Below are 56,380 nucleotides of genomic sequence, written 5' to 3'. Positions count from 1 at the left end.
TATCTTCCATCAGCGCCTGGCCGATGCCCTGCACCAGCCCGCCATGGACCTGGCCCGCCAGCAGCAGCGGATTAAGCGTGGCGCCGAAGTCGTCGACCACGACATAGCTGACGATTTCAGTCTTGCCGGTATCGGGGTCGATCTCGACCTCGGCGATATGGGCGCCGTTGGGATAAGTCGGGCTGTCGGTGCTGAAGTCGCGGCTCGCGGTGAGTTTGTCCGGCGTGGCCTTCGGATGGCTGGCGAGATCGGCAAAGCTGATGGTGCGATCGGTGCCCGCGACGCGCACCGCGCCGTCGGCGATTTCCATGTCGCCAGCGGCGGCTTCGAGGGCGTCCGCGGCGAGCTCCTTGAGCTGATCGGCCAGGGTGCGCGAGGCGCGGTCAACCGAGACGCCACCTACGGGGATCGAACTCGAGCCACCGGTACCGGCGCCGGTCGCGATCCTGTCGGTGTCGCCCTGCACGACGCGCACGAGGTCCGGCGGGAGATCGAGCCGCTCCGCCACGAGTTGCGCGTAAGAGGTGTGGTGCCCCTGCCCGGTCGATTGCGACCCGATCAGCACCGTGACGCCGCCGTCGCTGTCGAGCGTGACCTGAGCGGTTTCCGGACCGTTCGAGCCGCAGGCCTCGACATATGTGGCGACGCCGATGCCGCGCAATTTGCCGGAACGCTTCGCCAGCCTGGCGCGCTTGTCGAAGCCCTTCCAGTCGATGAGCTCCTGCGCGTGCTTGAGCGCGCCGGCGAAATCGCCGGAGTCGTACACCTTGCCGGTCGGCGTCGTGTACGGAAGCTGCGATTCGCGGATCAGGTTCTTCCGCCGCAGCGCGTCGGGCGCGACACCGATTTCGCGCGCGGTGTTATCGACTGCGCGCTCGATCAGATAGGACGCCTCGGGACGGCCGGCGCCCCGATAGGCATCGACCGGCACGGTGTTCGTATAGGCAGCGCGCAGGCGGATGAAGGCCGCCGGAATATCGTAGACGCCGGTCGCCATGCCAACGCCAAGCCAGGGAATATAGGGGGCGTAGCACGATAGATAGGCGCCCATATCGGCGACGATGTCGATCTCCAGCGCCAGGAACTTGTTGTTCTCGTCGAGCGCGATCGTCGCCGTCGAGATGTTGTCGCGGCCATGGCTGTCGCCGAGGAAATGCTCGGAGCGGTCGCAGATCCATTTCACCGGCTTGCGAAGTCTCTCTGCCGCGACCGCGGCGAGCGCATATTCGCGATAGGGAAACAGCTTGGTGCCGAAGCCGCCGCCGACGTCCGGCGTGATGACGCGCATCTTGTCGAGCGGCTTCTTGAGCACGTCACCGCAGATGATGTCGCGAATGATGTGGCTGCCCTGGCTGCCGAGCGTCAAAGTGTAACGATCGCCATCGAACTCGGCGACGACGCCGCGCGTATCCATGTAATTGGTGACGAGGCGCTGATTGACGATGGTGGTCTTGACCGTGCGCGCCGCCTTGGCGAAGGCGGCCTTGGTGGCGGCCTCGTCGCCTTCCGTCGTTTCGAAGGAAAGGTTCGGCCGGTCGGGCCAGACCTGTGGCGCACCTTTCTTCAGGGCCTCGAGCGAACCGATGACATGCGGCAGCGGCTGCCAGTCAATTTGGAGGGCATCGGCCGCGTCCTTCGCCAGCTCGAGCGTGTCGGCGACAACGAAGGCCACGGCATCGCCGACATGACGCACGACGCCGCGCGCCAAAACCGGATAGAACGGCACGTCGATATCGACGCCCTCGAGCACGCCAGGGGTTGGCATCGGTCCGAGATCCGCGATGTCGTCGCCGGTAAGGATGAGGCGGACGCCTTTCATCGCCTTGGCGGCGGCAAGATCGGTGAACCTGAAATTGGCGTGGGCGTGCGGCGAGCGAACCACCACGGCATGCAACGCTCCCGCCGGGGCGACGTCGGCGACGTAACGGCCGGCGCCGCGCAGCAGCGCGTCATCTTCCTTGCGGGTGAGCGGCTGGCCGAAACCAAACTTCATCATCGCCATCCCGCTTTTCCTTCCTTATCGGAAATACCGGCACTACCGGCTTTGCCCGGCGCTCACTCCGCCGGCTGGGCGTGTCCCGTTTCCTTGGGCCGCGACGCCTTCGCCGCGAGCCAGCGCGAGATCACATAGAACGCCGGCGTGAAAATCAGGCCGAACACGGTAACGCCGATCATGCCAGAAAACACCGCCGTGCCAAGCGCCTGACGAAGCTCCGCGCCGGCACCGACCGCCCAGACCAGCGGCACGACGCCGAAGATGAAGGCGAGCGACGTCATGATGATCGGGCGCAGACGCAGATGCGCCGCTTCGACCGCGGCCGCGAACCGGTCCTTGCCTTCGTCCTCGAGCTGCTTGGCGAACTCGACGATCAGAATCGCGTTCTTGGCGGCGAGCGCGATCAGCACGATGAAGCCGACCTGGGTCAGGATGTTGTTGTCCTGCCCGCGCAGCACCACGCCGGTGATCGCCGCCACCAAGCACATCGGCACGATGAGGATGACGGCAAGCGGCAGCGTCAGGCTCTCGAACTGCGCCGCCAGCACCAGGAAAACGAAGGCCACGCCGAGAATGAAGGCGAACATCGCGGTGTTGCCGGCCTTGATCTGCTGATAGGCGAGCGTCGTCCACTCGTAGGCAAAGCCGGCGGGCAATGTTTCGGCCGCGAGCTTCTCCATGATCTCGATGGCCTGACCCTGGCTGTAGCCCGGCGCAGCGGCGCCATCGAGCTCGGCCGCCGGATAAAGATTGTAGCGCGGCACGCGGTATGGGCCCGATATGTCGCGCACGGTGGTGAACGAGCCGAGCGGCACGGTGCCGCCCGAGTCATTGCGCACGCGCAGCTTCAGAACGTCCTCCGGCACCAGTCGATACGGGCCGTCAGCCTGCGCCTGGACGCGGAACGTGCGGCCGAACAGGTTGAAGTCGTTGACGTAGAGCGAGCCGATATAGACCTGCAGGGCGGTGAATACGTCCGGCATCTTGAGACCGAGCATCTGCACCTTGGTGCGGTCGATCTCGAGGTAAAGCTGCGGCGTCTGTGTCTCGAACAACGAGAACACCTGCGACAGGCCCGGCGTCTGCGCGGCACGGCCCATCATCGCATAGACCGCGCCCTGCAAAGCCGGATACCCGGCGCCGCTGCGATCCTCCACCATCATGCGGAAGCCGCCCGCATTGCCGATGCCGTTCACCGATGGCGGCTGCACCACGACGATGAAAGCCTCCTGGATGGCGGCGAACCGGCCGAACAACGCCCCCTGGATCGCCGCCGCCGATTGCCTCGGATCGGCGGCGCGTTTGGCGAAGTCGTCGAGCACGATGAAGATGGCGCCGGCATTCGGCGCATTGGTGAAGGTCGCGCCCGAGAAGCCGACGATGTTGATGGCATGCGCGACGCCGGGCACCTGCAGTGCCAGTTCGGTCGCCCGCTTCATCACCGCATCGGTGCGCGCCAGCGAGGCGCCTGGCGGCAGTTGCGCGGCGACGATGAGATAACCGCGGTCCTGCTGCGGGATGAAGCCCTGCGGCGTCTTGCGGAACTCGTTGAGACCGAAGGCCAGCACGCCGGCATAGATCACCAGCATGATCACGGCAAAGCGCACGATCTTGCGCGCCAGCCAGCTATAACCGCTGGTCACGGCATCGAAGCCGCGATTGAACAGGCCGAAAAAGCCGTGGATCGGCTTTTCCCACCACCGGTCGCGATGGCCCGGGTCGTGCGCCTTGAGCAGCAGCGCGCACATCGCCGGCGACAAGGTCAGTGACACCACCAGCGAGATGATGGTCGAACCGGCGATGGTCAGCGCAAACTGGCGGTAGAACTGCCCCGAGATGCCGGTAATGAAGGCCGTCGGCACGAACACGGCGGACAAGACGAGCGCGATCGCAACAAGCGCACTGCCGACCTCGTCCATGCTCTTGTGCGCAGCGTCCCGCGGCGACAAGCCGCTCTTGATGTTGCGTTCGACGTTCTCGACGACGACGATGGCGTCGTCCACCACGATGCCGATGGCCAGCACCAGGCCGAACAGCGACAGGTTGTTCAGCGTGAAGCCGAACATGGCCATGATGAAGAACGTGCCGACCAGCGAAATCGGAATCGCGAGAATGGGAATGACCGCTGCTCGCCAGGTCTGCAGGAACAGAATGACGACCAGGACGACCAGCACCGTCGCTTCGAGGATGGTCTCGACCACCGCCTCGACCGATTGACGGATGAACTGCGTCGGATCGTAAATGATGGTGTATTGCAGGCCTTCGGGGAAACCCTTGCCGATCTCGGCCATCGCCTTGCGGATGCCATCGCCCGTCGCGAGAGCGTTCGATCCCGGGCGCTGGAACACCGCGATCGCGACCGAGACGTCGCGGTCGAGATAGGACGATGACGTATAGTCCTGCGCCGCCAGTTCGACGCGCGCCACGTCCTTGATGCGAACGACCGCGGTGGCCGTCTGCTTGACCACGATGTTGGAAAATTCATTGACGTCGCTCAACCGTCCGAGCGTGCGCACCGCGACCTGGAAGGCGAGCTGGTTGGCAACCGGCGGCTGGTTGAGCACGCCCGAGGCGACCTGCACGTTCTGGCCCTGCAAGGCAGTCACAACGTCGGAGGCCGTCAAGTCGAGCGACTGCAGGCGGTCCGGATCGAGCCAGACCTGCATGGCGTAATCGCGAGCGCCGAAGATCGTGATCGAGCCGACGCCGTCGACGCGGGTCAATTGATCCTTGATCTGCAGGTTGGCGTAGTTCGTCACGTAAAGCGCGTCGCGAGCGCCGTTCGGCGAGAACAGGTTCACCACCATTAGAATGTCGGGCGAACTCTTGGCGACCGTGACGCCGACCTGCTGCACCGCCTGCGGCAGGCGCGGCGTCGCCGTGGCGACGCGATTCTGCACCTGCACCTGCGCGATATCGAGGTTGGTGCCGAGGTCGAAGGTGACCGAGATCGAGAATTTGCCGTCGGCGGTCGAGTTCGAGGAGATGTACAGCATCCCCTCCACGCCGTTGACCTGCTGCTCGATCGGCGTCACCACCGTTTCGGCCACCGTTTCGGCGCTGGCGCCCGAATACTGGCCGGTGATGTTGATGATGGGCGGCGCGATTTCCGGATACTGCGCCACAGGCAGCCGCGCATAGGCGACCGCGCCGAGAATGACAATGATGATCGAAATGACCGAAGCGAATATCGGCCGGTCGATGAAGAAATGGGATATACGCATGGCGAGCGCTACTTCGCTGGCGCGGGCTTGGCACCCGCGGGCGCCGCGCCCTGCTGACCTTCCTGCTGCGGACTGACGACCTGGCCCGGGCGGACGCGCGCGATGCCGTTGACGATGATCTTGTCGTCGGGGCCGATGCCCTCCTTGATGACGCGCAGCTTGCCATCGACAAGTTGGCCCAGCGTGACGTATTTCGGCACGACCTTGTTTCCCGGACCGATCGTCATCACCGTTTTGCGCGCCTGGTCGCTGCCGATCGCGACATCGGGCACCAGCAGGCCTTCATAAGGCGCCGTGGCCGGCACGCGCACCCGTGCGAACATGCCGGGCGTAAACGTGGCGTTGGCATTGGCGAAGACGGCGCGGCCGCGAATCGTGCCGGTCGTCCGCTCGATCACGTTGTCGATGAAGTCCATGCGGCCTTCATGCACGAAATCCTTTTCATCGATCAGCTTGAGACCGACATTGACGCGGCCGTCACGGCTGGTGACATCCTTGCCGCTTTTGGCATTGCGCTCGTAACGCAGGTACGACGCCTCATCGAAGGTGAATTCGAAGTAGATGGGGTCGGTGGAAACGATGGTTGCAAGAAGCGTCGTCGAACCGCCGGTACCACCGGTGACGAGATTGCCCGGCGTAACGCGACGATCGCCGATGCGGCCAGCGATCGGCGCGCGCAGTTCGGTGAACGACAGATCGAGTTCGGCGCTACGCAGCGCCGCCTCGGCGCCAGCGACGGCAGCACGCGCATTACGGAAGGATTGGGCGCGCTGCTCGAAGGTCTGGTCGGTGATCGTTTTTTCCTTCACCAGTTGCTGGCCGCGGGTGTAGTCCGCTTCGGTGAAGTCGAGATTGGACTTGGCGGTCGAAACATTGGCGCGCGCCTGAGCGGCAGCATTTTCGAACGAGCGGCGGTCGATGGTGAACAGCAGATCGCCGTCCTTGACGAGCTGACCGTCCTTGAAATGTACAGCGTCGAGATAACCCGAGACACGGGCGCGAATTTCAACGCTATTCACCGCGGCGAAGCGGCCGACATACTCATCGTAATCGACGACCTGCCGCTTGACCGGCGATGCCACGGTGACCTGCGGCGGCGGCGGTCCGCCCGCCTGCTTCGGGCTTTCGCCGCAACTTGCGAGCAGCGTGGCAACCATCCCGGCGAGCACGGCGCGGCTGCGGTTTCCGGTCTTGGTGTGAATGGATGCGAAGGCAGATGTGTGCATGTCTGACCACGACCGGCTAGCTTAAACCTCATTTGACATAGCTGCACCGCAACACGATGTCTACCGTGGCCGAACCGTCACAGCGTGCCCAAAAAAGCGTCGCCACGTATTGCAATTCTGCGTGACTATTGCCGAACGCGACGAAAGCCTTTGAACCAGGCGCGCCCAAACAGCGTCAGGATCACGATAGCGTACAGTGCGCCACCGAGCATGCCGAGCACGGCCAAGGTCATCAGCGCCGCTCCCGGCCAGCCGAGAAACAGGCGCTCGATAGGCGCGGCGCAAAACCACAAAACCAATGTTATTATAAAGCCGGCAAACGCGAGCTTCAGTGCAGACTGCCGCAGCCGCGCGTCGATACGGGCATGGCCGGCGCGATGCGCTAACCACACGACAAGCAATAAATTGATCCAGGCGCCAATCGCCGTCGCCAGCGCCAGACCAACCTGCGCCAGCGATCCCATCAACAGAAACTTGAAGCCGATATTGACCGCTGCCGCGGTGAGCGAAGCCTTAACTGGCGTCGCCGTGTCGCCGCGCGCGAAGAATGTCGCGACCGCGCTACGGATCAGCAGGAACGGCAACAGGCCGACCGAATAGGCCGCCAGTGTCGCGCCGGCCGCCGCCGCGTCCGCCGCGGTGAAAGCGCCGCGCACGAACAATGCGCGCATGATGAGTTCGGGAACGGCAATGAAGGCGGCGAGGCATGGCATCGCCAGCATTAATGTGAACTCGAATGCTCGGTTCTGCGCATGCGCCGCGCCGGCATCGTCGCCGGCGGCCAGGCGCCGCGACATCTCGGGCAACACGACTGTGCCGATGGCGATGCCGATGACGCCAATCGGCAACTGATTGAGACGATCGGCATAATACAGCGCCGAAATAGCGCCCGCCGCCAGAAAACTGGCGATGATGGTGTCCGCGAACAGCGCAAGCTGCACGCCGGCCGAGCCGACAGTGGCGGGCGCGAGCGCACGGAAGAACTGTTTGACGTCGGCATCCCAGCGCGGCCGCTTCAGCCGGGCCAGCACGCCTTGCCGGAACGCATCGCCGCCGACCAGCAGCGCCTGCAGCGCGCCTGAGATCGCGACGCCCCAGGCGGCGGCGTGGCCGGGCGTCGGGAAATAGACGGCGAGCAGCAGAGCGACGATCAATGACAGGTTGAGCAGGATCGGCGCGGCGGCGGCGGCGGCAAAGCGCTGCAGCGCATTGAGGATGCCGCCATAGAGCGTCACCAGCGTTATCAATAAAAGATACGGAAAAGTTATGCGTGTCAGATCGACCGCCAGCGCATAGCGCATCGGCTCGTCGCGGAAGCCCGGCGCCAGAACGTCGATGGCCTGCGTGGTGAAAACAAGAGCCAGCGCCAGCAGCACGATCTGTGAAGCCAGCAGGATGGTGAATATCTGATCGGCAAAGCGCGCCGCGCGCTCCGCCCCACCCTGCTCGCGCACGCGCGCATAAGCCGGCACGAAAGCTGCGTTGAACGCTCCCTCGGCAAAGATGGCGCGGAAATGGTTGGGCAGGCGGAAGGCGACAAAGAAGGCATCCGCCACCGGGCCGGCGCCAAGGATCGCGGCCATGATGATGTCACGGATGAAGCCGGTGACCCGCGACAGGAGCGTGTAGCCGCCGACCGTGAGAAACGACTTGATCATCGGCTGACAGAGGTCCGTGCGGGCCGCGCGTGAGGTCGGCCGCCCTCGGGGGCAAGGCCGAATCCGGCCACCACCATAAGCCGCCGGCAGGCAAAGCCAAGCTCGGCCGGGCGTGCGGCCGAATCAAGGCGCGGCGGAAGGCCTCAGCCGGCCTTCACGGCGCGGCGCACCGCATCGACGATCCGATCCTGGGTCGGCTCGTCCAGATAGGCGTGCATCGGCAGGCTGATGACTTCGTGCGCCAGAGCTTCGCTCACCGCGACGCCGCCCTTACCGACCGGGTAATGCTTGTAGGCCTGCTGGCGGTGCAACGGGATCGGATAATAAATCGCGGTCGGCACGCCTTCGGCCTTGAGCGCGGCGGCGAAGGCGTCGCGCGTTCCGGGCTTGAGGCGGATGGTATACTGCGCCCACACCGACGACATGCCGGCCGGCACCACCGGCACGACGACCATGTCGCGCAAGGCTTCGTTGTAGCGGCGCGCAATACGGTCGCGCGCATCGATCTCATCCGGGAATATCTTGAGCTTTTCGATGAGCACCGCGGCCTGAATGGTGTCGAGCCGCGAGGTCAGTCCGAGACGGACATTATCGTAGCGGTCGCTGCCCATGCCGTGGACACGTACACTGCGCATCAGGTCGGCGAGGTTATCGTCGTCCGTCAACGCCGCGCCGCCGTCGCCATAGCAGCCGAGCGGCTTGGCGGGGAAGAAACTGGTGGCGGTGACGTGGCCGAAGGTGCCGATACGGCGATTGTTATAAGTCGCGCCGAAACCCTGCGCGGCGTCGTCGATGATGAAAAGATCATGGGCTTTGGCGGCGGCGGCGATCGGCCCGTGGTCGGCTGCCTGGCCGAACAAATCGACCGGGATGACCGCCTTGGGCTTGAGGCCAAGCTCGATCGCGGTTTCAACGGCACCGGCAATGTGATCCGGGTTCATGTTGAACGTTACCGGATCGACATCGACAAAGATCGGCGTCGCGCCGACCAGCGCTGCAACTTCGGCGGTCGCGCAGAAGGTGAAGGACGGGCACAGCACGGCATCGCCAGGCCCGATGCCCATGGCGCGCAGCGGCAGCACCAGCGCGTCGGTGCCGCTGGCGCACGACACGGCATGCTTGGCGCCGGCGAAGGCCGCCAGATCGGCTTCAAAGGCTTTCACTTCCGGGCCGAGGATGAACTGGCAGCTGTTCACCACCTTCATCACGGCATTGTCGATCGCACTGCCGAGCCGGCGCCGCTGCGCGGCAAGATCGATAAAGGGAATCGGCGGCAGTTCGGTGCGAACGTTCATGAAGGCGGACCGGATGTTGTTGAACTAAACGGCGACGTTGGCGCGGCGCGCGGCGGCCGGTTGATGGCTGCTCGAGGTCAGGCACTGGATGGCGACTTCGAGGCTGGCAACGCCCTGCTCGCCCGTCACCGACGGCGAGGCACCGGTGCGAATCGCCTGCAGGAAGGCGAGCAGTTCCGAACGCAGCGGTTCGGCATGGCCGACCGACAAATGACGCATCGAATAGCTGCCGTCCGGCTGGAAGCCGAAACACTCGGTGACCTGACGCGTGAGCAGATCGCCCATCACATATTTGCGCCGCGTCGCCACCGTCACGTTGCGCGCCTTGAACGGCGTCAGCCAGTTGGTGTTGATATGCGCCAGCACGCCCGAGGCGGTGCGGAACTGCAGCAGCGCGATGTCCTCGCGCTCGGCGACCGCGCTGGACAGTTGCGGCTGCACTTCGATGATATCGGAGTCGGTGAACCAGCGGATCAGGTCGATGTCGTGGACGGCGAGGTCGATAACGACGCCGACATTCGACATGCGCGGAGGGAACGGACCGACGCGGGTGATGGCGATGGACAGAATGTCCTCGCCGCGGATCGCGTCTTTAATGGCTTCAACCGCTGGGTTGAAGCGCTCGACATGACCGACCATCAAAGTCACGCCTTTGCTGCGCGCCGCATCGATGATCTCGTGGCCCTCTTCCACGGTCGAGGCGATCGGCTTTTCCACCAGCACATGCACGCCGCGCGCGATCGCGGCCAGCGCCACCTCGCGGTGCAGATGAGTGGGCGCGGCGATGGTGATGGCATCGACGCCGAGATCGAGCAGCCCTTCGACATCGGGCACCGCCGCGCAATGCAATGTGCGCGCGACGAAATCGGACTGCTTGGCGTCCGGGTCGGCAACGCCGGCGAGTTCCGCGCCCGGTAGCCCGGCAAGAACGCGGGCGTGGTTGCTGCCCATAACGCCGACGCCGACGACGCCGACGCGCAACGGCCGCGTTTCGATGGTTGAAACCTGTGTCATCGCAAAAAGCCGATCCCCAGCCTTACTCTTGAACCCCGCGTCCCCCTAGCACGCTGGATATAGGCTGGCGACCGCACCTGTGAAATGCGGTGAACACGTTTTGATTCAATGCGTTACAGCGCCGCCGCGCCGCAGACGGCCTGCGCTCCACCGCAAACCAGGCGCCGCGAGAACGCTATGTCAGGCCGTGATAGGCACGATACCAGGCGATGAAGCGCGCAATGCCCTCGGCGATTGGCGTCGACGGCTTGAAGTCGACTTCCTTCATCAGCGCATCGACATCGGCATAGGTCGCCGGCACGTCGCCGGGCTGCATCGGCTCCAGCTCGCGGATCGCCTTCTTGCCGATCGATTTTTCCAGCAATTCGACGACGTCGAGCAGATCAACCGGATTGTTGTTGCCGATGTTGTAGACGCGCCACGGCGCAGTGCTCGAACCCGGATCGGGCTCGTCGCCCGACCAGTTCGGGTCGCTCGCCGCCGGCCGCCCCACCAGGCGGACGATCGACTCGACCACGTCATCGACATAAGTGAAGTCGCGCCGCATCTTGCCGTGGTTGAACAGCTTGATCGGCTTGCCGGCGAGAATGGCGCTGGCGAAGATCCACATCGCCATATCCGGCCGGCCCCATGGTCCGTACACCGTGAAGAAGCGCAAGCCGGTCGTCGGCAGCCTGAACAGATGCGAATAGGAATGCGCCATCAGCTCATTGGCTTTTTTCGAGGCGCCATAGAGGCTGAGCGGATGGTCGACATTGTCGTGCACCGAGAACGGCATGTGCGTATTGCTGCCATAGACCGACGATGACGAAGCATAGAGCAGATGCCGGCAATCGTTATGACGGCAACCTTCCAGCACATTGACGAAGCCGATCAGGTTTGAATCAACATAAGCGTGCGGATCGACCAGCGAATGACGTACCCCGGCCTGAGCGGCCAAATGTACGACGTGCGGGAATTTGTATTGCGCGAATAGATCGGCGGTCGCCTGGCGGTCGGCGAGATCGTGCCGGATGAACGAGAAGCCGTTGTGCTTCCTGAGTTCGGCGAGACGAGCCTCTTTCAGCTTCACGTCGTAATACGGCGTCAGGTTATCGACGCCGATGACGACGCGGCCTTCCTTCAGCAGCGCGGTGGCGACATGAAAGCCGATGAAACCGGCGGCGCCGGTGACCAGGATAGGTTGATTATCGAGTGCCGCCACAGATCGATCCTTTCAACGCCGCGCGTGGACACTAAAGCCCATCCCAGCGGCGGCGCCACGCCTCGTACATCAGAATCGCCCACAAGGCATAGGCCCAGTTACGCCGGCCCGAAAGGTGCGCCTGCCACAGCGCCTGCACCGGCGCCGGATCGATCAGCCCGCCACCAAGGCGCGACGGCGCCAGCAGATCCTCGGCCCAGGGCCGCAGCGGACCGCGCAGCCACTCGGCGAGCGGAATGGCGAAGCCCATCTTCGGCCGCTCCACCAGCGCACGCGGCACGTAGCGGTCGAGCACCCGCCGCAGCAGCCACTTGGTGTCGCCGCCGCGCAGCCGCATGGCGCGCGGCAGCCGCCAGGCGAATTCGACGACGCGATGATCGAGCAGCGGCGGCCGCACCTCCAGCGACACCGCCATCGAAGCACGATCGACCTTGTGCAAGATGTCGTCCGGCAGGAAGGTCAACTGGTCGCACAATTGCAGGCGCTCGACCGAACGGTCTTCGGCCGAGGGCGGCAGGCTCGGCATGGCGACGTCATGCTCGGGCGTGCCGGACATCAAAGATGACGGATCGCGGTTCTGGCTGACCAGGACGCGATAGGCCTCCTCATTGTCGAGCGGCAGCACGGCGGCGAACTTCTTGAGCTTGTCGACCGGCTGCGGCGGCCGCACCTTCGCCGGCAGCAGCGACACGCCGGCTTCGACCAGCGCATCGGGCATGGCATCGAGCACGGCGCCCGCCGCCTGGCGCAGCGCGCGCGGCGAGCGCGACAGATGGCCGGCAAGCCCCTGCCCCAGATTGTAGCGGTTATAGCCGGCGAACAGTTCGTCGCCGCCGTCGCCGGTCAGCGCCACGGTCACGTGCTTGCGCGTCAGCTTCGAAATCAGATGCGTCGGGATCTGCGAGGAGTCGGCGAAGGGCTCGTCATACATGTCGGCGAGCTGCGGCACGACATCGAGCGCGTCCTGTCCGGTCACCATCATGTCGCGATGGTCGGTCTTGAGATGCGCGGCCACGGCGCGGGCGTGCTGGGATTCATCGAAGCCGATATCGGAAAACCCGATCGAGAAGGTACGCACCCGGCCGCGCCCCGCCGCGACCATCAGCGCCACGACCGTCGATGAATCGATGCCGCCCGAAAGGAAGGCGCCGAGCGGCACGTCCGACATCATCTGTCCCGCGACGGCGTCGGCGAGCAGATCGTGCAGTTCGGTTTCCGCCTCAGCATCCGAGCCAGCGAACGGAGCGGCGACGCCGGCCGCGGCAAGGTCGCGCAGCGACCAGTAGATGCGGCGCGACACTTTGCCAGCGGCGTCGATCGAAACGATCTCGCCGGGCATGACCTTCGAGACATTGCGGTAGATCGAATATGGCGCGGGCACATAGGCAAAGCGCAGGAAGCTCGCCACCGATTGCGGATCGGTCTCGAGCGGTACGCCGGCCGCGCGCAGCGCCTTCAGTTCCGATGCGAAGGCCACGCCGCGCGCGTCGTCCGAAAAATAGATCGGCTTGATGCCGAGCCGGTCGCGGATGAGATGGAGCGTGCGGGTCGAGCGATCCCATAGCGCGATGGCGAACATGCCATTGATGTCCGCCAGCGTGCGGTCGATGCCGCGTTTGGCGATAGATTCGAGGATCACCTCGGTATCGGAGGTGCCGCGGAAAGCAAAGCCGGCGAGTTCCGGGCAACGCGCGACCGCATCGCGGTTGTAGACCTCGCCGTTGTAGGAAATCACCCAGCGGCCGTCGGCCGAAATCATCGGCTGGGCACCTGTCGGCGTCAGGTCGACGATAGCGAGACGCCGGTGCACCAGGGCCAGTCCTGCGTCGGCGTCGCACCAGATCGCCCAACTGTCGGGGCCGCGATAGGCAATCGCGTCGCCCATCGCCTGAGCGCGCCGTTCCAGCGCCGCAAGATCGCCCGACCGGACCCGGTCGTAAAAGCCGGCAATGCCGCACATTGAGGCGTCGTCCTGTCAAACTACCGACAGCTAGTGCCTGCCGCATCCACAGCGCCGCGTCAACGGCGCCCGCCCCTTAGCCGATTTCAATCTTGGGCCCGATGTTCTATTGCTTCGCCGTATTCACGCAGCGAGAAACCGGCCCGTCGATGGCGCGAACGATCCTCTATCTCGTCTCCGAAGACTGGTATTTCGTCTCGCACCGGTTGCCGATGGCGCGGGCGGCGTTGGATGTAGGCTTCGACGTCCATGTCGCTACGAGGGTCGACCGCCACGGCGGGACCATCGCCGCCGAAGGCTTCACCCTGCATCCGGTGGCCTGGCGGCGTGGCAGCCTCAATCCGCTGACCTTGCTCGCGAACATCCGCGAGGTCCGCGCGCTGTACCGCCGGCTCAAGCCCGATCTCGTCCACCACGTCGCCCTGGTGCCGTCCGTCCTTGGCTCGATCGCTGCCCTTGGCCTGCCGATGGCCAAGCTCAACGCCTTCGCCGGGCTCGGCTTTGCCTTCACCTCCAATACCGCCAAAGCCCGCGCCATCCGCGCCGTCGCCGCGCCGCTACTGCGTTTCCTGCTCAACCGCCCAGCGACCGCCGTTCTCGTCCAAAATCCCGACGACCGCCAAGCCGTGCTCAACCTCGGCGTCCCGGCGGACAAGGTCGCGCTCATCCCCGGTTCCGGCATCGACGTCGATGAACTGAGGCCCCTGCCCGAGCCCGATGGCCTGTTCACGGTCGGCTTCGTCGGCCGCCTGCTCGACGACAAAGGCGTGCGGCCGCTGGTGCGCGCGCATGAAATCCTCGCCGAACGCGGCATCGCCGTGCGCCTGCTGCTCGCCGGCACGCCCGACCCGTCCAATCCGGCCTCGATCCCGGAAAGCGTCATCGACTCCTGGCGCCACCGCCCCAACCTCGTCGTCATGGGCCATGTCAGCGGCATCGCCTCAGTCTGGGCGCAGGCGCATGTCGGCGTGCTGCCATCGCGCCGCGAGGGCTTGCCGAAGAGCCTTCTTGAGGCCGCCGCCTGTGGCCGTGCCCTCATCGCCACCGACGTCCCCGGCTGCCGCGAGATCGCGCGGCAGGATATCAATGCGCTGCTGGTGCCGGTCGACAATGCCGCAGCGCTCGCCGACGCCATTGAACGACTGATGAAGGACGACGCCTTGCGCCAACGCTTTGCCGCCGAGAGCCGCCGCATGGCGGTCGAGGAATTCTCCAGCGCCCGCATCGGCCGGGAGATCGTCGCGCTCTATAACAAGCTGCTCGGCGCGCCCTCATCCGCCGCGGAGCGTCCGCGATGATCCTCGTCGCGTGGTATCAGATCGTCGGACTCGCGGCCGGCATCATCGCTGCCACGGCGGTGCTCTGCCATCTGCTGCTGCGGCTGCTGTATCCACTCCTGCAGCGCTACGCACTGGCGCTGCCGAACGCACGCTCCTCTCACAAGACGCCGACGCCGCAAGGCGCCGGCATCGGCGTCGTCGCCGCGACGGTGATCGCCGTCCTTGCGATCTTCTTCATGATGGAAGGACTTGGCGATCGCACGCTCTGGATTGTGCTCGGTGCGACCATTGGCATTGCCATCGTCGGTGTGGTCGACGACATCGCGCCGATCGGCGTATTGCCGCGCCTGCTGCTGCAGGCCGCCGCCGTCACGGCGATCCTGATGGCATTGCCCGACGGCATGCGGATCGTGCCGATACTTCCATTCTGGGCGGAGCGCGCGCTGCTCGGCATCGGCGCGCTGTGGTTCGTCAATCTCACCAACTTCATGGACGGCATCGACTGGATCACGGCGGCCGAGACCATCCCGATCACGGCATTCCTGGTCGTGATCAGCGCTTTCGACCAGACATCGGAAGCCGAGATTGCGGTGGCGCTGGTGTTGTGCGGCGCCATGCTCGGCTTCGCGCCGCTCAACCGACCGGTGGCTAAGATGTTTCTCGGCGATGTCGGCAGCCTCGCGATCGGACTGCTGCTCGCCTGGATGCTGATCGGGCTCGGCGGACGCGGCCACATCGCCGCCGCGATCCTGCTGCCGCTTTATTATCTCGCCGACGCGACCATCACGCTGTTCCTTTCGCCTGTCGCGCGGCGAAAAAGATCTGGATCGCGCACCGAACGCATTTCTATCAGCGCGCCACGCAGAATGGCTTCACGGTGATGCAGGTCGTCACGCGCATCTTCGCCGTCAATATCGTGCTCGGCCTGCTGGCGCTGGCGAGCATTCTGTGGAGCGGACCTGCAGTGCAGGTGTTTGCGCTGGCCGGCGGTGCGGCGTTGGTCGCATGGCTGCTCTACATCTTCGCCAAGGGCCGGCCGTCAGCGGCGTGAACCCAGCGCCTCGTCGATCGCAACCATGACCTGCTGCGGCGCCAACGCATCGAGACAGGCGCTGGTGCTTTGAAGCCTGCGCTCGCAGCCTTCGAGCTGACACGGCGTGCAGGGAAAGGCGTGCTGCACCAGCCAGACATTGCCGCGCTGCTGCACCGCGCCGGTGTCCGCCCATAGCGCGCTGAGGCCACCGACCGGCCACGGCCCCCACAGCCGCGGATCGGTCGGCCCAAACAGCGCCACCGTCGGGCAGCCGCAAGCGGCGGCGAGATGCGTCACCGATGTATCGGGACCGATGAAGACCCTGGCACCGGCGAGCAGACCACTGAGCTGCCCCCAGTTGAGCTTGCCATCGAGGCGCGTCACCTCGGCGCCTCGCCAGACATCGTCGAGATAGGCGCGCTCCTGCGCCGCCGGTCCGCCAGTCGCGATCACGGTCACGCCGCGCGCCTTGAGCGACGCCGCAATGTCGCGCCAGCCTTGCGCCGTCCATTGCTTGTAGCGAAACATCGGCGCGGCATGGATGACCGCATAATCGCCCGACGGATTGCCTTCGAACGGCAAGGCGGCCGGCGGCACCAGCCGCGGCACGCGCGCGATGCCGAGCGCATCGGCGAACCGCAGCATGTCCTCGACGCGATGCACGCCGGCGACGACTGGCACTGATTTATGCAGCAGAAATCGCTTGAAAGCCCCGTTCTTCTTCGCTTCCACCGGAGCCATGCGGATGCCGCCGGCGACAAAGGCAAAGAACACCGGGCGGTCGCCCGATTGTGTCGAGATGGCGAGATCGTAGCGTCGCCAGAGCTTCGCCACGAGTGAGAGACTTTGCGTAAAGGATCGGCGCGGCGGCATCGTGACAATGCCGTCGAGATCGGGATTGCCGGCGAGGATGCCGGCCGTGTCGGCAAACACCAGTGCCTCGATGGTCGCGTCCGGCCACGCCTTGCGCAGACTGGCGATCAACGGCGTGGTCAGCAACACATCGCCGAGGCGGCGCAACGCGACCACCAGAATGCGCGGCCGCTCCGGCAATGCGATGCGGTTCATGACGCAGGTATCTCGCCGACGGCCTTCACCCGCAACGCCGACAGCCCGCGTTTGGCGCGGACATCATGGCCCGCCAGCAACTCAGCCAGCTTGCGCTCATTCTCGGACAGCGCCGAACGATCGGCTTCCTTGTGCCAGAGATGAACGACGCCGGTGGCGAAGTTGCCGTCCTTGCGCATGACGCCGGCATGCAGAAGGCGGACGATGAGATCAGAGTCTTCCTTGCCCCAGCCGGCATAGTCGGCATCGAAACCATCGACGGTGTCGAAGTCACGCCGCCAGATGGCGAGGTTGCAGGAGCGAGCGCCCTTCCACTCCCTGGCGCGGAGGCGGCGCAGCGGCCCGAGCGGCAGATGAAGCAGCGCCGAGAGACGATTGACGCCGCCGCGAAAGCGCTCGGCGAGAAACTGGCCGAAGCTCCAGCGCTCCGGCTCCAAGCCCTCGCGCAGCACGCGTTCGGTCAATGCCGGCGACAAGAGGATGCGATTACCCGTGACGAAGGCTCTCGGCTCAGCGAGCTTGCGGTGCTGCGCGATAAAATCCGGCCGCACGATGCAATCGCCATCGAGGAAAACGATGTAGTCGCCGCGCGACGCGAGTACGGCGCGGTTGCGAATTTCGCCGGCACGAAAGCCCTTGTCCTCGTGCCACACATGCTCGACCCGGTGGCCGACCTTCGCCTTCCAGTCATCGACGAGGTCACCGGTCGCCGGCCGCGAGCCATCATCGGCAACAATGACTTCGAAATCCCTGTCGGTCTGATGCGCCAGCGAGCGCAGCACCGCGGCGAGCGCATCCTCGCGGTTATAGGTCGTGACGATGACCGAGATCAGCCCGTTCACCGGTTGCGCCCCGCCAGCCAGGCTTTCATGTAGCGATAATAAGTACCCTCGGCATTGGCGACCGCGAGCAGGAAGCCCTCGCGGCCGTCGAGAAAGCCGCCGCGCAAAATGTATGTGCGGAAGAAGCTCCACAGGCCGTGGGTGATACCACTGGAGAAGCTCACGCGCTTGCCGTGCGCCACCGTCATCGCGGCGTTGGCCGTAGAATAGCGATCCATGCGCGACAGCGCATCCTCGAGCCGCAGCACCGGCGCATGCAACAAATCGTTTTTCAGCCGCGCCACTGGACCATCGCAGATGATGCGTTCGTGGACGCGGTCGTCGGAAAAACGCGCCTTGCCACGCCTGAACAAGCGCAGCACGTAATCCGGATACCAGCCGGAGTGGCGCATCTGCCGACCACAGAAGCTCGACAGCCGCGGCATCTCATAGCCGTCGGCCTTCGCCTCATTCATCGCCTGCGCGATCTCGGTGGCCAGCGCCGGCGTGACGCGCTCGTCGGCATCGATGGAGAACACCCAGTCGCCGGTGGCTTGCGACAACGCGAAGTTCTTCTGAGCGCCGAAGCCATCGAAGGTGCGGGATACGACTCGGGCGCCTTTACCCTCCGCAATTTCCGCCGTGCCATCGGTGCTGCCGCCATCGACCACGACAATGCGCTCGTCGGCGAACGCAACGCTGTCGAGGCAGGCGCCGATATTGGCGGCCTCGTTCTTCGCGATCACGATCACCGACAGGCGCGGCATGCCCGCTCCACCTTCATCGCCTCAGCGGCGGTTACCGTTGCGCGAGCGCTCGACCATCGAGGTCGTGGACTGTCCCGGCACCAGATCGACCAGCACCACCACGCCGCCGAGCGCCTCGACGATATCGTGGCCGACGACCTGCTCGCGCGTGTAATCGCTGCCCTTGACCAGCACGGTCGGCTTCACCTCAGCGATCAGTTCACGCGGCGTATCCTGCTCGAACACGACAACGAGATCGACGGCCTCGAGCGCGGCCAGCACATCGGCGCGCGATTGCGCGTTCTGCACCGGACGGGTCGGGCCCTTCAGGCGAGTCACCGAGGCATCGCTATTGAGTCCGACGACGAGGCGATCGCATTGCGCGCGCGCCTGCGCCAGCAGCTTGACGTGACCGGGATGCAGCAGATCGAAAACGCCGTTGGTGAACCCGATGCGCAAACCCATCTTGCGCCACGCGTCGAGATGTTCGCCGAGCTGCGACCAGTCGAAGACGATCTTCTCTTCGGAGGCGAGCGAAGCTTCCGGCAGGATGCGATGGCGCAGCTCATCAATAGTAAGCGTCGCGGTGCCGCGCTTGCCGACGACAACGGCGGCCGCGGCATTGGCGGCGCGCATCGCGCTTTCGAAGTCGGCGTTCATCGCCAGCATCGCGGCGAGCACGGCGACGACCGTGTCGCCGGCGCCGGACACATCGCGCACCTTCACGGCGTAAGACGGCACATGGATCGGCGCGCCCTCGCCGACCAAAGTCATGCCGTCTTCGCTACGCGTCACCAGCACGGCCTGCGCGCCGAGCGCGTTCTTGAGGCCGAGCGCCGCGTCGGCGACCTCGTCGTCGCTGCGCGCGGCAGTGCCCGTCGCGGCGGCCAGCTCCTGCCGGTTCGGCGTGATCAGAGTCGCGCCGCGATAGATCGAATAGTCGCGGCCCTTGGGATCGACGATGACCGGCTTGCCGGCCTTGTTCGCGGCATCGATCACGGCGCGCACGACGCGCGGCGTCAATGCGCCCTTGGCATAGTCGGACAGCACCACGGCGCCGGCGCGCGGCATGGCCTCGATGGCAAAGCCGATCAGTGCATCCTCTTCGGCGGGCTCGATCGGCGCCGCCATTTCCCAGTCGGCACGCAACAGATGCGCCGAATGATGCTCGGAGACGAAGCGCACCTTGCGCGTGGTCATGCGCCGCGGATCGGTGGCGAGCGAGAACTCGATCAGCGGATGGAGCGACAATGCGCCGGTGAGCGCCTTGCCGGCTTCGTCGTCGCCGACCAAGCCGATGAAGATGCAGCGCGTGCCGAGCGCAACCAGGTTGCGCGCGACATTGCCGGCGCCGCCGATCATCACCTCGGTGCGCTTGACGGCGATCACGGGCGTCGGCGCCTCCGGCGAGATGCGCGACACATCGCCATAGACGAATTCGTCGAGCATCAGATCGCCGATGCAGAGCACCGTCTGCTGCGACAGGCCGGAAAGGTGTTTGTCGAAGTCGAACATACTTATTTCCTACGCATGATCTTGTCCGAAAACCGGTGGCCACTTTTCGGGATCATGCGCGCTAACGATACTTGTCTTGGCTGTCGAGATAGCCGGTGACGTATTGCGCCACTGCCTTCTCGAGCGGCGTGAAGCCGGCATTGTAACCGGCGCGGCGCAGATTGCCGGCGTCGGCCTGCGTGAAATACTGATACTGATCGCGGATCGAGACCGGCATGTCGATGTATTCGATGTTCGGCTTGGCGCCCATCGCCTTGAACATGGCAACGATCATATCGCGGAAGCTTTCGGCCTGGCCGGTGCCGACATTGTAGATGCCGTTCTTGTTGTTGCTATGGGCCGCGCCGCTGATCGCCCATCGCACCACCGAGACAACGTCGTCGACATAGACGAAGTCGCGGCGCTGATCGCCGTCGGCAATGCCGGCGCGGTGCGACTTGAACAGTTTCACCGGCTGACCGGCCTTGGCGCCGTCGAACACTTTCGACAGCACGCTCGCCATCGCGCCCTTGTGATACTCGTTCGGGCCATAGACATTGAAGAACTTGAGGCCGACCCAGGTCGGCGGCAGCTTCTGCTTCTTCACGTAGCGATCGACCAAAGCGAGGTCGAACAGATGCTTCGACCAACCGTAGAGATTCATCGGCCGTAGCTTGCGCAGCGCGTCCAGCGACCAATCGTCGACGAAATTGGTGTCGCGGTCGCCATAGGTCGCGGCCGACGAAGCATAGACGAAGGGCGTGCCGGTCTCGGTGCACCAGTCGAGCAGGCGCAGGGACAGACGAAAATTGTTCTCCATCACCGCATCGCCGTCGGTGGCGGTGGTGGACGAAATCGCGCCCATATGGATGACGGCTTCGAGCTTACGGCCCTCGAGCCAGCGGGCGAGGTCCTCCGGCGGCACGAAATCGGCGATCTGGCGCTTGGCGAGGTTCCGCCACTTGCCGTCCGAGCCGAGCAGGTCGTTGACGACGACATCCGTCCGCCCCGCCTCGTTGAGGCTGGCGACGATGTTCGATCCAATGAAGCCGGCTCCCCCGGTCACCAAAATCATAGCGGCCCTTACCGGCGCGCCCGGCGCCTTCCGAAACCTTTGCCCCAGTCCGGGACGGCGCGCAAATCCCTCGTCCAAATGCCTCTGGAAACGGTAAAAATTGCGGCTGGACAGGACGATAGAGCGAGGGCTAACGCCACAGCGCATGACCATCGACCCCCACCAGCCCAACCGTCCAGTCCTGATCGTCCCGTTCGTGTGGATCGGCGACTTCGTGCGGGTGCATTCGGTGGTCCGCCTGCTCAAGGCCGAGGCCCCAGACCGGCCGGTCGACATGGTGTCCTCGACCCTGTGTAGCCCGCTGGCCGACTACATGCCGGGGGTCCGGCGGCCGGTCATCTCGGATCAGCCGCGCAAAAAGCTCGGCTGGGCGATCCAGAAGGATCTCGCCGCCCGGCTGCGCGAGGCCGGCTACGGCCAGGCGCTCATCATGTCGCGCAAGTGGAAGGCGGCGCTGGCCCCGGCTTTGGCGGGCATCCCGATCCGCACCGGCTTTGCCGGCGAGGCCCGCTTCGGCCTGCTCAACGACATCCGCTGGGGCGAGCGCAAACTGCCGCGCATGATCGACCAGATGGGGGCTCTCGCCCTGCCCAAAGGCGTGCAACTGCCCCCCGAATGGCCGCTGCCCGAGCTGAAAGTACCGGCCGACGAGCTTGCCCGCTGGCAGGAGATGCGCGGCTTGGGCCATGAGCGCCGCCCAATTGTCACCCTGTCGCCCGGCGCGGTCGGCGCCGGCAAGGCCTGGCCGCCCGAGCACTACGCGGCACTGGCCAAGGCTCTAACCGCTGAGGGCGCGGCAGTCTGGGTGCTCGGCGGGCCGGCCGAAGCCGAAACCGCGCGCCTGATCGTCGAGACCGCCGGCCCGGGCGCCCGCGACCTGACCGGCACCGACCTGCGCAACGCCATCCTGGCGCTGGCCGCCGCCGATGTCTCGGTGACCAACGATTCCGGCCTGATGCACGTCTCGGCCGCCCTCGGCACGCCGACGGTCGCGATTTTCGGCCCCACCAGCCCCTGGCACTGGAAGCCGCTCAATCCGGTGTCCGCCATTCTGGAACCGCCTGGCGACGAGGAAGCCCGCCTCCGCGCCCGCGAGATCGGCAACGAGGCGGTAGCCCACCGCTCCACCGCGGGCGTGGCTGTGGATAGCGTGCTGGCCGCTATCCGCGCCGCTCTGGCGGGAAAAACCCAATCGCGTTAACGCATTAGCTCGCCTGTCCTGACGCGGGACGGGTTTGGTGCTAGTAGAGTTGCCTAAGTCAAGGAAGCCGTCCGATATGGCCAAACCCCAATCCGCCCCGATGCGAAGCGAACAGGCGCAGGCCGCCATTGATAGCGCGCTGCGGACGCTCGACGCCGAGGGCACCGGCATCTCCGCTCTCACCGTGAGCCTGCGCGACGGCCTCGGCGCGCCTTTCGCCGCCGCCGTCGACCTGATCCGTGGCGCGAGCGGCCGCGTCATCGTCTCCGGCATGGGCAAATCGGGTCACGTCGGCACCAAGATCGCCTCGACCTTCGCCTCGACCGGCACGCCGGCCTCCTTCGTGCATCCGGCCGAAGCCAGCCACGGCGACATGGGCATGATCGCCAAGGGCGACGTCATCCTCGCGCTGTCGTGGTCCGGCGAGACCGCCGAACTGAAGAACCTCATCGATTATTCGCGGCGCCACGACATCGGCCTCATCGCCATGACGGCCGCGCCCGAGTCGACGCTGGCGAAGGCCGCGGATGTCGCGCTCATCCTGCCGCAGGCGCGTGAGGCCTGCCCGCATAACCTTGCGCCGACGACGTCCGCGCTAATGCAGCTCGCGCTCGGCGACGCGCTGGCGATCGCGCTACTGGAAAGCCGCGGCTTCACCGCGCTCGACTTCGGCCTGTTGCATCCCGGCGGCAAACTCGGCGCACTGCTCAAGACCGTCGGCGAGTTCATGCATGCGGGCGACGCCGTGCCGCTCAAGCCGCTCGGCACCCGGATGTCGGACGCGCTGGTGCATATGACGGCGAAGGGCTTCGGCTGCGTCGGCATCGTCGATGCGCAGAACAAACTCGTCGGCGTCATCACCGACGGCGACTTGCGCCGTCACATGCGGCCCGACCTGCTCGAGGTAACGGTCGACGCCGTCATGACCAAATCGCCGAAATCGGTGAAGCCCGACCAGTTGATCAGCGAGACGCTGGACATCCTGAATACGACCAAGGTGACAGCGCTGTTCGTGGTCGAGTCCGGCAAGCCGATCGGCATCATTCACGTACACGACCTGTTGCGCGCCGGCGCGGCGTGATCCATTTGCCGTCATGGCCGGGCTTGACCCGGCCATCTCGCTTAGGCGGGCAATGTCAGCGCGACCTAAGCGGGATCACCGGGACAAGCCCGGTGATGACATTCCAACAACTGCCGCCCTCATCTCATCCACACCCGGTGGCGCGCCGTCGGTGCCGAGCACTGTCATCGGCCCTGAGCCGACGGGGCCGGTGAGCTTTGGCTGACTGCCGGCGAAGATGGCGATCAGTGGCACGGACAGCGCGGCGCCGAGATGCAGCAGCCCCGTATCGACGCCGACAACACCGCGCGCATTGGCGATCAGCCGCGCCACCTGATCGAGCGGCGCGCGATCCGGCACGCGCGCGCTCGGTAGGGCTTTGGCGATCTCCTCACTGCGCAGACGCTCGGTCTCGGTTCCCCAGGGCAGCACGACCTGAAGGCCGCGCTCGTTCAGCGACTGCCCGAGCGCAATCCAGTTGGCCACCGGCCATTCCTTGCGCGGCTGCGCGGTGGCGTGAAGGAAGACGACATAGGGTTCGTCCGGCGCCGTGAAGCTGGCGCGCGACAGGCCGTAATCGGGCGCGCCCTCCATCTCATAGCCGAGCGACAGCGCAGTGAGCCGGCGGTTGCGCTCGACCGCGTGCAGATCGCGGCTCACGGTGTGACGCACGTCGTAGAACAAACTCGCCAAGGGTTCGCGGATGCTGGCGCGGTCATAGCCATGACGCTCGCCGCGCGCGATGCGCGCGATCAGAGCGCTACGCAACAGACCCTGCGTATCGACGATGCGATCGTAGCGCTTCGCGCGAAGCGCCGCGCAATGCCGCCGCATTTCCGACCAAGTCGCCGGCGATTGAAGGCTCTTGCGCCAACGGCGCGACGCGACGGGGATGACTTCGTCGATGCCGGGATGCAATCGCGCCAGCGGCGCGAACGCCTCCTCCACCACCCACGACAGATGCAGCTCGGGCCGCGCCCGGCGCGCATCGGTCACCGCCGGCATGTGATGGATCACATCGCCAAGCGACGAGGTCTTGATGAACAGGATGTCCTTCATGCCGCGACGAACGCCAGCCCCTTTATCTTAATGCGCCTGTTATACTGGTTACCACCCATTAACAATATCGGCCGGAACTCCGGTGGACCGGGACAAGTTTCCCGCTCTTTTTTCACGATTGGCCTGTAGAAGCCTCAGCTTGAAATTCGGGGGCACCTTATGACGGTCCTGGTTACCGGCGGCGCCGGTTATATCGGCAGCCACACGGTTCACGAACTGGTCGACGCTGGCGAGCCGGTGGTCGTGCTCGACAACCTGTCGACCGGCTTCCGTTATCTTTTCCCGGCGACGGTGCCGTTCGTCAACGGCTCGACCGGTGACCGCGACCTGGTGCTCAAGACCATCGAGCAGCATGGCGTCACCGCCATCATCCATTTCGCGGCCTCGGTCGTGGTGCCGGATTCGGTGCGCGACCCGCTTGGCTATTACCGCAACAACACGATGAACACCTGCACGCTGATCGACGCGGCCATCGAAGGCGGCGTGCGGCAGATGATCTTCTCCTCGACCGCCGCGGTGTACGGCAACGCGATCGACAACCCCATCGACGAGAGCGCGCCGACGCAGCCGATCTCGCCCTACGGCACGTCGAAGCTGATGTCGGAAATCATGCTGCACGACGCCGGCAAGGCTCACGGCCTGCGCTTCGTCGTGCTGCGCTACTTCAACGTCGCTGGCGCCGATCCGCGCGGCCGCACTGGCCAGGCGACACCAGCGGCAACACATCTCATCAAGGTTGCCTGCGAAACCGCCGTCGGCAAGCGGCCGCGCATGGCGGTCTACGGCACCGATTACGACACGCCGGACGGCACCTGCATCCGCGATTACATTCATGTGACGGATCTGGCACGCGCCCATTCGGCCGCGCTCGGCCATCTGCGCCGCGGCGGCGTCAGCGCCACCTTCAATTGCGGCTATGGCCGCGGCGCCTCGGTGTTCGAGGTCATCGATGCGGTACGTAGAGCCGCCGGCCATGATTTTCCGGTGGACATCGAAGGCCGCCGTCCGGGCGATCCGGCGGCGCTGGTCGCCAATGTCGATCGCATCCGCAAGGCGCTGCCGGCGTGGAATCCCCAATTCCGGGACCTCGACACCATCGTCTCCCATGCGCTGGCATGGGAAAAGCGCCTGCAGGCCAATGCGGCGCGGACGCCGTCCGGACGCCCCTGAATCCGGTCCCTTTGACGGTTAAATGACGTCCAATCGCCCGGTTTTCCGCGTGGAACGGGCACCTTGACGCCTGTCGGGGGATGCCCGACAGAGAGCGCATGACCGACCAGAATTCCGCCCTGACGACGGCCGCCGACGATCCACGGTACAAGCCCACGGTGCTGATCCGGCGCCTGTTCGTCGAGCAGGGCATCGGCCACTGGCGCAAATACGCGACCGCCTTCGTCTTCATGGCGATCGCCGCCGGCTGCACCGCCTTCAGCGCCTATCTGATCGGCAACGTCATCAACGAGACCTACGTCAACCGCAATCTGCCCGGCATCATGGTGCTGGGTGCGATCACGGTCGCGCTGTTCGCGATGAAAGGCCTCGCGACTTACGTCCACACCGTGCTGCTGTCGCAGATCGGCAACCGCATCATCGCCGACAACCAGCGCGCGGTGTTCGCCAAGCTCTTGCGTGAGGGCCTCGGCTTCTTCTCCGACCGGCACTCGACCGAATTCATCGCCCGCCTCACCGCCGGCGCCAATGCCGCGACGCAGGTCATCAATTTGCTGGTGATGTCGGTCGGCCGCGATCTGTTGTCGCTGATCGGCCTCGTCACCGTGATGGTGGTGCAGGACCCGGTGCTGTCCTTCTTCTCGTTCTTCGTGGCGCCGCCGGCTTTCCTGGTGCTGCGCAAGATGGTGCGCCGCGTCTACAAGATCGGTCGCTCGCAATTCCAGGGTGGCGCGCGCATCATCGAGACGCTGCAGGAGACGCTGCAGGGCATCCGCATCGTCAAGGCTTTCACGCTCGAGCCAGTGATGCGCAAGCGCTTCGACGACAATGTCGCGCGGGTCGAGCACGAGGCCAACAAGATGGCGCGCGTCGGCGCCCGCGCCTCGCCGCTGATGGAAACGCTCGGTGGTATCGCCATCGCCATCGCCATCTGCTACGGCGGCTATCGCGTGCTGGAGACTGGCGCCACGCCAGGGCAGTTCTTCTCCTTCATCACCGCGTTCCTTTTGGCCTACGAGCCGGCCAAACGCCTCGCCCGCCTCAACATCGAACTCAACAGCGCGCTGGTCGGCGTGCGGGTGCTGTTCGAAGTGCTCGATAGCCCGCCGAGCGAAGCGGCCGACGACGACAAGCCGGCGCTCAAGGTCGCCGAGCGCCGCATCGAGTTCAAGAACGTGGATTTCTCCTATCGCGGCGAGCAGCCGGTGCTGCGCGGCATGTCCTTCGTCGCCGAGCCGGGCAAGCTCACGGCGCTGGTCGGGCCCTCGGGCGGCGGCAAGTCCACGGTGTTCAACCTGCTGATGCGCTTCTACGACGCGCATGAGGGCCGCGTGGAGATCGATGGCCAGGAAGTGACGCAGGTGGCGCGCCGCTCATTGCGCGAACAGATCGCCTATGTCGGCCAGGAGACCTTCCTGTTTCGCGGCACGGTGCGCGAGAACATCGCCTTCGGCAAACCGGGCGCGACGGAAGAAGAAATCGTCGCCGCCGCCAAGGGCGCCTATGCGCACGACTTCATCATGGCGTTCCCGCTCGGCTACGACACACCGGTCGGCGAGCACGGTCTGCAACTGTCGGGCGGCCAGCGCCAGCGCATCGCCATCGCGCGCGCCTTCATCAAGAATGCGCCGATCATCCTGCTGGACGAGGCCACCGCCGCGCTCGACTCCGAAAGCGAGCTCGCCGTGCGCGAGGCGATGGATCATCTGAGCGCCGGCCGCACCACGCTCGCCATTGCCCACCGCCTGCATACCATCTCGCACGCCGACCGCATTTATGTGATCGAAGGCGGCCACGCCTCCGAGTCCGGGCGTCACGACGAACTGCTGGCCAAAGGCGGGCGCTACGCCACGTTCTATCGGCTGCAGCTCAAGGATCAGGAGCAGCCGGCGCCGCTTGCGGCGGTCGCGGCATCAGCCTAAAAAACCGCAGAGTTCTTCAACCCGCAAAAGGCCCTTCCCATGAGCGCGGACTACGTCATTCCAGCGCCGCCGCAGCCCGTGATCGCGGTTGCCGGCTCATCCAAGTCGTTTCCGGTCCGCCGCATCTGGTGCGTCGGCCGCAACTACATCGAGCACATCCGTGAGATGGGCCAGGACGAACGTCTGCCGCCGTTCTATTTCGCCAAGCCCGCCGACGCCATCGTGCCGGATGGCGGCACCGTGCCCTACCCGTCGTTGACCAAGGACATGCATCACGAGGTCGAACTCGTTGTCGCGCTCAAGTCCGGCGGCCGCAACATTCCGGCCGACAAGGCCAATGACTGTATCTACGGTTATGCCGTCGGCATCGACCTCACCCGCCGCGACCTGCAGATCGCCTCGCGCGAACTGAAGCGGCCGTGGGAGATCGGCAAGGCCTTCGATCATTCGGCGCCCTGCGGCGCAATCAGGCCGGCATCGGAAATTGGACACCCCAAGAGCGGGAAGATCACGCTCAAGTGCAATGGCCAACTGCGGCAGGACGGCGATCTCAATCAGCTGATCTGGAACGTGCCGGAAATCATTGCCGACCTGTCGAAGATGGTGGAGCTGGCGCCCGGCGACATCATCATGACCGGCACGCCGGCCGGCGTCGCCGCCACGGTCGCCGGCGACAAGCTCGAATGCGCCGTCGAAGGTGTGGGCACTTGCACCGTGACCATCGGGCAGCCCTTGAAATAGGTCGAAGATCGGGGATTCACAGCGGACCCGAATCAGTTAGGACTGAAACGGCCGGCGGGAACCGCCGGCCGTTTGCGTTGTTAACCAATCCCTAACGTCCGAGCCGCACACTGGGAATGCCGGTTCCAGACTGTGGTTTGACAGCGCACAGGACTGCACAATGGGTCAAGCTCTGCTCGCGTCCCGCTCCGGCACTCCGGCCGCCGATGCGCTCTGGATGGCCGAAACGGTGATGCGATACTCACCGGCTACAGACGCCGAAGCGCTCAAGCTGCTCCGCGCCAGCTTTCCGGACTGCCCCCTCAGCCTGCGCGTCGCCGCGCTCAACCTGCTGATGCGGAATAACCGTCGGCCGGCGGGACTGCTGCCGCGCTAAATTCCCAGGTAAGCCTGACGAACGCGGTCGTCGCCGAGCATTTGCTCGCCCGAGCCCGACAAAGTGATGCGGCCATTCTCGAGCACATAAGCGTGGCTCGCTAATTTCAGCGACACCGCAACGTTCTGTTCGACCAGCACACAGGTCATGCCCTCGCGATTGAGGTCGCGCACAGTGGCCAAAACCTGCTGCACAACCGCCGGGGCCAGACCCAGCGACGGCTCGTCGAACATGATGAGCTCCGGTTCGCCCATCAAACATCGCCCAATGGCGACCATTTGCTGCTCGCCCCCCGACAAGGTACCCGCGGCCTGAGCGCGCCGCTCGGCCAGCCGCGGAAACATGGTGTAGACGCGATCGAGATTGCGATCGCGATTGGCCTTGGCGCGCGGGATCATGGCGCCCATGGCCAGATTTTCGGCGATGGTCAGGGTCGGAAACACCTGGCGACCTTCCGCCACCTGCCCGATGCCGAGATTGCAGACCTTGTAGCTCGGCAATCCGGCGATGTTGTCGCCGCGATAGAGAATGCGGCCGCGCGTCGGCTTGTTGATACCGGCGATGGCGCGGATCAGCGACGTTTTGCCGGCGCCGTTAGCACCGACGATGGCAACAATGGCGCGATCCGGAATCTCCAGCGTAACGCCGTCGAGCGCCTGGGCATCGCCATAATGGACATCGAGATTTTCGACGAGGAGCATGTCAGATTTTCTCCTGTCGCATGATCTTGTCCGAAAACCGGCTTCCACTTTTCGGGATCATGCGACGGCCTCCGCGCCGAGATAGGAGTCGATCACGGCCTTGTCGCGCACGACGTCGGCGGGCGCACCCTCGGCGATATTGGCGCCGTGATGCAGCACGACAATGTGCTGCGCCAGCGCCATGACGGCGCGCATGACGTGCTCGATCAGAAGGATCGTCAGGCCGGTGTCGCGGTTCAGTTCCTTGAGAATGTCGACCATGCGATCGGTTTCGGTCGGCCTCAGGCCGGCCATCACTTCATCGAGCAACAACAGCTTCGGATCGGTGGCGAGCGCACGGGCAACCTCGAGCCGTTTGCGGTCCGGCAGCGTCATCGACGAGGCACGCTGGTTGCGCTTGTCGTAAAGATCGAGACGGCGCAGTACCTCTTGGGCGCGGGTGCGCGCGGCCGACACATCGGTGCGCTTCATCAGCGCACCGACGACGACGTTCTCTTCGACCGTCAGCGCCGGGAACGGACGTACGATCTGGAAGGTACGGCCAATGCCGCGCTGAGCCACTTCATTGGGAGGCAGGCCATCGATCTGCTCGCCGGCGAAGTTAATGCTGCCGCCATCGGGCGCGAATACACCAGCGATCATATTGAACAAGGTGGTCTTGCCGGCGCCGTTCGGACCGATCACGGCGTAGATGGCGCCCTGCGGTACTTCGAAACTGACCTTGTCGACGGCGAGCAGGCCGCGGAAGCGTTTGCTGACGCCCTGAACCTCAAGGAGCGGCTTCATGACTGGCGCTCCGTCAGCCCGAGTCGGCGTTTGAGCCATGGCCACACGCCGTCGGGCAGCGCCATGATCACGAACAGCAGGCAGATGCCATAGAACACCTGCTTGGCGCCGGGCACGTCGACGCCAATGGCGTGCAGGCCTTCGGTCAACGCTTCCGCGAGACCGGTGAGAATGAACGCGCCGAGGATCGGACCGAACAAGGTGCCAATGCCGCCGACGATGGGCCCGAGGATGATCTCGATCGAGCGCGAGATATGGAAGACCTGCTCGGGAAACAGGTTATTGTAATAGAAGGCATAGACCACCCCGGCGAACGACGTCATCGCCGCCGAGATGATCACCGCAATCATCTTGTAGCGGAATGTGTCGATACCGACGGCGCGGGCGGCTTCTTCGTCTTCGCGGATCGCCAGCCAGAAATACCCGATGCGGCTTTTCAGCAGCATGCGGCAGCCGATAAAGGCGGCGACTGTCGCCACCAGCAGCACGTAGTAGAACATCACCGGTTCGCCGCGCAGGGTCCACAGATCGTTGCCGGAATACTGCTTTACCGGCAGGAACAGGCCCGATGAACCGGCCGTGAAGGATAGATGGTCGAAGCCGACGCGGGCGAATTCGGCGAAGGCGATGGTCAGGATGGCGAAATAGACGCCGCCGACCCGGAAACGAAAGGCCAGGAAGCCGACGAAGGCGCCGACTGCACCGGCAATCGGCACCCCGATCACAAGCCCGATCCAGGGCGCGATACCGTAATGCACGAACAAAGCTGCGGCCGTGTAGGCGCCGAGACCAACATAAAGCGTATGGCCGAGCGACAACTGACCGGCAAAGCCCATCATGATGTTCCACGCCTGTCCGGTATAGGCGAAATAGAAGATCAGGATGAGGACCGTCAGCAAATAGTCGCTGGCAAACAGCGGCGCGAAGAGCGCGAATGCCAGCAGCAGACCAAGAAGGATGAGCGCGCGCGCCGGCACGCCGTCGATGAGGCGTGCGATCATGCGGCCCTCTTGCCCAAAATACCTTGCGGACGGAACAGCAGCACGAGCACCAGAATTCCGAAGGCGAACATGCTTTTCGCCGACGGCGAGAAGAGCAGCCCGGCCATCGCTTCGGTCAGACCGATCATCACGCCGCCGAGCAGCGCGCCCGGCATGGAGCCGAGACCGCCGGTGATGACAATGACGAAGGCGAGCAGCGTATAAGCTGGCCCAAGCGCCGGCGTGACGTCGATGATCAGCACCAGCATTGCGCCCGCCGCGCCGACGCAGGCCGCGCCGAGACCGAATGTGAGTGCATAGAGGTGCTTCACGTCGAGGCCGACGACCAGTGCGCCTGTATAGTTGTCGGCGCAGGCGCGGATCGCGGTGCCGAGCGTGGTGTAGCGGAAAAAGCAGAATAGCGCCGTCGCCACCACCAGCGCGGCCAGCGCGGCGTAGGTCTTGGTCGCGTCGACGATCAGCGGCCCGATCTGATAGCTGTCATAGGCGTAGGACACCTGCACGTTCTGCGCATCCGGCCCAAACAGGATCAGCAGGACGTTGACCATGATGATCGCAACCGCAACCAGCAGCAGGAACTGAGTGTGTTCGGGGCGCGTAATGAAAGGATTGATCAGGCTCTTCTGCAGCAGATAGCCGAAAGCGAACAGCACGATCGCGATCGGCACCAGCATGACCAGCGGATCGAGGCCCAGGGCCGAGAACAAGGTGACGGCGATATACATGGCGACCGTCATCATTTCGCCGTGGGCGAAATTGACGACGCGCACGACGCCGAAGATGACCGACAGGCCGAGCGCCATCAGCCCGTAGACAAGTCCGGTCAGAATGCCCGCGACGGCAACGTTCAGGTAGATTTCAAAAGGCACCGATTGGCTTCCTGTTATCCGCCCGGCTTGGCGGCACTCCCGTCGTGCCCGGCTTTTGGCCGGGCATCCACGTCGTCACAAAATAAATGCAAGCCGTGAATGGCCGGGAACACGGGCTATGTCCCGGCCATGACAGCGGTTGACGCATCCTGACGACGAGCGATCAGCGCTTGTCGTAAGGCTTCATCGGCAGTTCGGCCTTGGCATTGGCCGCGACCTTCGGCGCCACGGTGACGAGCTTGCCACCGCGATTCTGGATCGCGCTGTTGAGCAGCTTGTCGTTCTGACCCTTGGCGTCGAACTGGATGCCAGGACCGGGGCTGACGTTGTTGGTGATGTTGGTCTTGCGGATCGCCTCGGCGAGCTGGTTCGGATCGGTCGAACCGGCGCGCTTGTAGGCATCGGCGGCCACCAGCAGCGCCTCGAACGAATAGACGTGGTTTGTATTGAGGTTCACGCCCGGGTGCGCCTTGGCGAGCGCCGTCTCCAGCTTCTTGCTCAGCGGCTTGTTCGGGTCGTACCACGGCACGAAGCTAAGCGGACCGTCCGCGAGCTTGCCCAAGGTCTTGAGATACTGGTCCTCGTACCAGCCCGGGCCCATGCTCAGCACGGTCATCGGCGACCAGCGCTGCTTGACCATTTCGCGGGTCAGCAGGATGGCGTCGTTGAGGCGGCTGACCAGGATGATGGCTTCGGCCTTGGTCGCCTTGGCCTTGGACACTTCGACCGAGAGGTCGCGCGCCGCAGGGTCATACGAGATCGTCTCGAGGATCTTGTACGGCATGTCGAACTTCGGCATCACGCCCGGGATCGCCTTCGACATCGCGGTGCCGAAGGTGTCGTTGACGTGCAGGAACACCGCCGTCTTCGGCGCCGCGCCGGCCGCCGCGAAGATTTCCTTCTGATTGAGGAAAGCGTCGCGCAGGATCATCGGCGCGGTCGGGAAGTTGCGGAACACGAACTTGTAGCCCTGCTCGGTGATCGGCGGGGCGGCCGCGATGTTGATTACGTAGGGAATGCCCTTCTGCTCGGCGACCTGAGCGATCGCGGTGCTCTGGCCGCTGTCGAAGGCACCCATCAGAACCTGCGCGCCTTCGCTGATCAGCTTTTCGGCGCGCGAACGGGCGACTTCGACGTTGGTCTCGGTGTCGGCGTTCATGATCTGCAGTTCAGGCAGACCGAGCTCCTTGAGGATGCCGCCCGTAATGTCGACACCGCGCTGGCAGTCCTGACCGATGCCGGCCTGATAGCCCGAACGCGGCAGCAGTACGCCGACCTTGAGCGGGCCGCTCTGCGCGCGCACGATGTTGAACGGGGCGACGCCCGCCGTGATGCCGAGCGCGCCGAGGCCGGCGGTGACGGTACGGCGGCTCACTTTGGTCGCGACGGTTTTCTTGATCTCAGTCATGACATCCTCCCCTGGCCGCGACGGCGGCCTTTATTAGAACCATGATGGCGGGTTTTGCCCCGCTTCCACAAGTGAACGAAAGGCGGCACACGGCCCCTGAGGCCCGCCTGCCACCGCCCGCCCTGAATTGCGACATATTGTTGACTGGGACAACAATTCCCGTCAACAACATTGTCAGCCGAGCGCACCGTGAGAATGACGCGCCGCAGGGAGCCACAGGGAGCAAGTCGAGGCATGCCGGCAAAGCCTGCCCGTATTCGCAGATCAGCCGCCGCGACCGCCCCAGCCAAGGCCGGACGCCGGGCGAGCGCAGCCCCCGCAACGCCGCGTCGCAGCCCGCCGATGGTCAGCGATATCGGCGCGCTCACCGGCCATCTCGGCTATTTCATTCGCCGCCTGCAGATCTGGGTTTTCCAGGACTTCATCCGCACTTTGGCGGCGATCGAATTGAGCCCCGCGCAATTTTCGGTGCTGGCGGTAATCCATGCCAATGAAGGCCTGTCCCAGATCGAGCTCGGCAACACGCTCGGCATCGAGCGGGCGCGTCTGGTGCGGCTGCTCAACCGGCTGGAGCGCCGTGGCCTGCTGGAACGCCTGCCCTCCACCGGCGACGGCCGTCGCCACGCCCTACGATTGACGCCGCAGGGCCAATCGACCTTCAAGCAGGCCCGCGCGCTCGCGGAGCGCCACGAGGCCGGCCTGCTCGCCAAGCTGGGCGATGAACGCTATCGCGCGCTGATGGGGGCGCTGCGGGATTAGAGCATGATCCCGAAAAGTGGGAACCGGTTTTCGGAAAAGATCATGCTCAAACAAAAAGCTAGACCATGATCTGATTCAACCCGAAAGGATCATGGTCTAGCAGAACAGCTTCTCCACCGCGGCGGCGATGCGCAGCAATTGCCGGTCGTGACCGTTGCGGGCGAGCAGCATCAGGCCGACCGGCAAATGGCCGTCGCGCGGCAGCGGCAGCGACACGCCGGTGAGATCGAAGAAATTGCCGATGGTGGTATTGCGCAGCAGCATCGCGTTGCGCTGCATGAAGGCCTTCGGCTCGGCGATCTCGTCGAAGCGCGGCGCGACGATGGCGGTTGCCGGCAGCACCAGCACGTCGACGTCGCGCAGCCGCTCGTCCATCGCGGCGATCAGCGCGTTACGTGTGCGCACGGCATTGACGTAATCATGCGCGGCGATGTCGGCTCCGCGCGACAGACGGCTGGCAACGATGGAATCGACCTCCGCGGCGCGCGACTTCATGCGGCTGCTGTGCACCGAATAGGCCTCGGCGACCAGAATGCTGGTGCGCGACTGCAGCGCGATCATGTCCTCGAACTGCGGCAACTTCTCATAGGTGAGATGCACGCCGACCTTTTCCAGGCGATCGAGTGCTTCGGGAAAACGGCGTCCGACGGTGTCGTCGAGATTTTCCAGCGGCAGCCCTTGCGCTACGCCGAAGCGCAGGCCGGCGAGCGGCGCGGCGTCAAGCGTCCAGAACTCGTCGCCCGACAACACCGCGTCGGCAACGGCACATTGCGCCACGGTCTTCGCCAGCGGACCTATGGAATCGAGCGAGTAAGACAGCGGGAATGCGCCCTCGGTCGAGACGCGCCGCTTCGACGGCTTGAAGCCGACAATGCCGCACAGCGACGCCGGGATGCGAACCGAACCGCCGGTATCGCTGCCGACGCCAATCTCGCACATGCCATCGGTGACCGCGACGCCGGCCCCGGACGAAGAGCCGCCCGGCACGCGCGCGCGATCGGCCGGATTGCCGGGCGTGCCATAGTGCGGATTGGCGCCGACTCCGGTGAAGGCAAACTCCGACATGTTGGTCTTGCCGACGATGACCGCGCCGGCTGCACGCAGGCGCTGAACCACGACCGCATCGCGCGCTGCGACCTGGCCCTCATCCGCCAGCACTTTCGAGCCGGCGCGCGTGACGTCGCCGACCACGTCGAACAGGTCCTTGATGGTGACGATCGCGCCGTCGAGCGGGCCGAGCAGCGTGCCGGTGCGGGCGCGGGCATCGCTCGCCTCGGCGGCGGCCTGCGCCGCGTCGCGATAGACGGTGAGCACCGCCTTGGCGCCCTCGCCTTGCGGATTGTCGATACATTCGAGAGCGGCAGCAAGGCGCTCGCGCGCCGATTGTCGTGTCATGGAACCAACTTTCAGGGGCGACGGAATTCAACCGAACTTCAGGACAATCAAGTGTGGAGGCTAACGATGCGCAAGGCAATTCTTGCGGCGGCGACCTTGGCTGCGCTTGCAACCATGCCGGTTGGCGCTAGTGCGCAGAATGCTGTCGGCGGTGCCATTGTCGGTGCCGGCGCCGGCGCGGTGATCGGCGGCGCGGTGACTGGCCGTCCGGAAGGCGCCGCCGTCGGCGCGATCATTGGCGGCACGACAGGCGCCGCCATCGGCGCCAATGCCGAGGATCGACGCTATCGTCATCGCACGCGCCACCGCGTGTGCTGGGAAGACGACTGGGGCCGCCGTCATTGCCGCTATCGCTACTGAGCGGCTGACAACGGCCTTTGGAAGCAGCGGGACGCCTTCACGGCGTCCCGCTTTTTTCATGTGCGGACTCACGCCGAAAGACCGCCCTTCTCTTCGATGAACTTCACGACCGCCGCGACGTCCTTGCCCTCGCGCATGTTGGTCATGACGAAGGGGCGTTTGCCGCGCATCCTCGATGCATCGCGCTCCATCACCTCGAGCGACGCGCCGACATAAGGCGCGAGGTCGATCTTGTTGATGACGAGCAGATCGGATCGGGTGATGCCTGGCCCGCCCTTGGACGGGATCTTGTCACCTGCCGCCACGTCAATGACGTAGATCGTGATGTCGGCGAGTTCGGGCGAGAAGGTCGCGGCGAGATTGTCGCCGCCGGATTCGATCAGGATCAGATCGAGGTCGGGAAACTTCGTGCGCATGTCGGCGATGGCGGCGAGATTGATCGAGGCATCTTCGCGGATCGCGGTGTGCGGACAGCCGCCGGTCTCGACGCCGGCGATGCGGTCGGCGGCGAGCGCGCCGGAGCGCACCAGATATTCGGCGTCCCACTTGGTATAGATGTCGTTGGTGATGGCGGCGATCTGATACTTGTCGCGCAACGCCTTGCACAGCGCGTCCATCAGCGCGGTTTTGCCGGAGCCGACCGGGCCGCCGACCCCGACACGAAGCGGGCCATGCGGGCTCTTGTTATTGCTCATCGTCTGTCGTGTCCTTTCACTACCGGCATCTCTCGTCTCCGCCATCTGGATGTCCAGTGCAAGTGGCCCGTCATGCCGCCGCCTGCTCGCGACGCGGCAATGCCGGCCGGCCACGAACCATATCCGACAGCTTCTCCGCCATCATGATGACGCCGGCATTGAGATGCGACGAGGTGATGTCCGGCATGGCCGAGGCGTCCACCACGCGCAAGTTCTCGATGCCGCGTACGCGCATGTCGCCGTCGAGCACCGCATTCGGCTGCGCCCCCATCGCGCAGGTGCAGGCCGGATGCTGCGTGCTCTGCACCGTCTTCCTGATCCAGGCATCGATTTCGACATCGGTTTGCGCCGCGTCACCGGGGCCGATCTCGGCGCCCCGGTAAGGATCGAGCGGTGCCTGCGCGGCGATGTCGCGGCCCTTGCGCACACCAGTGCGCAAGGTGTCCCGATCGTTTTGCGTCTGGAGAAAATTGAAGCGGATGCAAACCGGATCGGCTGGATCGGCCGAGCGCAGCAGCACCTCGCCGCGACTTTCCGGATGCAGGATGGTCGGGCGCAGCGCAAAGCCGTCGGCATAAGGCGCCTTCAGCAGCGGAAACCACAAATGCGGAGCATCCGGCGCGTGGCGGAACATGTATTCGATATCCGGCGCAGCCAACTCCGGCCGCGTCTTGATGAACGCATGAAGCCCGCCCGGCACCGCGGTCGCCGGGCCCGAGCCGAACAGATAGGCCTGGACCAGACCGCGCACCATACGGTCGGTGCGCATCAGGTCGCGGAACGGGCTGCCGCCCCGCCGCGCCCAGTTCATGAACACACCGGGGTGATCCTGCAGTCCCTGCCCGACCGGCAGATTGGCAAGGGTGCGGATGCCGAATTCGGATAGATGCGCGGCCGGCCCGATGCCGGACAGCATCAAAAGTTGAGGCGTGTTGATGGCCCCGCCACAGAGAATGACCTCGGACGAGGCCAGCACGCGGCGCGTTTCACCGCGCACGCTGTACTCAACCCCACGCACATGCGTGCCTTCGACGATCAGCCGCGTCGCCAGTGCATGAGTTTCGACGACGAGATTGCGGCGATGGCGCGCAGGCTTGAGATAAGCGGTCGCGGTCGAGCAGCGATAGCCGTCGCGGATCGAATACTGGCCGCGACCGAAGCCTTCCACCTCACCGCTGTTGTAATCCGTCATCGTCGGATAGCCGGCGGCGGCGCCCGCGGCGATCCAGGCTTCGGTGAGCGGATCGTGGCTCTCGCCGTAACGCACGCCGACCGGGCCTTTGTCGCCGCGCGCGTCAGACGCCGGGCCGCTCCAGCTCTCGGCACGCTTGAAGTAAGGCTCGACATCGTCATAGGCCCAGCCGCGCAGGCCCTTCTGTGCCCAGCCATCGAAGTCGGCGCGGTGGCCGCGCGTAAAGGTCATGACATTGATCGACGAGCAGCCACCGAGCACCTTGCCGCGCAACAGATCGATGCGGCGACCGTCGAGATATGGCTCCGGTTCGGAGCGATAGCCCCAGTCGTGCAGACGCTTTTGGTGGATCTTGCCGAGTCCGATCGGGATGTGGATCAGTGGATCGCTGTCGCGGCCGCCGGCTTCCAGCAGCAGCACGCGGCATGTCTCGTCTTCACTGAGGCGGTTGGCGACGACGCAGCCGGCAGAACCGGCGCCGACGATGACGAAATCAAATCCCGAGGTCTTTGACATGAGCACTTTTACGAACGGAAGAGCCGAGTGTACTGGGTCTCGTGCAGCGCCGAGGAAAGGTCGGCCCGGAAGGCGGACGAGCCGAGATCGTCGAGACTCGCTTGAGCCGCGCGCTGCGCGGTGGCGATGACGGCAGGCTCGAGCGCCGCAAGCACATGCAGGCCTTGCGTCTGGCCGAGCGGGATAAGGCGAACGCCCGCTGACACCCAGTTGGCCGTGAGCGCATGAAGATAAGCCGGCAGCGCCTGCTCCAGCGCAATGCCGTGACCGGCGGCCGTAACGGCGACGGCGACGGGATAGGCGACCGGGCCGCTCCAGACCGCTTTGAGTTTGTCGAGCGCCTCGCAAGGCCAGGCGCGCGCGGCTTCGATGAAGGCATTGCCCTGCGCCGTGGTTTCGAGATGTCGCTCCTTCGAGGGCGCGAAGGCGGCGGCGAGTTCAGCGATGTCGTGGAGTGTCTTCTCACCGCTGTTAATCACCGCGCGATGCGCATGGGCGAACAAAACGGCGTCGCAATAGCCGCCGCCATCGGCGAGCATCACATTCAGCCAATCCTTCAGCGTGGCGGCGTCCGCGATGTCACCAGCCTCCACCGCCCATTCGATGCCGCTGGAATAGGAGAATGCGCCGACCGGGAACGCCGGCGACAGCCAGGCCATCAGGCGGAGGAGGTGGCTACCCCCTCCCCCCACGTTCTCAACCGTCATGCTCCGCGAAGGCGGAGCATCCAGCGCTTTCAGCGAAGCAAGCGCTGGATCCCCGCTTTCGCGGGGATGACGGCCTCGGCGATTTCGCACCACATCATCCATGCTCATGCCCATGATGATGCCCATGCCCATGCGGCGATGCCGGTTCCGGATCGAACGCCGCCTCGAGCGGGTTCAATTGGGCCCCTAACCCGCGTAGCATGTCCTCCAGCACATGATCGCGGCGAATGCGCACCTTGCCGCTGACGATCTGCACATCGGTATGGCGATTGCCGAGATGCCAGGCGAGCCGCACGGTCTCGAAGGCGTTCGGCGCCGCGATTTCGATCAGCGGCTCGGGCGCCCCGGCAATCTCGACAATCGAGCCGTCATCGAGCACCAGGCCGTCGCCATCGCGCAGCGCCACAGGTTGCGGGAAGTCGAGCAGCACCTGCGTGCCCTTCTCTCCCGTCAGCACAATGCGGCGGCGATGGCGGTCGTCGGCATCGAGCACGACGCGGTCGCGGGCTGCGCTCCGGTCGTAGTCGGTGACGATGGAAAGGGCGCGGTGCATATTCAGTCGTCGTCCCGGGCGAGCGAAAGCGAGACCCGGGACCCATATCCCCAGTATTGGCGATACGGACGGACCGGGGTTATGGGTCCCCGCCTTCGCGGGGACGACACCCTATCTCAAAACAAAAAATACCTCTGCGCCATCGGCAGGCTTTCCGCCGGCGGGCAAGTCAGCAGTTCGCCGTCCGCCCGCACCTCATAGGTCTCCGGATCGACCTCGATATTCGGCGTCGCGTCGTTCAAGACCATGCTCTTCTTGTTGATCTTGCGCGTATTATCGACGCCGACGAACTGCTTCTCGCAGCCGAGCTGTTTGCGCAAGGTCGAGCGCGCCGCCGCCTTCGACACGAACACCACCGACGACGCGGTGAGCGCCTTGCCATAGGCACCGAACATCGGCCGATAATGCACCGGCTGCGGCGTCGGAATCGAGGCGTTCGGATCGCCCATCGCGGCGGCAACGATGGTGCCACCCTTGATGACGATATCCGGCTTGACGCCGAAGAAGGCCGGCGACCACACCACGAGATCGGCGAGCTTGCCCTTCTCCACCGAACCGATGTGCTTGGCCATGCCCTGCGCGATCGCCGGGTTGATGGTGTATTTGGCGATGTAGCGCTTGCAACGCAGATTGTCGTTGTCGCCCTTCTCGCCCGCGAGCTGCCCGCGCTGCTTCTTCATCTTGTCCGCGGTCTGCCAGGTGCGGATGATGACTTCGCCGATGCGGCCCATGGCCTGCGAGTCCGACGACATCATCGACAGCGCGCCGATGTCGTGCAGGATATCCTCGGCCGCGATGGTCTCCTTGCGGATGCGGCTTTCGGCAAAGGCGAGATCCTCCGCGATCGACGGATCGAGATGGTGGCACACCATCAGCATGTCGAGATGCTCGTCGATGGTGTTGCGGGTGAACGGCCGCGTCGGATTGGTCGAGGACGGCAACACGTTCTTCAGGCCCGCGACCTTGATGATGTCGGGGGCGTGGCCGCCGCCGGCGCCTTCGGTATGGAAGGCGTGAATGGTGCGGCCCTTGAAGGCCTTCACCGTATCCTCGACGAAGCCGGATTCGTTGAGCGTGTCGGTGTGGATCATCACCTGCACGTCGTATTTGTCGGCGACGGTGAGACAATTGTCGATCGCGGCCGGTGTCGTGCCCCAGTCCTCGTGCAGCTTCATGGCGCAGGCGCCGGCCTTCACCATCTCTTCGAGCGCGGCGGGACGCGAGGCGTTGCCCTTACAGGCGATGCCGAGATTGACCGGGAAGGCGTCGAAAGATTGCAACATGCGGCCGATGTGCCACGGGCCGGGCGTGCAGGTCGTCGCATACGTACCGTGCGAGGGACCGGTGCCGCCGCCGAGCAAGGTGGTGACGCCGGAATATAGCGCATCGTCGATCTGTTGCGGGCAGATGAAATGGATGTGCGAGTCGAAGCCGCCCGCGGTGATGATCTTGCCCTCACCCGCGATCACATCGGTGCCGGGGCCGATCGGAATGGTGACGCCGGGCTGGATATCGGGATTGCCGGCCTTGCCGATCGAATGAATGCGGCCGTCCTTGATGGCGATATCGGCCTTGACGATACCCCAGTGGTCGAGGATCAGCGCATTGGTGATCACTGTATCGACTGCGCCTTGCTTGTTGGTCATCTGCGACTGCCCCATGCCGTCGCGGATCACCTTGCCGCCGCCGAATTTCACCTCGTCGCCATAGACGGTGTAGTCCTTCTCGACCTCGATAATGAGATCGGTGTCGGCGAGCCGCACCTTGTCGCCCACGGTCGGGCCGAACATGTCGGCATAAACGCGACGATTGATTTTGACTGCCATCTCATGAACTCCGTCTCGGAACGAGGCGATCAAACAACCATCACGGTTGTTTAATAATCCCCATAGTTATCAACCGGCGATTTCAGGCCCTTGCCATGCGCCCGGCAAGGAATAGGCTTGGCTTCGGATCAATCGTCTTTGGCTTCGCCGAACAGGATTGATCGCCATGGCCGCAGCGGGGAAACCCGCAGTGGACTTGGAACGTGGATGTCGCTTCACGGCGGTGTTTGTGGTCCAGGTTTGCCGGCACTGGCTCTCAGTAACTGGGTACCGGATGGCGCGCTCACGCGTGTAGCCCGGAAGCGGATCCGAGAGCTTGAGACGGGCGGACGACGGTCCGCCCGTTATGGCTCTTGGGGGCGTCGCGATGCTGACGGTCACATGCTGCGGCCGTCGAATTTCATCACCTCGAAGCTCTCCGCGTCGACGCCGTCCAGGCAGCGCACATTGATCATCACCATGTCGCTGCCATCCCGTCCCTTGCCGCTGGCGTAGGGCTGGATGCCGCAGGTCGCGCAAAACCGGTGATTGATGACGTGCTTGTTGAACCGAAACGTCGTTAGGTCGCCCTCCCCCGAAAGCAATTTGAAATCGGCGGCCGACGCCGCCGCCAGCAACGAGCCGAGCTTGGCGCAACGCGAACAGTTGCAGGAAATGACTTTGTCGATTTCCGTTGTTACCTCGAAACGGACTTTGCCGCACTGGCAGCCGCCCGTGTAGGCCTGCTTCATGACGTCCTCCCGGCATTGATCGATACAGATCAAACATCGGCGCGGGCCCAAAGTTTCACGTCCGGGATATCGACATAAATCATGTCAGCCGCCCCGCGCTGGCAGCGACGTGCGCGCCACCATCGCCGCCGCGCCGATCACCGCCGTACCGGACAGCCCGCTGAACGCCCGTCTGGCGAAGGGGCCGGTGGCATATTGCGCCGCCTTGCCGCCGAGCAGCGAATAAAGAAGCAGCGATGGATATTCGAGCAGGATCGAGATCGCGCCGAGAACGAGGATCCACTGCGGCGCGGCATCGGCCGGCGCAAACGCCGGCAGGATCGCCGCGAAATAGAGATAGGATTTCGGGTTGGCACCCTGCAGCACGAAGCTCGAGCGGAACAACGCTCTCGGCGTGCCATGCGGCGAGACCTGTGCCTGTCCCGCATCACCAGTCCAGGCGTCCCGCAGAGATTGAAGCCCGATCCAGATGAGATAGGCGACGCCCGCCCATTTGATGAATTCGAACAGCATGGGAAAGGCGAGCAGCAGTGCCGACAGGCCGAGCGCGGAGAAGGCGCAGTACATCGCGTTGGCGGAGAGGATGCCGGCAATCGAGAACTGCGCCGGCTTGAGGCCATGGCGCATGCCGTCGCCGACGACCTTGAGCACCGCCGGCCCCGGCGTCAGGTCCATGAGCGTGCTGGTCACGACGAAAGCAAGGAAGACGGTCCAATCCATGAGCGGTGCCTCAGAGCTTGCCCATCACATCGCCGCGGAAGCCGTAGATCGTCCTCTTGCCGGCGAGCGCGACCAACGAGACCTCGCGCGTCTGGCCCGGCTCGAAACGCACCGCCGTGCCGGCGGCGATATCGAGGCGCATGCCGCGCGCCTTCTTGCGGTCGAATTTCAGCGCCGGGTTTGTCTCGAAGAAATGATAGTGCGAGCCGACCTGGATCGGCCGGTCGCCGGAGTTCGCGACGGTGAGCGTCACCGTCTTGCGTTTGGCGTTGAGCTCGATCTCGCCGTCCTTGATGAACATCTCACCGGGGATCATCAGAGCACCCCGCCGATCAGCCCAGCGCCGATCACCACGCACACCGCGCCGGCGATCCGCACCAGCGGCCGCAGCGAATTGCGCGCAGCGACGATGGCGAAGGCGATGCCGGTCGCATGCAACGCCGCGGTGGCAATGGCAAAGCCCGCCATGTATTCGAGGCCGCCGATATTCTCGCCGGCTTCCATGCCATGCGCGTAACCATGGAACAGCGCGAAGGCGCCGATGATCGCGGCGCCGACCGCCACCGGCAGATCGACCGCCAGCGCCACCAGCAGCCCGAGCGCGACAACCGAGGCCAGGATCGCCGGTTCGACGAACGGCAGATCAAAATGCTCCATGCCCATCGCGCCGCCGACCAGCATCACGCCGACGAAGGCCGCCGGCCAGGCCCACAAGGCCTTGCCGCCCTTGAGCGCGGCCCACAGACCGACCGCCACCATCACCGTGATGTGGTCGAGGCCCGACAGCGGATGCGCCATGCCGGCGGCGAAGGATTCCGTCGCGCCGTGCCCGACATGGGCGAAAGCTGGAACGCCGCTGGCGACAAGAACGGCGGCGGTGGAGAGAAGACGTTTCATCGTGTCAGTCCTTTCAACGAATCGGATCATGAACCGTGACCAGCTTGGTGCCGTCCGGGAAGGTCGCTTCAACCTGGATGTCGTGGATCATCTCGGCGATGCCGTCCATGCATTGCGCGCGGGTGACGACATGGGCGCCGTCGCGCATCAGCTCGGCCACCGTCTTGCCGTCGCGCGCGCCCTCCATGATGAAATCGGAAATGAGCGCGATCGCTTCCGGATGATTGAGCTTGACGCCCCGCTCCAGCCGCTTGCGCGCCACCATTGCGGCGAGCGCGATAAACATCTTGTCTTTTTCCCGGGGCGTCAGATTCATCGTCGTCCTCGATCAGAATATTACTGCAGCCAGAGTCTCGGAACGGAGGTGCCCAGCGCGGCAAGTACCGCGATCAGATCGCGCCGCAACGCCGCGCCATCCTTGGCGACGAACCGAGCCACGGCGATGCCGTTCCAGGCGGAGATGCCGACTTCACCGGCAAAAGTGTCGCCGAGCGCGCGGACATGTTCAAGCACATCATCAGTGCCAGGCACAATCAACACAGTCGCCATGGCAATGCCGTCATTCGCCACCGCGCGCCGCGCCAGTTGCTCGGCTACAGCACCATCGAGCCGCGCCGTGTCGGCATAGACAAGCTTGCCGCCAAGCCGCACGCGCCAGCGATCGCTGAACGATCCTTCGTTCAGCGCCTCTCCCATTGCCGTCCGGCCGAACACGACCCCTTCGGCCATAAGCAGCCAGCCGCCTTCGGCGACATCGACGTCGATGCGACGCGCGAGGCTTGTCCGGTCGAACAGGATGGTCTCCTGCGGCAGCCAGGCCAGCCGGGCGCCGGCCGCCACCTTCAGCGTCACGTCCATCTCGGCGGCCGGACCGGTGGAGCGATAGATCTTTTCCGCCGCCGCGGTACCGGCGACGAGATGCGCGCCCTCGCCGACCGCCAGGTCGATGCTAAAGCGGTCGCCGCCGGTCATGCCGCCGCCGGTGTTGACGATGACGGCCTCGAGCGCGTCGCCCGTCACATTGGGAAAGCGCACACGCAGCGAGCCGTGCTCGTCCACGCGCGCACGCCGCGTTACACCACCCTGCGACACGACCGACAGGCCGATGTGGCCGGTGGCGCGGTTGGCGAGGAAGGTCGCGCTAGATTGCGGTGAAACTTCGAGCACTCCACCCTCTGACGTCGTACCCCGCGAAGGCGGGGTATCCAGCACTTCGTATGCACAGGCCCCAAGGGCTGGGTCCCCGCCTTCGCGGGGACGACCATACATCAAATCGCCATCGCCCGATGCAACGCGCTTTCGTCGAGGTTCGTCTTGTCGCTCTCGTAGACGATCGAGCCGCGGTCCATGACGACCAAATGGTCGCCGAGCTCCTGGGCGAAGTCGAGATACTGCTCGACCAGGATGATTGCCATGCCGCCCAGCGAGCGCAGATAGGAGATGGCGCGGCCGATATCCTTGATGATTGAAGGCTGGATTCCTTCGGTCGGCTCGTCGAGCAGCAACAGGCGCGGTCGCATGGTCAGCGCGCGGCCGATGGCAAGTTGCTGCTGCTGGCCGCCGGACAGGTCGCCGCCGCGGCGCCCCAGCATGCTCTTGAGCACCGGAAAAAGCGTGAACACATCGTCCGGCACCTTGCGATCGGCCCGTTTCAGCGGCGCAAACCCGGTCTCCAGGTTTTCCTGCACCGTGAGCAGCGGAAAGATTTCGCGGCCCTGCGGCACATAGGCGATGCCGCCCCGCGCGCGCTCGACGGTCGCGAGGCGCGTGATGTCCTTGCCCTCGAACATGATGGTGCCGTTCTTCACCGGCCGCTGGCCGACCAGCGCGCGGAGCAAACTCGATTTGCCGACGCCGTTACGGCCGAGAACGCAGGTCACCTTGCCGGGCTCGGCCTTGAGCGACACGCCGCGCAAGGCCTGCGCCGCGCCGTAATAGAGGTCGATCTTGGAGACTTCGAGCATTGTTATCTCCCGAGGTAGACTTCGACCACGCGGTCGTTTGCCGACACCTGATCGATCGAGCCTTCGGCCAGCACCGAACCTTCGTGCAGGCAGGTCACTTTGACGCCCAGTTCGCGCACGAAAGCCATGTCGTGCTCGACGACGACCACCGATTTGGTCTTGTTGATTTCGCGGAGCAGTTCCGCTGTCTGCATGGTTTCGACATCGGTCATGCCGGCGACAGGCTCGTCGACCAACAGCAACTTCGGGTCCTGCGCCAACAGCATGGCGATCTCGAGCCATTGCTTCTGGCCGTGCGACAGCGAGCCGGCGATGCGCTGGCGCAGATGTTTGAGACGAACCGTCTCCAGCACCTGATCGATGCGCGCTTCTTGCTCCGGCGTCGACGTCCAGAACAAGGTCGCCTTGACGTCGCGATCGTTCTTGAGCGCGAGCTGCAGGTTGTCTTCGACGGTGTGCATCTCGAACACAGTCGGCTTCTGGAACTTGCGGCCGATGCCGAGCGTAGCGATCTCGGTCTCATCGAGCGTCGACAGATCATACTTGCCCTGTTCGAAGAACACGTCGCCGGTGTCGGGCCGCGTCTTGCCGGTGATGACATCCATCATCGTGGTCTTGCCGGCGCCGTTCGGGCCGATGATGGCGCGCATTTCGCCGGGCTCGATGACAAACGAGAGCTCGTTAAGCGCCCGGAAGCCGTCGAACGACACGCTGATGCCGTCGAGGTAGAGCAGCGCGGAAGTGGTCTCTGAACTGTAGGCAGCGTCGGTCATGGGTAGCCCTACTCCGCGGCGCTCGGCTGAGTCGACGGCGACCGCTGCGTCGGCAGGACGCCGTCCTCCGCCTCGGCCGAGCGCATATTCAAGAGGTTGGCCTCGCTCTTCTCCTTCACGCCGCTGCGCCAGTGCGTCCAGGTGCCGACGATGCCGCGTGGCAGGAACAAGGTCGTGCCGATGAACAACCCGCCGAGCACGAACAACCAGTATGGCGCCAGCAAGCCGGTGGTGAAGAAGGTCTTGGTGTAATTGACGACGAAGGCGCCGAGCACCGCGCCGATCAAGGTGCCGCGGCCGCCGACCGCGACCCAGATCACGGCCTCGATGGAGTTGGCAGGTGCGAATTCGCTGGGATTGATGATGCCGATCTGCGGCACATAGAGCGCGCCGGCGACGCCGGCCATGCAGGCCGACACCGTGAACACGAACAACTTGTAGCTCTCGACGCGATAACCCATGAAACGCGTGCGCGCCTCGGCGTCGCGGATCGCCACCAGCACCTTGCCGAATTTCGAGGTGACGATGGCGCGGCAGATCAGGAAGCAGACCGCAAGCGCGAGGCACGAAATCACAAGCAGCGCGTTGCGCGTCGTCTCGGCCTGCACGTTGAAGCCGAGAATGTCCTTGAAATCGGTCAGGCCGTTATTGCCGCCGAAGCCGAAGTTATTGCGGAAGAAGCCGAGCAGCAGCGCATAGGTCAGCGCCTGGGTGATGATCGACAGATAAACGCCGGTGACGCGCGAGCGGAAGGCGAACCAGCCGAATACAAAGGCGAGCAGCCCCGGCACGAACAGCACCATGAACATGGCGTAGCCGAAGTTCTGAAAACCGTACCAGAAGAACGGCAGTTCCTTCCAATTCAGGAACACCATGAAGTCCGGCAGGATCGGATCGGCATAGACGCCGCGGGTGCCGATCTGGCGCATCAGATACATGCCCATGGCGTAGCCGCCGAGCGCGAAGAAGGCGCCGTGGCCAAGCGAGAGAATGCCGACATAGCCCCAGATCAGGTCGATGGAGAGCGCCAGCAGGCCGTAGCAGATATATTTGCCGAGCAGCGCGACGAGATAGGTCGAGACGTGAATCGCCGACGACGGCGGCACCAGCAGGTTGAGCACCGGAATGGCGATGGCGAAGGCGGCGAGCAGAACGAGAAAGATCGTCGAACCGCGATCGAGCATGCGGATGAGCGGGTGGGCTTTCATCATGCTTCGATCGCCCGGCCCTTGAGCGCAAACATGCCGCGCGGGCGCTTCTGGATGAACAAAATGATGAAGACCAGCACCGCGATCTTGCCGAGCACCGCTCCGGCGAAGGGCTCGAGGAACTTGTTAGCGATGCCGAGCGTCAGCGCGCCGACCAAGGTGCCCCACAGATTGCCGACGCCGCCGAACACCACGACCATGAAACTGTCGATGATGTAGCCTTGGCCGAGGTTCGGCGACACATTGTCGATCTGCGACAGCGCGACGCCCGCGATGCCGGCAATGCCGGAACCGAGGCCGAAAGTCAGCGCGTCGATGCGCGCGGTACGGATGCCGACGGCAGCCGCCATCGAGCGGTTCTGCGTCACAGCGCGCATTTCGAGGCCAAGCCGCGTGAAGCGCAGCATGCCGAGCAACGCGACGAAGACGATGGCCGTGAAGACGATGATCCAGAGCCGGTTATAGGTGATGAGGATGCCGCCGAGATCGAAGGCGCCCGACATCCAGGACGGGTTGCCGACTTCCTTGTTGGTCGGGCCGAAGGCGGCGCGCACCGCCTGCTGCAGCACCAGCGAGATGCCCCAGGTAGCGAGCAGCGTCTCCAGCGGCCGGCCGTAGAGGAAGCGGATCACCGAGCGCTCGATGGCGATGCCGACGACGCCGGAGAATACAAAAGCCAGCGGCAGCGCGATGGCCAGCGAGTAATCGAACAGGCCAGGATAACGGGTGCGGATGACTTCCTGCACAACGAAGGTGACGTAGGCGCCGAGCATGACCATCTCGCCATGCGCCATATTGATGACGCCCATGACACCGAAGGTGATGGCAAGGCCGATGGCCGCGAGCAGCAGCACCGACCCGAGCGACAGGCCGTACCAGAGATTCTGAACGGTCGCCCAGAGCGCCAGGTTGCGCTCGATCGCGGTTTTGGCGTCGGCCGTGGCGGCCAGCACCTCGGGCGGTGCATTGGCGGGAATCATTTGCAGCAGCGCCATCGCGTCCTGGTCGCCGCGGTCGCGGATCACAGCGATGGCCGCGACCTTGTCGGCCGCCGGCGCATCGGCGGTCGCGATAACGATGGCCGCCTTGGCTTGCATCATCGCCGCTTTCACCCGCGCGTTCTGCTCGGCGGCGAGCGCCTTCTCCAGCGCCGGCAACGTGGCGGCGTCGCGCGACTTGAATACCGATTGCGCAGCGTCGTAGCGCTTGTTCGGATCGGCGGCCATCAAGGTCAGACTGCCGAGCGCGGCGTCGAGCACGTTGCGCAGACGGTTATTGAGACGGACATTGGACAGATCGGCCGGCGGCGTACCGGCGAAAGGCTGGCCGGTGGCGGCGTCGACGAACTTGCCGTCCGGTGTCTTGATCAGAACCTTCTTCTCGCCGGCGCTGAACTGGAGGCGCTGGTCCTTGAGCGCCTGCAACAGCGGCGCAGCGAGCGCACTACCGGATGCGGCCGCCTTGTCGATGGCATCCGCCGTGTCGCTGAAACTATCCGCGGTGAACCCGAGCAAGGCGTCTTCATAAGGGCCGGCCAACGCACCTGTGGAAGCGGCACCCGCGCCAGCGGCAATCACAACGGCAAATAGCAATAAAATTCTGATGCGATCAAACAACCCGCGCATGTTGATCACGACCCCCGGCATGTCAGTCAAGAAGCGGGAGGCGGCGGTGAGGCCGCCTCCCCTTTTTGTTACGTCATCAGACGCAATAGCTCGATAAGACTGGGCTCACGAGCCCAAATCACGAACCAGAGCCGCCGCACTTCTTGGTGACGGTGTTGTAGTTGCCGCACTTGAGGGTGACCCAGTCGGCCTCGAGATCCTTCGAACCCGGCAGGAAGTCGGTCCAGGCATCGCCCGCGACCAGACCCTTGGTCTGCCACACCACGTCGAGCTGACCGTCGCCGCGGATTTCACCGACGAGCACCGGTTTGGTGATGTGGTGGTTCGGCAGCATCTTCGAGATACCGCCGGTCAGGTTCGGCGCTTCGATGCCCGGGAGGGTGTCGATGACCTTGTCGGCATTGACGGTGCCGGCCTTCTCGACGGCCTTAACCCACATGTTGAAGCCGATCACGGTGGCTTCCATCGGGTCGTTGGTCACGCGCTTCGGGTTCTTGGTGAAAGCCTGCCAGTCCTTGATGAACTTGGCATTAGCCGGGTCCTTGACCGACTGGAAGTAGTTCCAGGCGGCGAGATGGCCGACCAGCGGCTTGGTGTCGAGGCCTGCGAGTTCTTCTTCGCCGACCGAGAACGCCACGACCGGGATGTCGGTCGCCTTGATGCCCTGGTTACCCAGTTCCTTGTAGAACGGCACGTTGGCATCGCCGTTGATGGTCGAGACCACCGCCGTCTTCTTGCCCGCCGAGCCGAACTTCTTGATGTCCGACACGATCGTCTGCCAGTCCGAGTGGCCGAACGGCGTGTAGTTGATCATGATGTCTTCGGCCTTGACGCCCTTCGCCTTCAGATAGGCCTCGAGGATCTTGTTGGTGGTGCGCGGATAGACGTAGTCGGTGCCCGCGAGCACCCAGCGCTTCACGTCGCCACCGTCCTTCGACATCAGGTAGTCGACGGCCGGGATGGCCTGCTGGTTCGGAGCGGCACCCGTGTAGAACACGTTGCGCTCGGACTCTTCACCTTCATATTGCACCGGATAGAACAGGATCGAGTTCAGTTCCTTGAACACCGGCAGCACGGACTTGCGCGACACCGAGGTCCAGCAGCCGAACACCACGGACACCTTGTCCTTGGCGATCAGCTCGCGCGCCTTTTCGGCGAACAGCGGCCAGTTCGAGGCCGGGTCGACGACGACGGCTTCGAGCTTCTTGCCGAGCACGCCGCCCTTCTTGTTCTGCTCGTCGATCATGAACAGAACGGTATCCTTCAGCGTCGTCTCGGAAATGGCCATCGTTCCCGAGAGCGAGTGCAGGACGCCGACCTTGATCGTGTCCTGCGCGGAAGCCGACGAGATCGCTCCCGCGGTCATGGCAAGGCCCGCGGCGGCGGCGAGCCACATGCGGGCGTTCGGCCGCTTGGCGGCCGTCACTGTTGTTTGATTCATGCTTCCAGATCCCCTGCGTTTGACGCGCGCGTCTTCGCGACTCTTCGCGCCGCAACAGGATCGCAAGCTCTGTGCCAAGCCGTCACAAATGTCCTAAGGCTTTGTTTAAAATGGCATAAACTGCGACGCGCCCGACCTGCCTAGTTTTAAGCCAAAGACGCCCGATTAAATATTAGGCACGGCTGTCAGTTTAAACGCCACGGCGCCGTACTAAATCGCAGGCACTGCACCTCGCCGCAGCATTTGTATGCAAATGAAGCAAAACGATCGGCGAAAATCGCGGCGCGTTTGCAGGAAACTTTATGGCGAATACGCGTCAAACATACGCGTCAGCACCACCGAACGCTTATGGCTAATTCGACGTAACCATTACGCGTGCCTGTTCGAGAACTATCGCACGGGTTAGAAAAATTGCGCCCAGTCACACGGAGTTTGTAATGAAGCTTGTCAAAGCCTTCCTCGCCGATCAGTCGGGTGCCACCGCCATCGAGTACGGCCTCATCGCCGCTGGTATCTCGGTCGCCATCATCGTGATGGTCAACACCATCGGTACGCAGCTCAATACCGCCTTCAACAGCGTTTCGAGCCAACTGAAGTAAGCCCGCCGAACCTCCCCGAGACTTAAGAAGCCGCCCCTCCGGGCGGCTTCTTTGCGTGAAGATGCCGGCGGACGGCAGATTGGCCGGTATGTTTGAAGCGGACTTTTTGATTCAGGTCATGGAGCGGAACTGTCGCGAAGCGCACCATTTAGTTCGACAAACGATCGGGAGGGATCGTGTCATGGCCCAAACGCAGAAAGACGAATTCTATCTGCCGGAGATGATGAAGCGCCTCGGTATCGACCCGGCCGTCAGGGTTATCGCCCATTCGGAGCTGACCCTATTGACGGCCGTTCATGAGTGCCGCGACTGCAAATCAAAGTCCGAGTGCCGCGATTGGCTCGACGAGGCACCGATATCCTTTGCTTTCGCGCCCGGTTTCTGTCCGAACAAGGACCTGTTGTTCGAACTGCAATTCGATCAGCCAGGGCCGGCGCCGCTAGGCTGTGATCTCGGTGCAGCCTTCAGGCCAGCCCCGGCCCACGGCGGAATTTGAGCGCGGTGACAATGCCGAGCATCACCGCGATAACGAGCGCGGCGACTTGCGCGACGAGGAAATTGAACTGCACAGGCTCGAAGGGCGGATTGGGAAACGGAGGCGTCAACGATGCCGCCGGGTTGAGGACGCTGAGCTTCTGGAAGCTCTGTACGATCAGCACAAAAATATTGAGATAGAGCGAGACCGTCGCCGACACGGCGTAGATCCAGCGCCAGCGGCCATAGAGTTGCTTGCTGTATAGCGCGATCAGACCCAGCACGAAGAAGACGGTGGCAACGATGCCGGTCGCCGCCGCCGGCGTCAGGACCTTGGCCTGGGTGGGCGACAGGAAGAACATGAAGCCCGTGACGGTGGTGAGGACCGTCGTGGTCCAGAACAGCGACGTCAATCTCGGCAGCCGGTGCGATCCGATCAACCCGAAGACGACAACGAGCCCGCTGACGATGGCGACGAGAGAAGTAATGACGTGGATGATCGTGAACGTCTGAACCGACAGGCCGATGATCATGGAAGCCCCCTACTTCGAATGCTTCCATATTACTCCGATACCGGAAACGACGCCATGTCGGGGAGCCATGTCGAGGACATGACACCATGTCGCGGCCTGGCTTCCGACCTGCGATTACCGGCCGGTTGGGCCAAATCGCTCGGTTTTGATCAGCTTCGGGCTGTGGCCAAGGTCGCGGAGCGTCCGCGCCACGCTTTCGACCAAAGGCGTGGGGCCGCAAACGAAAATGCGGGGCATCCGGTCCGGCGAAAAGCCTGCTTCGGACAGCATGGCAGCATCGATGCGCCGGGTTTGCCCGGTCCAGCCGACCGGCGCCCCGCGGGTCAGCGTATGGACGACGGTCGGCCCGCCTGCCTCTCGCGACAAGTTCTCCAGTTCGGCCCGATAGATAATGTCCTCATAGCCGCGCGAGGAGAACAGCAGCGTCGCCGGCTGCGTCGCCTTCTTCAACGCGCGCTCGCGCAGGATTGCCATCAGCGGCACCACGCCCGAACCACCGGCGACAAGAAATAACGGGCCCTCCAGGTCAGGCGTCCAGACAAAATAACCGCCGATCGGCCCGCGCAGTTCAAACTGGTCGCCAACCCGGACTTCACCGGCCAGATAAGACGACACTTCGCCGTCGGGCAGCCTCTCGACCGTGAGCGTAATGGTGTGCTCCGCGGGAGCCGAAGCAATCGAATAGCTGCGCTGGGCCTGATAGCCGTTGTCGGAGGTGAGACGTACATCCACATGCTGGCCGGCACGGTGGCCGGACCAGCCTGGCGCATCGAGTACCAGGCTGCGCACGCGCGGCGTCTCGTCGATAGCCTCACGCACCGTGGCGGTGAGCCATTGTTTTTTGGGAGCGGCGGTGCCGGTTTGATTCTGCATGACCCCACACTCCGCTCGTCCCCGCGTAGGCGGGGACCCAGGAGCGGCATAAGCAAACGTTCATCAAGAAGGACTGGACCCCCGCCTTCGCGGGGGTGAGCGGAGCTTGGGGTGAGGCTTAGGTCCTTCAGTCGCCATCATAACGTTGCTCGCGCCACGGATCGCCATAGATGTGATAGCCGTTCTCTTCCCAGAAACCGGGAATCTCCGGATCGACGAACTGCAGCCTCTGCACCCACTTGGCGCTCTTCCAGAAATAGAGATGCGGCACCAGGAGGCGTGCCGGCCCGCCATGCTCGGGGTCGAGCGCCTCGCCACCAAACTCAAAGGCGATCATGGCCTTGCCGTCGAGCAGATCCTCAGCGGGAATATTGGTCGTGTAGCCGCCGTCGCAATGCGCAAGCACATAAGGTTGCGGCGGCTCGGTGAGTCCGGCGGCCTCCAGCAGCGTATCGATCGACACCCCCTTCCAATGGGTGTCGAGCTTCGACCAGGTGGTGACACAGTGGATATCGACTGTGAGATCGGTTTGCGGAAGGGCGAGGAATTGCTGCCATGTCCATTCGGCCAGCGGTGAAGCGCCGTCGTCGATTGACAATCGCCAACTCGCCAGATCGACCGGCGGCGTTGGCCCTGCCGACAGCACGGGAAAATCCTCAACCAGATGCTGGCCCGGTGGAATGCGCGCGTCACGCGCGCTGCCGCCACGTCCACGAAATCCACGTGATATGGGAGCATCGTTCATAATTGGACTCCAGGTCGAACCGGCGCCTAACTTTCGCCCGCGGGCGCACCCAAGACAACAGGGACCATGGTGTTTGCGGTCGCGTGACAGAGGTGTGCCATGACCGAGCCGGTCTTTGAATTCGGCAAGAAAGGGTTGCCTCCGGCTGGCGAGGACGGCCGGCTCGACGCGCCCGCGTTCCACCGCAACGTCGAGCCAATCTGGTCGGCGATCGGCGGCATTCTTGCCGGCAAATCAGGCGCGATACTGGAGATCGGCAGCGGCACCGGACAACACATCGTCACCTTTGCCGGGCGGTGCCCGCACCTCACCTTCTGGCCAAGCGATATCGTGGAATCGCATCGCGCCTCGATCGAGGCGTATCGTCAGGCCGTCGATCTCGATAACCTGCGGGCGCCGCTTGATATCGACCTGATGCGTCCTGATTGGGCATGGGACGGCGGCGAGTTGGCCGCGATCCTCTGCTTCAACGTCATTCATATCGCTCCGTGGGTCGTAACCGAGAACCTGATGCACGGCGCCGGCCGGCATCTCAAACCCGGCAGCCATCTCCTCATGTACGGGCCTTACAAGCGGGACGGCGCCCACACTGCGCCGAGCAACCAAGCCTTCGATGCCTCACTGCGCGGGCGCAATCCCGCCTGGGGCGTGCGCGATCTCGAGGCTGTCGCCGACCTCGCGGATGCGAACGGTTTGATGCTGGTCAAAACAGTCGAGATGCCGGCCAATAATCTGGTGCTGGCATTCGAACGCCGCTAAAAGACCGCGACAATTAGTAAAGGGAGACGCTCCGTGGCCGACAACCAGTATCCGCCTGAACCGATCATGGACATCGCCCATCTCGGCCATCTCGAACTGCTGACGCCGGTCTTCGACAAGAGCGTGCGCTTCTTCACCGAGATCTTCGGGCTGACCATTGCCGGCGAGAAAGGCGACAGCGTCTATCTGCGCGCCTATGACGACTACGAGCGCTACTCGCTCAAGCTCACCGCCTCGAACACCAATGGCATGAAGCACGTCGCTTACCGCACGCGCTCGCCGCAGGCGCTGGAGCGCCGCGCCGCTGCGTTGAAAGGCACGCCATTCGAGATCGGCTGGACCGATGGCGATCTGGGCCATGGCAAGACGTTCGTCTGCAAGGACCCGGACGGCCATGTCATCGAACTCTATTACGACACCGAGTGGTACCAAGCGCCGCCGGAACTAAAGCCGTCGCTGAAGAACCAGGCGCAGCGTTTTCCTGCCAAGGGGATCAATCCGCGCCGCCTCGACCATTGGAACGGCCTCGCCGTCAATCTGTCGGAATGCCGCGAGTTCTTTGAAAAGTATCTCGGCTTCCGCCTCACCGAGCGCATCGTGCTCAATGACGGCCGCGAGGCCGGAATCTGGCTCACCGCGACCAACAAGTCATACGACTTCGCCTATACCCGCGACATGACCGGCGTGCCGGGCCGCTTTCACCACATCACCTATGCGATGAACTCGCGCGAGGAGATTTTGCTCGCCGCCGACGTCTTCCTCGAAAACGGCGTGTTCATCGAAACCGGCCCGCACAAGCACGCGGTGCAACAGACCTTCTTCCTTTATGTCTATGAGCCGGGCGGCAACCGTGTCGAAGTGGCGAATGCCGGTGCGCGGCTCGTCCTGGCGCCGGACTGGAAGCCTATCTCCTGGACCGAGGACGAGCGCAAAAAAGGCCAAGCCTGGGGGCTGAAAACCATCGAGTCGTTCCATACTCATGGAACACCGGAGGTCGCACACAAGTGATTGATTTTTAAATCGTTAGTATAATTTATACTCACCTCGCGAGGTGAGTATAAATTAGGTGCAAGGTCCTCGCCAGCGAGTTATACTCACTTCGCGAAGTGAGTATAACTCCGGTCAAGCCATGACAACGCCCAACCTTGTGCTGCAAACAACCTATGCCGAGCTTCTCGAACGCTGCGCAAACGCAGCCTTCGACAACTCGTTCACCGGGACCGGCGCCTTTACCCGCAAAACGGTGAGCGGCAAGCGCTACTGGTACTTTCAGGCAACTGTCGATGGCGTACGCTCGCAGAAATACGCGGGCCCCGAAACGCCTGAACTTCTTCAACGCATCAATCGACATCAAGCCGCGCTGACCGACGAGCGCGAGCGGCGCGCGTTGGTATCCACACTGGTTCGCTCCTTCGGCATGCCGCAGCCCGTCGCCGAAATCGGCGAGACGGTAGCCGTGCTCGCCAAGGCCGGCGCCTTCCGTTTACGGTGTGTGCTCGTCGGCACCGCTGCCTATCAGACCTATTCGGCCATGCTCGGCGAGAAACTGCCGAGCTCCATTCTGCAAACCGGCGACATCGATATTGCGCAATTCGCCAATATCTCCGCCGCCGTCGAAGAACAGATGCCGCCAATTCTCGATGTCTT

Annotated in this window: 55 protein-coding genes (2 of these 55 running past the window's edge); 16 read left to right on the top strand and 39 right to left on the bottom strand. The window is 64.2% G+C overall.

Annotation, left to right across the window (positions count from 1 at the left end; genetic code table 11):
• The 8 genes from E8Q40_RS07940 to asnB form a co-directional block, all read right to left on the bottom strand.
• On the bottom strand, positions 1 to 2,002 hold the 5' portion of the coding sequence (locus E8Q40_RS07940) for a xanthine dehydrogenase family protein molybdopterin-binding subunit (protein ID WP_137043872.1). Its footprint begins 299 nt before the window's first position; 2,002 of the gene's 2,301 nt are visible here — the first part of the coding sequence; its start codon is at positions 2,000 to 2,002; its stop codon lies beyond the left edge, outside the window.
• Positions 2,003 to 2,055: 53 nt separating this feature from the next.
• Complete coding sequence (locus E8Q40_RS07935; RefSeq protein ID WP_137043871.1) at positions 2,056 to 5,220, bottom strand: efflux RND transporter permease subunit; 3,165 nt, start codon at positions 5,218 to 5,220, stop codon at positions 2,056 to 2,058.
• A gap of 8 nt (positions 5,221 to 5,228) precedes the next feature.
• Complete coding sequence (locus tag E8Q40_RS07930; protein ID WP_137043870.1) at positions 5,229 to 6,446, bottom strand: efflux RND transporter periplasmic adaptor subunit; 1,218 nt, start codon at positions 6,444 to 6,446, stop codon at positions 5,229 to 5,231.
• 125 nt (positions 6,447 to 6,571) lie between these two features.
• Positions 6,572 to 8,104, bottom strand: coding sequence for a murein biosynthesis integral membrane protein MurJ (murJ, locus tag E8Q40_RS07925; protein WP_137043869.1), 1,533 nt, complete (start codon positions 8,102 to 8,104; stop codon positions 6,572 to 6,574).
• 143 nt (positions 8,105 to 8,247) lie between these two features.
• The gene (locus E8Q40_RS07920) at positions 8,248 to 9,399 is read right to left on the bottom strand and encodes a DegT/DnrJ/EryC1/StrS aminotransferase family protein (protein WP_137043868.1); all 1,152 of its coding nucleotides are present in this window, start codon (positions 9,397 to 9,399) and stop codon (positions 8,248 to 8,250) included.
• Between the two features lie 24 nt (positions 9,400 to 9,423).
• Positions 9,424 to 10,413: a Gfo/Idh/MocA family protein gene (locus E8Q40_RS07915; RefSeq protein ID WP_137043867.1), complete on the bottom strand. Its 990-nt coding sequence runs from the start codon at positions 10,411 to 10,413 to the stop codon at positions 9,424 to 9,426.
• 175 nt (positions 10,414 to 10,588) lie between these two features.
• Positions 10,589 to 11,617, bottom strand: a complete 1,029-nt coding sequence (locus E8Q40_RS07910; RefSeq protein WP_137043866.1) for an NAD-dependent epimerase — start codon at positions 11,615 to 11,617, stop codon at positions 10,589 to 10,591.
• 31 nt (positions 11,618 to 11,648) lie between these two features.
• Positions 11,649 to 13,577: an asparagine synthase (glutamine-hydrolyzing) gene (gene asnB / locus E8Q40_RS07905; RefSeq protein ID WP_137043865.1), complete on the bottom strand. Its 1,929-nt coding sequence runs from the start codon at positions 13,575 to 13,577 to the stop codon at positions 11,649 to 11,651.
• 149 nt (positions 13,578 to 13,726) lie between these two features.
• Between asnB and E8Q40_RS07900 the strand changes: the two genes are divergently transcribed.
• From E8Q40_RS07900 to E8Q40_RS22200, 3 genes are read left to right on the top strand one after another with little or no spacing between them, the layout of a single operon-like run.
• Positions 13,727 to 14,875: a glycosyltransferase family 4 protein gene (locus E8Q40_RS07900; RefSeq protein ID WP_137043864.1), complete on the top strand. Its 1,149-nt coding sequence runs from the start codon at positions 13,727 to 13,729 to the stop codon at positions 14,873 to 14,875.
• A complete protein-coding gene (locus E8Q40_RS07895; RefSeq protein ID WP_246663033.1) occupies positions 14,872 to 15,738 on the top strand; it encodes a glycosyl transferase in 867 nt (288 codons plus the stop codon). Before E8Q40_RS07900 ends, E8Q40_RS07895 begins: the two co-directional genes overlap by 4 nt.
• Positions 15,735 to 15,908 carry a hypothetical protein gene (locus E8Q40_RS22200; protein WP_246663032.1) on the top strand — a complete coding sequence of 58 codons (174 nt, stop codon included), beginning with the start codon at positions 15,735 to 15,737 and terminating at the stop codon, positions 15,906 to 15,908. The genes E8Q40_RS07895 and E8Q40_RS22200 overlap by 4 nt, the downstream gene beginning before the upstream one ends.
• On the opposite strand, the gene E8Q40_RS07890 is transcribed toward E8Q40_RS22200, so the two are convergent.
• The 5 genes from E8Q40_RS07890 to rfaD form a co-directional block, all read right to left on the bottom strand.
• Positions 15,897 to 16,958: a glycosyltransferase family 9 protein gene (locus E8Q40_RS07890; RefSeq protein WP_137043863.1), complete on the bottom strand. Its 1,062-nt coding sequence runs from the start codon at positions 16,956 to 16,958 to the stop codon at positions 15,897 to 15,899. The two genes, E8Q40_RS22200 and E8Q40_RS07890, sit on opposite strands and share 12 nt — an antisense overlap.
• Positions 16,955 to 17,800, bottom strand: coding sequence for a glycosyltransferase family 2 protein (locus tag E8Q40_RS07885; protein WP_137043862.1), 846 nt, complete (start codon positions 17,798 to 17,800; stop codon positions 16,955 to 16,957). The genes E8Q40_RS07890 and E8Q40_RS07885 overlap by 4 nt, the downstream gene beginning before the upstream one ends.
• Positions 17,797 to 18,546, bottom strand: coding sequence for a glycosyltransferase family 2 protein (locus E8Q40_RS07880; RefSeq protein ID WP_137043861.1), 750 nt, complete (start codon positions 18,544 to 18,546; stop codon positions 17,797 to 17,799). The genes E8Q40_RS07885 and E8Q40_RS07880 overlap by 4 nt, the downstream gene beginning before the upstream one ends.
• Positions 18,547 to 18,567: 21 nt before the next feature.
• Complete coding sequence (gene rfaE1, locus E8Q40_RS07875) at positions 18,568 to 20,040, bottom strand: D-glycero-beta-D-manno-heptose-7-phosphate kinase (protein WP_137043860.1); 1,473 nt, start codon at positions 20,038 to 20,040, stop codon at positions 18,568 to 18,570.
• Between the two features lie 61 nt (positions 20,041 to 20,101).
• Complete coding sequence (rfaD, locus tag E8Q40_RS07870; protein WP_137043859.1) at positions 20,102 to 21,094, bottom strand: ADP-glyceromanno-heptose 6-epimerase; 993 nt, start codon at positions 21,092 to 21,094, stop codon at positions 20,102 to 20,104.
• A gap of 145 nt (positions 21,095 to 21,239) precedes the next feature.
• On the opposite strand from rfaD, the gene waaF reads away from it, so the two are divergent.
• The gene (gene waaF / locus E8Q40_RS07865; protein ID WP_137043858.1) at positions 21,240 to 22,295 is read left to right on the top strand and encodes a lipopolysaccharide heptosyltransferase II; all 1,056 of its coding nucleotides are present in this window, start codon (positions 21,240 to 21,242) and stop codon (positions 22,293 to 22,295) included.
• 76 nt (positions 22,296 to 22,371) lie between these two features.
• Complete coding sequence (locus E8Q40_RS07860; protein ID WP_137043857.1) at positions 22,372 to 23,376, top strand: SIS domain-containing protein; 1,005 nt, start codon at positions 22,372 to 22,374, stop codon at positions 23,374 to 23,376.
• A gap of 75 nt (positions 23,377 to 23,451) precedes the next feature.
• On the opposite strand, the gene waaC is transcribed toward E8Q40_RS07860, so the two are convergent.
• The gene (waaC, locus tag E8Q40_RS07855) at positions 23,452 to 24,414 is read right to left on the bottom strand and encodes a lipopolysaccharide heptosyltransferase I (RefSeq protein WP_137043856.1); all 963 of its coding nucleotides are present in this window, start codon (positions 24,412 to 24,414) and stop codon (positions 23,452 to 23,454) included.
• Between the two features lie 159 nt (positions 24,415 to 24,573).
• On the opposite strand from waaC, the gene galE reads away from it, so the two are divergent.
• From galE to E8Q40_RS07835, 4 genes are all read left to right on the top strand, one after another.
• Positions 24,574 to 25,584 carry a UDP-glucose 4-epimerase GalE gene (gene galE / locus E8Q40_RS07850; protein ID WP_137043855.1) on the top strand — a complete coding sequence of 337 codons (1,011 nt, stop codon included), beginning with the start codon at positions 24,574 to 24,576 and terminating at the stop codon, positions 25,582 to 25,584.
• Between the two features lie 98 nt (positions 25,585 to 25,682).
• A complete protein-coding gene (locus tag E8Q40_RS07845; RefSeq protein ID WP_137043854.1) occupies positions 25,683 to 27,506 on the top strand; it encodes an ABC transporter ATP-binding protein in 1,824 nt (607 codons plus the stop codon).
• 39 nt (positions 27,507 to 27,545) lie between these two features.
• Complete coding sequence (locus E8Q40_RS07840; protein ID WP_137043853.1) at positions 27,546 to 28,247, top strand: fumarylacetoacetate hydrolase family protein; 702 nt, start codon at positions 27,546 to 27,548, stop codon at positions 28,245 to 28,247.
• A 160-nt stretch (positions 28,248 to 28,407) separates the two neighbouring features.
• Positions 28,408 to 28,623, top strand: coding sequence for a hypothetical protein (locus E8Q40_RS07835; protein ID WP_137043852.1), 216 nt, complete (start codon positions 28,408 to 28,410; stop codon positions 28,621 to 28,623).
• Here E8Q40_RS07835 and E8Q40_RS07830 read toward each other — a convergent pair.
• The 5 genes from E8Q40_RS07830 to E8Q40_RS07810 all read right to left on the bottom strand — a co-directional run bounded on the left by E8Q40_RS07830 (position 28,620) and on the right by E8Q40_RS07810 (position 33,388).
• Positions 28,620 to 29,324 carry an ABC transporter ATP-binding protein gene (locus tag E8Q40_RS07830; RefSeq protein WP_137043851.1) on the bottom strand — a complete coding sequence of 235 codons (705 nt, stop codon included), beginning with the start codon at positions 29,322 to 29,324 and terminating at the stop codon, positions 28,620 to 28,622. The two genes, E8Q40_RS07835 and E8Q40_RS07830, sit on opposite strands and share 4 nt — an antisense overlap.
• Positions 29,325 to 29,381: 57 nt before the next feature.
• The gene (locus E8Q40_RS07825; RefSeq protein ID WP_137043850.1) at positions 29,382 to 30,110 is read right to left on the bottom strand and encodes an ABC transporter ATP-binding protein; all 729 of its coding nucleotides are present in this window, start codon (positions 30,108 to 30,110) and stop codon (positions 29,382 to 29,384) included.
• Positions 30,107 to 31,111 (bottom strand): branched-chain amino acid ABC transporter permease, encoded by a 1,005-nt coding sequence (locus tag E8Q40_RS07820; protein ID WP_137043849.1) that lies wholly within the window; start codon positions 31,109 to 31,111, stop codon positions 30,107 to 30,109. The genes E8Q40_RS07825 and E8Q40_RS07820 overlap by 4 nt, the downstream gene beginning before the upstream one ends.
• The gene (locus E8Q40_RS07815) at positions 31,108 to 31,980 is read right to left on the bottom strand and encodes a branched-chain amino acid ABC transporter permease (protein ID WP_137043848.1); all 873 of its coding nucleotides are present in this window, start codon (positions 31,978 to 31,980) and stop codon (positions 31,108 to 31,110) included. Before E8Q40_RS07815 ends, E8Q40_RS07820 begins: the two co-directional genes overlap by 4 nt.
• 163 nt (positions 31,981 to 32,143) lie before the next feature.
• A complete protein-coding gene (locus E8Q40_RS07810; protein ID WP_137043847.1) occupies positions 32,144 to 33,388 on the bottom strand; it encodes an ABC transporter substrate-binding protein in 1,245 nt (414 codons plus the stop codon).
• Between the two features lie 342 nt (positions 33,389 to 33,730).
• On the opposite strand from E8Q40_RS07810, the gene E8Q40_RS07805 reads away from it, so the two are divergent.
• Positions 33,731 to 34,147 (top strand): MarR family winged helix-turn-helix transcriptional regulator, encoded by a 417-nt coding sequence (locus E8Q40_RS07805; protein WP_168197768.1) that lies wholly within the window; start codon positions 33,731 to 33,733, stop codon positions 34,145 to 34,147.
• Between the two features lie 96 nt (positions 34,148 to 34,243).
• On the opposite strand, the gene E8Q40_RS07800 is transcribed toward E8Q40_RS07805, so the two are convergent.
• Positions 34,244 to 35,542, bottom strand: coding sequence for an amidase (locus E8Q40_RS07800; protein ID WP_137043846.1), 1,299 nt, complete (start codon positions 35,540 to 35,542; stop codon positions 34,244 to 34,246).
• A gap of 66 nt (positions 35,543 to 35,608) precedes the next feature.
• On the opposite strand from E8Q40_RS07800, the gene E8Q40_RS07795 reads away from it, so the two are divergent.
• Positions 35,609 to 35,902, top strand: a complete 294-nt coding sequence (locus E8Q40_RS07795) for a YMGG-like glycine zipper-containing protein (RefSeq protein WP_137043845.1) — start codon at positions 35,609 to 35,611, stop codon at positions 35,900 to 35,902.
• Between the two features lie 68 nt (positions 35,903 to 35,970).
• Here E8Q40_RS07795 and ureG read toward each other — a convergent pair whose 3' ends face one another.
• From ureG to urtA, 16 genes are all read right to left on the bottom strand, one after another.
• A complete protein-coding gene (ureG, locus tag E8Q40_RS07790) occupies positions 35,971 to 36,597 on the bottom strand; it encodes an urease accessory protein UreG (RefSeq protein ID WP_137043844.1) in 627 nt (208 codons plus the stop codon).
• A 70-nt stretch (positions 36,598 to 36,667) separates the two neighbouring features.
• Positions 36,668 to 38,305 (bottom strand): GMC family oxidoreductase, encoded by a 1,638-nt coding sequence (locus E8Q40_RS07785; protein WP_137043843.1) that lies wholly within the window; start codon positions 38,303 to 38,305, stop codon positions 36,668 to 36,670.
• Positions 38,306 to 38,313: 8 nt separating this feature from the next.
• Complete coding sequence (locus E8Q40_RS07780; protein WP_205995725.1) at positions 38,314 to 39,012, bottom strand: urease accessory protein UreF; 699 nt, start codon at positions 39,010 to 39,012, stop codon at positions 38,314 to 38,316.
• Between the two features lie 94 nt (positions 39,013 to 39,106).
• A complete protein-coding gene (locus E8Q40_RS07775; protein ID WP_137043842.1) occupies positions 39,107 to 39,565 on the bottom strand; it encodes an urease accessory protein UreE in 459 nt (152 codons plus the stop codon).
• Positions 39,566 to 39,681: 116 nt separating this feature from the next.
• Positions 39,682 to 41,391: an urease subunit alpha gene (gene ureC / locus E8Q40_RS07770; RefSeq protein ID WP_137043841.1), complete on the bottom strand. Its 1,710-nt coding sequence runs from the start codon at positions 41,389 to 41,391 to the stop codon at positions 39,682 to 39,684.
• A 377-nt stretch (positions 41,392 to 41,768) separates the two neighbouring features.
• Positions 41,769 to 42,122: a GFA family protein gene (locus E8Q40_RS07765; RefSeq protein WP_137043840.1), complete on the bottom strand. Its 354-nt coding sequence runs from the start codon at positions 42,120 to 42,122 to the stop codon at positions 41,769 to 41,771.
• 84 nt (positions 42,123 to 42,206) lie between these two features.
• A complete protein-coding gene (locus tag E8Q40_RS07760) occupies positions 42,207 to 42,842 on the bottom strand; it encodes a LysE family translocator (protein WP_137043839.1) in 636 nt (211 codons plus the stop codon).
• Positions 42,843 to 42,852: 10 nt separating this feature from the next.
• Complete coding sequence (locus E8Q40_RS07755; protein ID WP_137043838.1) at positions 42,853 to 43,158, bottom strand: urease subunit beta; 306 nt, start codon at positions 43,156 to 43,158, stop codon at positions 42,853 to 42,855.
• Entirely contained in the window at positions 43,158 to 43,739 is a 582-nt protein-coding gene (locus E8Q40_RS07750) for a HupE/UreJ family protein (protein WP_168197767.1), read from the bottom strand. Before E8Q40_RS07750 ends, E8Q40_RS07755 begins: the two co-directional genes overlap by 1 nt.
• Positions 43,740 to 43,752: 13 nt before the next feature.
• Complete coding sequence (locus tag E8Q40_RS07745; RefSeq protein ID WP_137043836.1) at positions 43,753 to 44,055, bottom strand: urease subunit gamma; 303 nt, start codon at positions 44,053 to 44,055, stop codon at positions 43,753 to 43,755.
• A gap of 20 nt (positions 44,056 to 44,075) precedes the next feature.
• Positions 44,076 to 44,906, bottom strand: a complete 831-nt coding sequence (locus tag E8Q40_RS07740; protein ID WP_246663031.1) for an urease accessory protein UreD — start codon at positions 44,904 to 44,906, stop codon at positions 44,076 to 44,078.
• A gap of 101 nt (positions 44,907 to 45,007) precedes the next feature.
• Positions 45,008 to 45,703 carry an urea ABC transporter ATP-binding subunit UrtE gene (gene urtE, locus E8Q40_RS07735; protein ID WP_137043834.1) on the bottom strand — a complete coding sequence of 232 codons (696 nt, stop codon included), beginning with the start codon at positions 45,701 to 45,703 and terminating at the stop codon, positions 45,008 to 45,010.
• A gap of 2 nt (positions 45,704 to 45,705) precedes the next feature.
• A complete protein-coding gene (gene urtD / locus E8Q40_RS07730; RefSeq protein ID WP_137043833.1) occupies positions 45,706 to 46,476 on the bottom strand; it encodes an urea ABC transporter ATP-binding protein UrtD in 771 nt (256 codons plus the stop codon).
• 8 nt (positions 46,477 to 46,484) lie between these two features.
• A complete protein-coding gene (urtC, locus tag E8Q40_RS07725) occupies positions 46,485 to 47,684 on the bottom strand; it encodes an urea ABC transporter permease subunit UrtC (protein ID WP_137046631.1) in 1,200 nt (399 codons plus the stop codon).
• Positions 47,684 to 49,330: an urea ABC transporter permease subunit UrtB gene (gene urtB / locus E8Q40_RS07720; protein WP_137043832.1), complete on the bottom strand. Its 1,647-nt coding sequence runs from the start codon at positions 49,328 to 49,330 to the stop codon at positions 47,684 to 47,686. Before urtB ends, urtC begins: the two co-directional genes overlap by 1 nt.
• 97 nt (positions 49,331 to 49,427) lie before the next feature.
• Positions 49,428 to 50,750, bottom strand: coding sequence for an urea ABC transporter substrate-binding protein (urtA, locus tag E8Q40_RS07715; protein WP_137043831.1), 1,323 nt, complete (start codon positions 50,748 to 50,750; stop codon positions 49,428 to 49,430).
• Positions 50,751 to 51,187: 437 nt separating this feature from the next.
• Between urtA and E8Q40_RS07710 the strand changes: the two genes are divergently transcribed.
• Positions 51,188 to 51,349: a Flp family type IVb pilin gene (locus tag E8Q40_RS07710; RefSeq protein ID WP_137043830.1), complete on the top strand. Its 162-nt coding sequence runs from the start codon at positions 51,188 to 51,190 to the stop codon at positions 51,347 to 51,349.
• 88 nt (positions 51,350 to 51,437) lie between these two features.
• Positions 51,438 to 51,845, top strand: a complete 408-nt coding sequence (locus tag E8Q40_RS07705; RefSeq protein WP_246663082.1) for a DUF6455 family protein — start codon at positions 51,438 to 51,440, stop codon at positions 51,843 to 51,845.
• Here the strand turns inward: E8Q40_RS07705 and E8Q40_RS07700 are convergent.
• From E8Q40_RS07700 to E8Q40_RS07690, 3 genes are all read right to left on the bottom strand, one after another.
• Positions 51,814 to 52,356, bottom strand: coding sequence for a hypothetical protein (locus tag E8Q40_RS07700; protein ID WP_137043828.1), 543 nt, complete (start codon positions 52,354 to 52,356; stop codon positions 51,814 to 51,816). The genes E8Q40_RS07705 and E8Q40_RS07700 overlap by 32 nt on opposite strands.
• Before the next feature lie 114 nt (positions 52,357 to 52,470).
• Positions 52,471 to 53,229 carry a ferredoxin reductase gene (locus tag E8Q40_RS07695; protein WP_137043827.1) on the bottom strand — a complete coding sequence of 253 codons (759 nt, stop codon included), beginning with the start codon at positions 53,227 to 53,229 and terminating at the stop codon, positions 52,471 to 52,473.
• A gap of 127 nt (positions 53,230 to 53,356) precedes the next feature.
• Positions 53,357 to 53,974, bottom strand: coding sequence for a sulfite oxidase-like oxidoreductase (locus E8Q40_RS07690; RefSeq protein WP_137043826.1), 618 nt, complete (start codon positions 53,972 to 53,974; stop codon positions 53,357 to 53,359).
• Between the two features lie 99 nt (positions 53,975 to 54,073).
• On the opposite strand from E8Q40_RS07690, the gene E8Q40_RS07685 reads away from it, so the two are divergent.
• The 3 genes from E8Q40_RS07685 to E8Q40_RS07675 form a co-directional block, all read left to right on the top strand.
• A complete protein-coding gene (locus tag E8Q40_RS07685) occupies positions 54,074 to 54,733 on the top strand; it encodes a DUF938 domain-containing protein (RefSeq protein ID WP_137043825.1) in 660 nt (219 codons plus the stop codon).
• Between the two features lie 66 nt (positions 54,734 to 54,799).
• Positions 54,800 to 55,741, top strand: coding sequence for a catechol 2,3-dioxygenase (locus tag E8Q40_RS07680; protein WP_137046630.1), 942 nt, complete (start codon positions 54,800 to 54,802; stop codon positions 55,739 to 55,741).
• A 58-nt stretch (positions 55,742 to 55,799) separates the two neighbouring features.
• Positions 55,800 to 56,380: the 5' portion of a GSU2403 family nucleotidyltransferase fold protein gene (locus E8Q40_RS07675; RefSeq protein WP_137043824.1), read on the top strand. Its footprint extends 520 nt past the window's final position; the window shows 581 of its 1,101 coding nt (coding positions 1-581); the start codon lies at positions 55,800 to 55,802; the stop codon falls past the right edge of the window.

The sequence above is a fragment of the Pseudolabrys sp. FHR47 genome (genome assembly GCF_005153485.1).
Lineage (GTDB): Bacteria > Pseudomonadota > Alphaproteobacteria > Rhizobiales > Xanthobacteraceae > Pseudolabrys.
The sequence above is the reverse complement of the archived record's forward strand: the minus strand, read 5'-3'. Positions and strand labels throughout refer to the sequence as shown.

Bases quoted from the DNA above. Each gene is read 5' to 3' on its own strand.
- E8Q40_RS07935 (WP_137043871.1), bottom strand. From the start codon at position 5,220: ATGCGTATATCCCATTTCTTCATCGACCGGCCGATATTCGCTTCGGTC.
- E8Q40_RS07930 (WP_137043870.1), bottom strand. From the start codon at position 6,446: ATGCACACATCTGCCTTCGCATCCATTCACACCAAGACCGGAAACCGC.
- murJ (WP_137043869.1), bottom strand. From the start codon at position 8,104: ATGATCAAGTCGTTTCTCACGGTCGGCGGCTACACGCTCCTGTCGCGG.
- E8Q40_RS07920 (WP_137043868.1), bottom strand. From the start codon at position 9,399: ATGAACGTTCGCACCGAACTGCCGCCGATTCCCTTTATCGATCTTGCC.
- E8Q40_RS07915 (WP_137043867.1), bottom strand. From the start codon at position 10,413: ATGACACAGGTTTCAACCATCGAAACGCGGCCGTTGCGCGTCGGCGTC.
- asnB (WP_137043865.1), bottom strand. From the start codon at position 13,577: ATGTGCGGCATTGCCGGCTTTTACGACCGGGTCCGGTCGGGCGATCTT.
- E8Q40_RS07900 (WP_137043864.1), top strand. From the start codon at position 13,727: ATGGCGCGAACGATCCTCTATCTCGTCTCCGAAGACTGGTATTTCGTC.
- E8Q40_RS07895 (WP_246663033.1), top strand. From the start codon at position 14,872: ATGATCCTCGTCGCGTGGTATCAGATCGTCGGACTCGCGGCCGGCATC.
- E8Q40_RS07890 (WP_137043863.1), bottom strand. From the start codon at position 16,958: ATGAACCGCATCGCATTGCCGGAGCGGCCGCGCATTCTGGTGGTCGCG.
- E8Q40_RS07880 (WP_137043861.1), bottom strand. From the start codon at position 18,546: ATGCCGCGCCTGTCGGTGATCGTGATCGCGAAGAACGAGGCCGCCAAT.
- rfaE1 (WP_137043860.1), bottom strand. From the start codon at position 20,040: ATGTTCGACTTCGACAAACACCTTTCCGGCCTGTCGCAGCAGACGGTG.
- rfaD (WP_137043859.1), bottom strand. From the start codon at position 21,094: ATGATTTTGGTGACCGGGGGAGCCGGCTTCATTGGATCGAACATCGTC.
- waaF (WP_137043858.1), top strand. From the start codon at position 21,240: ATGACCATCGACCCCCACCAGCCCAACCGTCCAGTCCTGATCGTCCCG.
- E8Q40_RS07860 (WP_137043857.1), top strand. From the start codon at position 22,372: ATGGCCAAACCCCAATCCGCCCCGATGCGAAGCGAACAGGCGCAGGCC.
- waaC (WP_137043856.1), bottom strand. From the start codon at position 24,414: ATGAAGGACATCCTGTTCATCAAGACCTCGTCGCTTGGCGATGTGATC.
- galE (WP_137043855.1), top strand. From the start codon at position 24,574: ATGACGGTCCTGGTTACCGGCGGCGCCGGTTATATCGGCAGCCACACG.
- E8Q40_RS07845 (WP_137043854.1), top strand. From the start codon at position 25,683: ATGACCGACCAGAATTCCGCCCTGACGACGGCCGCCGACGATCCACGG.
- E8Q40_RS07840 (WP_137043853.1), top strand. From the start codon at position 27,546: ATGAGCGCGGACTACGTCATTCCAGCGCCGCCGCAGCCCGTGATCGCG.
- E8Q40_RS07835 (WP_137043852.1), top strand. From the start codon at position 28,408: ATGGGTCAAGCTCTGCTCGCGTCCCGCTCCGGCACTCCGGCCGCCGAT.
- E8Q40_RS07830 (WP_137043851.1), bottom strand. From the start codon at position 29,324: ATGCTCCTCGTCGAAAATCTCGATGTCCATTATGGCGATGCCCAGGCG.
- E8Q40_RS07825 (WP_137043850.1), bottom strand. From the start codon at position 30,110: ATGAAGCCGCTCCTTGAGGTTCAGGGCGTCAGCAAACGCTTCCGCGGC.
- E8Q40_RS07820 (WP_137043849.1), bottom strand. From the start codon at position 31,111: ATGATCGCACGCCTCATCGACGGCGTGCCGGCGCGCGCGCTCATCCTT.
- E8Q40_RS07810 (WP_137043847.1), bottom strand. From the start codon at position 33,388: ATGACTGAGATCAAGAAAACCGTCGCGACCAAAGTGAGCCGCCGTACC.
- E8Q40_RS07805 (WP_168197768.1), top strand. From the start codon at position 33,731: ATGGTCAGCGATATCGGCGCGCTCACCGGCCATCTCGGCTATTTCATT.
- E8Q40_RS07800 (WP_137043846.1), bottom strand. From the start codon at position 35,542: ATGACACGACAATCGGCGCGCGAGCGCCTTGCTGCCGCTCTCGAATGT.
- E8Q40_RS07795 (WP_137043845.1), top strand. From the start codon at position 35,609: ATGCGCAAGGCAATTCTTGCGGCGGCGACCTTGGCTGCGCTTGCAACC.
- ureG (WP_137043844.1), bottom strand. From the start codon at position 36,597: ATGAGCAATAACAAGAGCCCGCATGGCCCGCTTCGTGTCGGGGTCGGC.
- E8Q40_RS07785 (WP_137043843.1), bottom strand. From the start codon at position 38,305: ATGTCAAAGACCTCGGGATTTGATTTCGTCATCGTCGGCGCCGGTTCT.
- E8Q40_RS07780 (WP_205995725.1), bottom strand. From the start codon at position 39,012: ATGACGGTTGAGAACGTGGGGGGAGGGGGTAGCCACCTCCTCCGCCTG.
- E8Q40_RS07775 (WP_137043842.1), bottom strand. From the start codon at position 39,565: ATGCACCGCGCCCTTTCCATCGTCACCGACTACGACCGGAGCGCAGCC.
- ureC (WP_137043841.1), bottom strand. From the start codon at position 41,391: ATGGCAGTCAAAATCAATCGTCGCGTTTATGCCGACATGTTCGGCCCG.
- E8Q40_RS07765 (WP_137043840.1), bottom strand. From the start codon at position 42,122: ATGAAGCAGGCCTACACGGGCGGCTGCCAGTGCGGCAAAGTCCGTTTC.
- E8Q40_RS07760 (WP_137043839.1), bottom strand. From the start codon at position 42,842: ATGGATTGGACCGTCTTCCTTGCTTTCGTCGTGACCAGCACGCTCATG.
- E8Q40_RS07755 (WP_137043838.1), bottom strand. From the start codon at position 43,158: ATGATCCCCGGTGAGATGTTCATCAAGGACGGCGAGATCGAGCTCAAC.
- E8Q40_RS07750 (WP_168197767.1), bottom strand. From the start codon at position 43,739: ATGAAACGTCTTCTCTCCACCGCCGCCGTTCTTGTCGCCAGCGGCGTT.
- E8Q40_RS07745 (WP_137043836.1), bottom strand. From the start codon at position 44,055: ATGAATCTGACGCCCCGGGAAAAAGACAAGATGTTTATCGCGCTCGCC.
- urtE (WP_137043834.1), bottom strand. From the start codon at position 45,703: ATGCTCGAAGTCTCCAAGATCGACCTCTATTACGGCGCGGCGCAGGCC.
- urtD (WP_137043833.1), bottom strand. From the start codon at position 46,476: ATGACCGACGCTGCCTACAGTTCAGAGACCACTTCCGCGCTGCTCTAC.
- urtC (WP_137046631.1), bottom strand. From the start codon at position 47,684: ATGAAAGCCCACCCGCTCATCCGCATGCTCGATCGCGGTTCGACGATC.
- urtB (WP_137043832.1), bottom strand. From the start codon at position 49,330: ATGCCGGGGGTCGTGATCAACATGCGCGGGTTGTTTGATCGCATCAGA.
- urtA (WP_137043831.1), bottom strand. From the start codon at position 50,750: ATGAATCAAACAACAGTGACGGCCGCCAAGCGGCCGAACGCCCGCATG.
- E8Q40_RS07710 (WP_137043830.1), top strand. From the start codon at position 51,188: ATGAAGCTTGTCAAAGCCTTCCTCGCCGATCAGTCGGGTGCCACCGCC.
- E8Q40_RS07705 (WP_246663082.1), top strand. From the start codon at position 51,438: ATGTTTGAAGCGGACTTTTTGATTCAGGTCATGGAGCGGAACTGTCGC.
- E8Q40_RS07700 (WP_137043828.1), bottom strand. From the start codon at position 52,356: ATGATCATCGGCCTGTCGGTTCAGACGTTCACGATCATCCACGTCATT.
- E8Q40_RS07695 (WP_137043827.1), bottom strand. From the start codon at position 53,229: ATGCAGAATCAAACCGGCACCGCCGCTCCCAAAAAACAATGGCTCACC.
- E8Q40_RS07690 (WP_137043826.1), bottom strand. From the start codon at position 53,974: ATGAACGATGCTCCCATATCACGTGGATTTCGTGGACGTGGCGGCAGC.
- E8Q40_RS07685 (WP_137043825.1), top strand. From the start codon at position 54,074: ATGACCGAGCCGGTCTTTGAATTCGGCAAGAAAGGGTTGCCTCCGGCT.
- E8Q40_RS07680 (WP_137046630.1), top strand. From the start codon at position 54,800: ATGGACATCGCCCATCTCGGCCATCTCGAACTGCTGACGCCGGTCTTC.